This is a genomic window from Mesorhizobium sp. WSM4832, assembly GCF_055811115.1.
The window spans coordinates 1-56,666 of record NZ_JBVVQH010000007.1; the positions used below are offsets into that span (position 1 = coordinate 1).

Here is a 56,666-nt window from a genome sequence, read left to right on the forward strand (position 1 = left end):
TGCGTGCGGCCCTCGCCCCCCCCTCCCCGCCGCCCCCCCCCCTCTTTTGTTTTTTTTTTTTTTTTTTTTTTTTTCCCCCCCCCCCCCCCCCCCCCCCACCCCCACCCCCCCCCCGCGGCCCCCCCCCCCCCCCCCCCCCCCCTTTTTGGGGCCCCCCCCCCCCCCCCCGGGGGGGGGGGGGGGCCCCCCCCCCCCCCCCCACCGAGGCCAGCACATCCTCGATGTCCTTGCGCGCCAGCCGGTGCAGCACCGGCTTCAGGCTTTCCTTGGTGAACGTCTTGCCGGCGCGCTCGAAGGCGCGTTCCAGGATGCGGGCGCCGAGGCCTGAATACTGCTTGCGGATCGCATTCTTGGTGGCGCGGCGGATGGCGGCGCGCGCCTTGCCGGTGACGACCACCGATTCCCAGGCGGCGGGCGGCACCTGCGCCTTGGAGCGGATGATCTCGACCTCGTCGCCGTTCTTCAGTTCCGTCATCAACGGCATGATGCGGCCATTGACCTTGGCGCCGACGCAGGTGTCGCCGACATCGGTGTGGACGGCATAGGCAAAGTCGATCGGGGTGGCGCCGCGCGGCAGCGCGATCAGCATGCCCTTGGGCGTGAAGCAGAACACCTGGTCCTGGAACAGCTCGAGCTTGGTGTTCTCGAGGAAGTCCTCCGGATTGTCGCCTTCGGCTAGTTGCTCGATGGTGCGCCGCAGCCAGGCATAGGCGTTGGTTTCCTTGGAGATCGCATGGCCGGCGCCGTTCGTCTTGCCGCCGCTGTCCTTGTAGATCGAATGCGCGGCGACGCCGTATTCGGCGATCTTGTTCATCTCCCTGGTGCGGATCTGCAATTCGACGCGCTGGCGCGACGGGCCGACGATGGTGGTGTGGATCGATCGGTAGTCGTTCTGCTTGGGCGTCGAGATGTAGTCCTTGAAGCGGCCGGGCACCATCGACCAGGTGGTGTGGATGGCGCCAAGCGCGCGGTAGCAGTCGTCGACCGAATCGACGACGACGCGGAAGCCGAAAATGTCGGAGAGCTGCTCGAAGGAGAGCGCCTTGGCCTCCATCTTGCGGAATACCGACCATGGTTTCTTCTGCCGGCTCTTCACGCCCGCGTTGATGGCGTGTTTCTCGAACAGGCCGGACAGCGCCGTCTCGATCTCCTGCAGGACGCCCTTGTTGCGCTCGAAAATCTCGGCCAGCCTGGCGGTAACGGCGCGATAGGCCTCCGGATTGATGTAGCGGAAGGCGATTTCTTCCAGTTCCTCGCGCATGCCTTGCATGCCCATGCGCCCGGCCAAAGGCGCATAGATGTCCATCGTCTCCTCGGCGATGCGAAGGCGCTTGGACTCAGGCATATGGTCGAGGGTGCGCATGTTGTGCAGGCGGTCGGCCAGCTTGACCAGAAGAACGCGAATATCCTCGGAGATCGCCAGCAAAAGCTTGCGCAGGTTCTCCGCCTGCTCGGCCTTCTTCGAGACCAGATCGAGCTTCTTCAGCTTGGTGAGGCCCTCGACCAGCTTGCCCATCTCGGGACCGAACAATTCGTCGATCTCGGCCCTGGTCGCGGTGGTGTCCTCGATCGTGTCATGCAGCAGGGCAACGGCGATGGTCGCCTCGTCCATGTGCATGTCGGTGAGGATGGCGGCGACTTCGAGCGGATGCGAGAAATAAGGATCACCCGAGGCGCGCTTCTGGTGGCCATGCTTCTGCATGGCATAGACGTAAGCCTTGTTGAGCAGCGCCTCGTTGACGTCAGGCTTGTAGCGCTGGACGCGCTCGACAAGCTCATACTGACGCATCATGGGCGGGATCTCGCGGTGCTGAAATGATTGATGCGCCGCACCAACATGCGACGCATCCCATAGATAGCCACGAAACTTACGAGACGGAAGTGCCGGATGCTTGATCCAGGCAAGTTCCAGAAGCTTAGTAGTCGTCGCTCTTTTCCGGCGGCACCAGACCTTCGATGCCGGCGAGGAGATCTTCCTCGGTCATGCGGTCGAAAGTGACGTTCTCCTCGGCATCGTCGGCGTCGGCTGCAACAGCGGTCGCGCCGGTCTGGTCGGTGATCGCCTCGCCCTCGGCCTCCGGCTCGTCGACCTCGACATGCTTCTGCAGCGAGTGGATCAGGTCTTCCTTGAGGTCGTCGGGCGACAGCGTCTCGTCGGCGATCTCGCGCAGCGCGATGACCGGGTTCTTGTCATTGTCGCGCGGAACGGTGATCTGCGCGCCCTGGCTGATCTGGCGGGCGCGGTGGCCGGCGAGCAGCACGAGTTCAAAACGGTTGTCGACCTTGTCGATGCAATCTTCAACGGTTACGCGGGCCATGGACTGCCCCTTTCATGCGATGGATTTGATGGAAAGCTGGCGCGCTCCATAACGCGGGCGCAGCCGAAATACAAGCTTTATGGCGGTGGCGTCAGCTTCACGGGCCTTTGCCCGGCTCATCATCGGACCGCGCCATGATGTAGCTCACATAGTTGCGATCACAATTGCTTGCAATGCAGGGCCTGCCCTTGGATATCCATAAATTGCGCGTTATCTCGGATGTGACGGTGCCAAGGCCCATTTGCCGGACCTATTCGTCAAACGCTTTTAGACGACAGAAATTTTCGAAAGGGATGTTTTTCAATGTTCGATCCTCGTGAAAAGATCGCTCTTTTCATCGACGGCGCCAATCTCTACGCCACGTCGCGCGCGCTGGGCTTCGACATCGACTACCGCAAGCTTCTGTCGAGCTTCCAGAAGCGCGGTTATCTGCTGCGCGCTTACTATTACACCGCGCTGGTCGAGGATCAGGAATACTCCTCGATCCGGCCGCTGATCGACTGGCTCGACTATAATGGCTTCAAGGTGGTGACCAAGCCAGCCAAGGAATTCACCGACTCGACCGGCCGCCGCAAGATCAAGGGCAACATGGACATCGAGCTGACCGTCGATGCGCTGGAGCTGGCCGATGTCGTCGACCATTACGTGATCTTCTCCGGCGACGGCGACTTCCGCACGCTGGTCGAGGCGCTGCAGCGACGCGGCCGCAAGGTGTCGATCATCTCGACCATGGCTTCGCAGCCGCCGATGATTTCCGACGATCTGCGCCGCCAGGCCGATCATTTCATCGACTTGATGACGCTGAAGAGCGAAGTCGGCCGCGACCCGTCCGAGCGGCCTGCGCGCCGGCCGGAACCCGCCGAAGTCGAAGAGGACGATTATTGACGGCGGCGACGTTGACCGCCGCGCCCTCTCCCGAACCCGGCCATGACTGCCCGCTTTGCCCGCGGCTGCATGATTTCATCGCCGCATGGCGCGAGCGCGAGCCGGGCTGGTTCAATGCGCCGGTGCCAACCTTCCTGCCACCGGAGGGCGAAGGTTCAGTCCGCCTGCTGATCGTCGGACTGGCGCCCGGCCTGCGCGGCGCCAACCGCACGGGACGCCCCTTCACCGGCGACTTCGCCGGCGACCTGCTCTACAACACGCTGATCGCGCAAGGCCTGGCGCGCGGCGAGTTCAAGGCAAGGCCGGATGACGGGCTTGAGCTTGTCGGCACCGCGATCACCAATGCGGTGCGCTGCGTGCCGCCGGAAAACAAGCCGGTCGGGGCCGAGATCGCCACCTGCCGCACCTTCCTCAGGCCGACCATCGCGCGCTTCCCCAACCTGCGCGCCATCCTGACGCTGGGTTCGATCGCGCATCAGTCGACGGTGCGGGCGCTGGGCGAGCGCGTCGCAGCTTTGCCGTTTCGCCATGGCGGACGGCAGGAGGCCGGCGGCATTGCGCTGTTTTCCAGCTATCACTGCTCGCGCTACAACACCAATACGGGCGTGCTGACGCAAGAAATGTTCGTGAGCGTGTTCAAGGAGATTGCGGCGTTCCTGAAGAACTAGACTCAGGCGCCTTGATGGTCCGGCACGGCCTCACACCGGCAGCAGCGCATGCGGCTTCACGTCGCCGATCGAGGCATAGGTGTGCGTCTCCTTCACTCCTGGCAGCGCGAGAATGACTCGCGTCAGAAAATCCTGATAGGCCGCCATTTCCGAGATGCGCGCCTTTACCAGGTAGTCGAAACCGCCGACGACCATGTGGCACTCGAGAACCTCGGGCGCCTTGGTCACCGCTTCGGCGAAGCGTTCGAAAATATGAGGCGCGGTGTGATCGAGGCGCACTTCGATGAAGACGAGCGTGCCGCGTCCGATCTTGGCGGGATCTAGCACGGCCCTGACCGCGGTGATGTATCCTTCGCGGAAAAGCCGCTTCACCCGCTGGCTCGTGCCGGTCGGCGACAAGCCGACACGCGCCGCCAGATCAAGCGTGGTGCGACGCCCATCCTCCTGCAGCAGCCGAAGCAGATTGCGGTCGACGCCGTCGAGATCACTCGCTTCGTGATTCACTTCAGAACAGCCCTTCCAATGTGAATTCCACTACGGTTTTCCAAAATGACCGTATTTCAACGCGGATGCCCGGGCAATAGGCTGCGCTTTCGCCGCAACGGTGGAGATGGTCTTCGCCTTAGACGGCGTGTGGGTGGCAGGTCGTGGCAGACGCACGGGACGCAGGAAATACAAGACTGGCGATTATCGCCGGCCTCACCATGATCGGCATTTACGCCATCCAGTTTGTAGCGGCCCGCTTCAGCCTCAGGGAGCATCTGACGGCGACAGATCTGGCCGCCTTGCGCTTTGGCGGCGCGGGGGTGGTCTTTCTGCCGATCGTCTGGCGCAGCGGCTTCGCACCCATGAGGGCGCTGGGTTGGCGAAGGGCTCTGGCGTTGGCGGCACTGGCCGGATTGCCTTATCCGCTGATCATCAATTGGGGCCTGACCTATGCACCGGCCGCCCATGCGGCCGCGCTTTGCCCCGCGTCGATCGTCTTCTTTTCGTTCCTTCTGTCGCGCGTCTTCTTCAATGACGGCGCTTCGCAACGGCGCACAATCGGCGTCGTCGCGATCATCGCCGGGCTGTTGCTGTTCATCGCGGCTGCGCGTGACGGCACCGGCGGCGTCGTCATCGGCGATGTGCTGTTCATCGGATCGGGCCTGATGTTTTCGGCCTATGCCGTTCTCGTACGGCTCTGGCGTACCGATCCGGTGACGGCGACGGCTGCGGTGGTGCTCCTGTCGTGCCTGCCGTTGCCGGTTCTCTGTCTCTTGGCACCGAGCCATATCCATGCCGCGGCGGCCACGGAGATCGCCAGCCAGATCGTGATCCAGGGGATCCTGGCCGGCGCGGCAGCCATGTTCCTCTACACTTACATCGTCCGGCAATTGGGGCCGCAGACGGCATCGCTGTTCCTGCCCGGCATACCGATCGCCACCGTGATTGTCGGCATGGCGGTGCTCGGCGAAACGCCGATGGCGGTCCAGTTCGCAGCCATCGCAATCATGATGGCGGGAATGGCCTTCTCGGCGGTCGGAAGACGTACCATCGGCGCAGGGTTGAACGCATCAGCGTCGGGCGGATCGTGAGCCTTTTCAGCGATATACGCAAAATACTGCCGAAACAGATTCGAGATTGCTACCGAGGCGCCTCACGGCGTCGGCGCAAACAGTTCCGACAGCCTCGCCGGCCCGCCCTTCAGCACATTCAGGTCGACGTCGCCATCAATGCCGTCGACACGGCCGGTATCGAGATATTGCCAATAGACCCAACCCTCCTCCCTCGGCGGCATCGCAATCGACCGCAGCCAGCGCTGGCGAACCGGAATATGAGCAGCATAGGCCGGCCCGGCCTCGTCGGTGATGTAGACGATGGCCGGCTTGCCATAGGCCGCCTCGACCGGACCCAGGAATGCAAGGAGTTCCGCGTTCAGCTCGGCGGGTGAAGGCCGATGCGGACAATTGCCGTGGATTTCGATGTCGACGACCGGCGGCAAAAGCGGTTCGCCGCGCGGCACCACCGAGATGAAGTTCTTCGCTTGGTCGGCGCCCGGGCGGCAGAAAGTGAAGAAATGATAGGCGCCGACCGCGAGACCCGCTGCGCGGGCCTGACGCAAATTCTCGGCGAAAGTATCGTCGACATGGTCGCCGCCTTCGGTCGCCTTGATGATGGCGAAGGCGACATCGTTGGCCGCAACGCGCTGCCAGTCGATCTTGCCCTGGTGGTGCGAAACGTCGATGCCTCTTATGGGGAATTCGCCACGATCCGGTGGGAAAGCGCGCGGTCGAAAAAGGCCTTCCGCCCAGATGGCAAGCGCCAGAAAGACGAAAGCCAGAACCAGGACAATCAAGCGGTTCCTCAAGCCTCGGCTCCCTGCCCGCCTCGCCTCGATATAGCCGACCTGTGTTCACGCAATTCCGAACGGAGAACCGCTATACACTTTTCCTGGAATTGCTCTAGCCGCGCTCCTTCAGCAGCCGGCCCTTCTCGCGCGACCAGTCGCGCTGCTTTTCGGTCTCGCGCTTGTCGTGCAGTTTCTTGCCGCGGGCAACCGCGAGCAGCAGCTTGGCGCGGCCGCGGTCGTTGAAATAGATTTTCAGCGGCACCAGCGTCATGCCCTCGCGGTCGACGCTTTGCGCAAGCTTGGCCATCTCGCGCTTCGAGACCAGCAATTTGCGGCGCCGGCGCGGCTCGTGGTTGAAGCGGTTGGCCTGCAGATATTCCGGCAGATAGGAATTGATCAGCCAGATCTCGCCGCCCTCGGTCGAGGCATAACTCTCCTGGATGTTGGCCTGGCCCTGGCGCAGCGACTTGACCTCGGTGCCGGTCAGCACCAAGCCGGTCTCGATCGTGTCGAGCACCTCGTAGTTGAAGCGCGCCTTGCGGTTTTCGGCGACCGTCCTGTTGTTGGGGTCGGCTTTCTTGACTTGATTCATGACGTCTAGAGTCCGTTTCGAAACTCGCTCCTGCGAGTCAGATGATGGCGTCACCGAGAACCGGAGCGGAGCGTACATATAGTACGTGAGCACAGGAAGCGCAGGTGACGCCTTCAGATGGCCGCAGGAGTAGAGTTTCCAAACGGGCTCGCTAATTAATCAAGCCGGCGTGCTTTAGCGCCGCGTCGATCTTTTCCGCGGTCGAAGCCTCGACCGTCACCAGCGGCGAACGCACCACGTTCTCGACCTTGCCCAGCTTCGACAGCGCGTATTTCGACCCGGAAACGCCAGGCTCCATAAAGATCGCCTCATGGAGCGGCAGGAGCCGATCCTGCAGGTCGAGCGCCTTGGCGCTGTCGCCGGAAAGCGTCGCTTCCTGGAATTCGGCGCAGAGCCGCGGCGCGACATTCGAGGTGACCGAGATGCAGCCGACACCACCATGGGCGTTGAAACCGAGCGCGGATGCATCCTCGCCGGAGAGTTGGATGAAATCCTTGCCGCAGTGCATTCGCTGGAAGGAGACGCGCTCGACCTTGCCGGTCGCGTCCTTGACGCCGGCGATGTTCTTGAAGTCGTGGCGTAGCCTGCCCATCGTCTCCGGCGTCATATCGATCACCGAACGCGGCGGGATGTTGTAGATGATGATCGGCAGCCTGGTCGCCCTGGCGACGGCGGCGAAATGCTCATAAAGGCCGCGCTGGGTTGGCCTGTTGTAGTAAGGCGTGACGACAAGGGCAGCGTCGGCGCCGGCCTTTTCGGCGTATTGCACCAGCCCGACCGCTTCCTCGGTGTTGTTGGAGCCGGCACCGGCCACGACCGGAACCCGGCCCTTGGCCACCTCGATGCAGACCTTGACGACCTGGCGGTGCTCGTCATGCGACAGCGTCGGCGACTCGCCCGTGGTGCCGACCGGAACGAGGCCCTTGGTGCCTTCGGCGATCTGCCATTCCACGAAGGCGCGAAAGGCTTTCTCGTCGAAACGCCCGCTCTTTTCGAACGGTGTGACGAGCGCGGTCAGCGAGCCTCTCAGCATGTCGTCCAAACTCCTTGGAACTTTGTCGGTTATGCATGTCGATGTCCCGCCCTTGGGCGACATGCGTCGGTATCTTATTTTCGCGCCTTCTAACCGAAAGCGAAGCCGCGCACCATAGTCTCGACATGGTTTAGCGGCAAGCATCGGCTTAGTGCCAGCAAGCGCAATTCGAACGGCCTCGATAACCTTTTGTTTACGGGCCCTTCACGACCTAAGTTTAGGCTCTCGCTCGGGCTCCGACGTCCCCCCGCGCCTACTGACTATGTGCTAGGACTGCAACAATGCCGACGAGGCGGCCTCATATCTTCGCGCTTCTCGGCGCGATCGCCGCGCTGACGCCCAGCATGGCGATCGGCGGCAGCGTGGAGGTGCGCGCAACGGCCTCGATCCCGATGCCCGACTCGCCGCAGGCCCCCGGCCAGACGCAGCCCTCCCCTTCGGACAGCATTGCCCAGTTGAAGAGCGGGCTCGATGCGCTCGCAGCCAACAATATCGCCGGGGCGCGCAACGCGCGCGACACGCTGCCCGCCATTTCGCTCGACCGGCATATTCTGGCCTGGGCGATCGCGCTTTACGGCGGCGACAAGGTGCCGAGCGGCGAGATTGCCGATGCCGCCAAGATGCTGCCGGGATGGCCGGGCACGATCGCGTTGCGCAAGAACAGCGAGCGCGCGCTCTATCGCGAGAATCCGCCACCGCAAGTGGTAGTGCAGGCCTTCGGCCGCAGCCAGCCGCTGACGCCGGAGGGCGTGATGATCCTTGCCCGCTCGCAATTGGCGCTTGGCAATCAGGCCGCGGCGCGGTCGGTGCTGGTGCCGTTCTGGCGCACGGAAAAGCTGGAGGCAAAGGACGAGGCGACCGTCATCAAGGAGTTCGGCACGCTGATCCCGGCGGCCGACCATCGCTACCGCATGGAGCGGATGTTCTATGCCGACCGGCCGTCATCGGCCCTGCGCGTCGCAGGCCTCGCCGGCGCACAACCCCTGGCGGATGCGTGGGCGGCGGCCGACAAGGGCGACAAGAATGCCGCCAAGCTGTTGAAGGCGGTGCCGGCGGCGCAGCGCTCGGCCGGCTATTTCTTCGCCGAGGCGGAATATCTGCGCAAGCAGCAGAAATTCGCCGATGCCGCGGCGGTCGTGATGAAGGCGCCGACCGACCGCGATTCGCTGGTGGACCCCGACGCCTGGTGGGTCGAGCGCCGCGTGCTCTCACGCGAGCTGGTCGACCAGGGCGACATGAAAACCGCCTATAAAATCGTCTCCATGCACGCCGCCGAGAGCCCACTGAACGCCGCCGAAGCCGAGTTCCATGCCGGCTGGTACGCCTTGCGCGGTCTCAACGACCCGGCGACCGCCGCCAGGCATTTCACGCGCATCACCGAGTTCGCCCAGGGGCCGGTGTCGCTGTCGCGCGCCAATTACTGGCTCGGCCGCGCGGCGGAAGTCGGGGGTCCGGGCAACGCGAAGGACTATTTCACGCGCGCGGCCAGCTATGGCACGACCTTCTATGGCCAGCTCGCCGGCGAGCGTGTGGGTCTCAGGACCCTCAACATCGTCTATCCGAAACCGAGCGCGGCCGACCGCCTGAGCTTTGACGGCCGAGAGGCGGTGAGCGCGATCAAGCGACTGCAGGAAGCCGGCTATGACCGCTATGCCGAGACGCTCTATCGCGACCTCGCCGGACAATTGACGAGCCCGGGCGAGCTGGCGCTGCTGGCGGTGCTGGCCGAACGGCAGGGCAACCACTTCATGGCGCTGAAAGTCGGCAAGATCGCCGCCCAGCGCGGCATCGATGTCGGGGCGCTGTCGCATCCGCTCGGCGTCATTCCCGATACGGCCAATATATCCGGGTCCGGCAAGGCGCTAGCCTATGCCATTGCCCGCCAGGAAAGCGAGTTCAATATCGGCGCCGTTTCCAGTGCCGGCGCGCGCGGCCTGCTGCAGTTGATGCCGGGCACGGCCAAGCAACTGGCGAAGAAGGCGGGCATGACTTTCTCGCAGGCGCGGCTGACCAGCGATGCCGGCTACAATGCGACGCTGGGCTCGGCCTTTCTCGGCGAGCAGCTCGACCGCTTCGGCGGCTCCTATGTGCTGACCTTCGCCGGCTACAATGCAGGTCCCAACCGCGCCGCCCAGTGGGTGGCGAAATATGGCGATCCGCGCGGCAAGGACGTGGACGCCATCGTAGACTGGATCGAGCGGATTCCCTACACGGAAACAAGAAGTTACGTGCAGCGCGTGATGGAGAATTACGAGGTCTACAAGATGCGTATTTCAGGCAAATACGACATCGTCGGGGATCTGGTGAACGGAAGGAGTTGAGGCTTTTACCTTCGCCCCTTGTGGGAGAAGGTGGCCGAGCGAAGCTCGGTCGGATGGGGGGTGTTCCAGGGAACGCCAACGCCTCACTCCGCTGGAACACCACGTCTCACTCCGCTGGAACACCCCTCATCCGTCTCGGCGCTGCGCGCCGATCCACCTTCTCCCACAAGGGGAGAAGGAAAGGGCTTCCCGTTTGACGATCCCTACCCTCGCCTGTAGCTGTCGATCACTATCAGCGAGGACAGCACTCAGATGGCGAGCGAAGGTTTCTCCAACTTCTTCTATCCCGCTCCGGATGGGCTTCAGCTCCATGCCCGCATCTATGGCGAGGCGAATTCCAGTGCCTGGCCAGTGGTCTGCTTGCCCGGCCTCACCCGCAATGCGCGCGACTTCCATGAACTGGCGCTCTATCTGTCACGACGGGCTGACAGGCCGCGCAAGGTCATCGCCTTCGACTACCGTGGCCGCGGGCTATCCGCCCACGATCCCGATATCGCCCACTATAATGTCGGGGTCGAAGCCGGTGACGTGCTTGCCGGGCTGACCGCGCTCGGCATCGAACAGGCCGCTTTCATCGGCACCTCGCGCGGCGGGCTGATCATCCATGTGCTCGGCGCGCTCAAGCCGGCCGTGCTGAAGGCCGTCGTGCTCAACGACATCGGCCCGGTGATCGAGGCCGAAGGTCTTGCCCATATCCGCTCCTACCTCGACCGCGCGCCGAAACCGAAGACATTCGCCGAGGCAGTGGCGGCGCAGCGGCAAACACATGGCGGCGACTTCCCAGGCCTCGCCGAAATCGACTGGGCACGCATGGTGGCTGCGATCTTCCGCGAGACGGAAGCCGGCTGGGTGCCGGATTTCGATCCGGCCCTGGTCGACACGCTGGCCGGCATCGATTTCAGCAAGCCGCTGCCGGATCTGTGGCCGCAGTTCGACGCGCTTGCCGCCGTTCCGCTGCTTGCCATTCGCGGCGCCAACTCGAAGCTTCTTTCCGTGGCGACGCTTGACGAGATGCGCGGGCGTCATCCCGGCATGGAATCGATCATTGTCGAAGGCCAGGGCCACGCGCCTTTCCTGGAGACGGGTGGATTGCCTGATGCGATTGGTGGGTTTCTCGATCGGGCGGAGCGGAAGGCTCGGCAAAAGTAAATTCAAGAATAGAACCGGGTCGCGAGACGCCGCAGAAGTATAGGCAGTCCGACGGGCAATCGCGCGCCTTCCCTTCTCCCCTTGTGGGAGAAGGTGTCGCCGAAGGCGACGGATGAGGGGTGTTCCAGGGAACGCCAACGTCTCACGCCGCTGGAACACCCCTCATCCGTCTCGGCGCTGCGCGCCGATCCACCTTCTCCCACAAGGGGAGAAGGGAGAGTCAGCGCTAATTCGCCTTGGAGCTTTTCCTCGGCGCTTTGATCGCTGCTGCCTTGCTCTTCGGCTTGCGCGCCGGCTTCGCGGGCGACGGCGTGGTCACCGGAGATGAAAAGACGGAGATCTCCTTGCCGTTGACCGCCTCGAGGACGCGCGGCTTCTCCAGCACGACGACGCAGCCGTCGAGGTCGTTGGTGGCCAGATGCGCGTAACGCATGGTCATCGACAATGTCTGATGACCCAGCCACATCTGGACGCGCCGGATGTCGATGCCGCCCTGAACGAGACGCGAAGCGCAAGTGTGACGCAGGATATGCGGCACCACCTGATCGTCGGCGCCAAGACCGACTTCCGCCTTCGCCTCGTTCCATATGGCGCGATATTGCGCCTGGGTGAGCTTGGTGAACGGGCCCTTAGGCCGGCGTCCTTCCGTGTCCGGCGGCAGCTTGATCACTTCCTTGACGCGTTCGGTCATCGGAATGGTGCGGCTGCGGCCGGACTTGGTGATCCAGAACGAGACCCGGTGTTCCTGGATGTCGTTCCAGATCAGGCCGAGCGCCTCGCCGAGACGGCAGCCGGCATCGACCAGGAAGACGGAGAGCCGGTAGGCGTCCTCGCTGCGGCTCCTGACCGCCGCGAACAGCCTTGCCTCTTCGTCCCTTTCGAGGAAACGAATCCGTCCCGCCCGCTCCTTCTGGCGGCGGAATTCGGGCAAGCTGTGGATATCCCCCATCTTGTGAGCCTTGCGCAGCAGTTTGCTGAGGGCGGCCATCTTTCTGTTGATGGTCGCGTTGCTGTTGCCGCGCTGGCGCAAGGTGCCGATGAGGTTGTCCAGGGTGCTCTGGTCGAAGGTGCTGAAACGCTCTCCGAGGAGGATCTCGTCTATTTCACCAATGAAGGAGCTGACATTATATTTATGCCGCCCGTCATCCCAGAGTATATCTCGATATGCTGCAAAAAGCTCCCCGACCCTGTACGATTTTACTTCTCTTATCTTGTTGTAGGTGTACCTAAAACTCGAATTTTGAGAAGAAAAAACCGCAAAGTGGGCAGAGGACTCCCCCTCTTGAATCGCTTCGTTTGACATTTTTCGACCACACCCCCCAGTGGATAGGGCCAGCCCTAGCCGTTCGGAGGCGTCCTTTCAAGAGATTAGTCTGACAAATCGATTTCATCCGCAGATTGCAGATCCCACGAAATCGTCCGCGCAGACTTCGTTCAGCTATCGAACCCCCTTTTCCTTCTGCTTGCCCGTGCCCAGTCACGAAAACAAAACAGCCCGGGCGTTGTGGTGCCCGGGCTGGATTTCACTTGTACAAAGCCAGCCCTTAGAAGTCGCGCTGGAAGCGCAGGACACCGCCGAACGCGTCATCGCTGACGGGGTGATAGATGCTGGAGGCCTCGTTGACGTAGTCGACTTCGGCCGTGATCGTAAAGCCAGGAGCCGCGGTGTAGGCAACGTTTGCCGCCAGCGCGAATTTCTTGCCCTCATCATACGCAAGCTGAGCATTGAACGAGGTCTTCTCGTTGAACTTGTAGGAGCCGCCGCCCCAGACCGCCCAGCTGCCGTCCCACTTCTTGTAGAAGTCATGACCGCCGCTGAAGACATTGTCATCGCCAGTGCCGTAACCGGCCATGATGAACAGCGACAGGGCGTCGTTGACAGTCACGTCCAAGCGGGCCTTGCCGGTCACTTCCTCGTAGTTGCTGTCATAGGCGACGACGCCGGAGATCGCACCCCAGCCCTGCGTGTACTTCACGCCACCGACGACATGCGGAACGTAGCTGTCGATCGTGTCGTCCCCAGAACCATCTTCCAGCGATACCACGGCCGAGAAGCCGTTGCCGGCGTCGAAGTAGTACTGGATCAGATTGGTATCGTACGGACCGTCAACAACGATATCGTCGTCGATGACGTTGCCGGCGTAACCGATGAACGTCTGGAATGCCGTTTCATCCTTACCGACGCGCAGGCCGCCAATCTGGATCCAGGCAAAATTCAGCGACGAAGTGCTGCCGGCCTCTTCTTCATCCCAGCCATCTTTGAAGTTGAAGCGGGTCTCGGTGTAGGTCTTCAACGTGCCGAGCTCGGTTTCCTGGCCGGTCCAGGTCTTCAGCGCGAAGCGGGCCAGCTTGTGGTAGGTGTCGTTGAGGCCGTCGCCCATGCGATCCGCCACGTCCGTGTGACCGTTAACTTCACCCACGCCGATGTCGTAACGGATGTAGCCGCCGATGCGCAGGCAGGTCTCGGTGCCAGGGATGTAGAAGTAGCCGGCGCCGTAGACGTCGCAGATCTTGACGTATTCGGCCGGTTCCGGCTCGGCGACGGTCACCGCGTCGGCGGCGCGGGCGCCCGAAACTGCGATCAGGGCCGCAGCTGAGCCGAGAAGAAGGCTCTTGATGTTCATTTTCTGACCTCCAGTCAGAATCGAGAGTGGAGGTCGAGGAAAAGCAACTCATCGAGCCGTTTTCTCTTTTATTTCAAATGGATAATCCTACCCCCCGTCAGTAAGGCTCTGTCCGCCAAAAACGCTTGTTGGCGAACGCCTTGCCAGATCCGGTCTTGAAATATTGCTCGAGTTGCCGTGCGTTAGCCTCGGTTTCAACTGCGATGTAGGCCCTCAAGACGGCCGGCAAATATGCCTTGGTCGAAGTTACCTGTCCTGATTGATGCGATTCGAAACGGCGCCGGAGGTCGCTGGTCGACCCGACATAAACATCGCCGTTATGGAGCTGCAGGAAATAGACGTACCACATGGTCCCCCTACGCTACTTCGTAGCTTCGGGCGACACTCCTACGCCCAAAATGCGGTTCCGGGTGGCCTGCCACCCGAAGCCCGCAGGGCGTAGGGTGGCGGAGAGGATGGGATTCGAACCCACGAGAAGCTTTTGACCTCTACTCCCTTAGCAGGGGAGCGCCTTCGACCACTCGGCCACCTCTCCGTCGCGCCGGTGGATAAAGAAAAGCGCCGGCACAATCAACAAGCCGGCGCCATAATCGGCGAAAAATCGGCAAGCCCTTGCGTTGCCGCCGCTCCAGGTGGCGATTCTGCGGCAATTGCCCGGCCGCCGACTCGCCGGCCCGCCGCAATTCTGTCGACGCTTTGCCGGATTCGCCGGATTCAAGCGTCTCAACGAGCTCGATGGTTAACGAGAACTTTCGGAGTGAGGCCAAATCGTGTCATTTGTGCAACAACACCCGGGTATAGCGCCCGGACAGCGCCCGCGCCGATACGATCGTGGTTGAACGCCGCCGGCTCATGGGTAATGTCAGCTTCGAAGGAGCGGCGCGGTGCGCATCTTTTTCGGTAGTGGGGATGGGGCAGGGAACGCTGTCCTTCAGCAAAAAATACCCAGACCCGTTTTTTAACTTTTGACTGGAGGTCAGAAAATGAACATCAAGAGCCTTCTTCTCGGCTCAGCTGCGGCCCTCGTCGCAGTTTCCGGTGCTCGCGCCGCCGACGCGGTGACCGTCGCCGAGCCGGAACCGGCCGAATACGTCAAGATCTGCGACGTCTACGGCACCGGCTACTTCTACATCCCGGGCACCGAGACCTGCCTGCGCATCGGCGGCTACATCCGTTACGATGCCGCCGGCGGCGACCTCGGCTCGTTCGACGGTGCTCGTAGCGGCGACGTCAAGGACGGCGGCAGCCAGGGCACCTGGAAGAAGAACGCCCGCTTCACGCTGAAGACCTGGACCGGCCAGGAAACCGAGCTCGGCACGTTGAAGACCTACACCGAGACCCGCTGGAACTTCGGCAACTCGAACGCCGACACCGCACCTTTCGTCAACGCCCCCGGCAACAGCACCTCGCTGAACTTCGCCTGGATCCAGCTCGGCGGCCTGCGCGTCGGTAAGGACGAGTCGGCCTACGATACGTTCATCGGCTACGCCGGCAACGTCATCCAGGATACGCTCATCCCCTATGGCGGCTTCGACACCAACGTCGTGCAGTACTACTTCGATGCCGGCAACGGCTTCTCGGCGGTGGTCTCGCTCGAAGAAGGCGCGGGTGCCGGTACCGTTCAGGATGGCACCAACTACGGCGCTTACTACGGCGCAGGCGCGATCGACTCCTATGTTCCGCACATCGTCGGCGGCGTGAAGTGGACGCAGGGCTGGGGCGCGATCACAGGCGTCATCGCCTATGACAGCAACTACGAGGAAGTGTCCGGCAAGGTCCGCTTGGACGTGAATGTCAGCGACGCCCTGTCGCTGTTCATCATGGCCGGCTATGGCACGGACGACAATCTCAGCGACACCACCTACGTCACCTACGCTGGCGGTCGCGGCTTCTACAAGCCGTGGGGCGGCAACTGGGCTGTGTGGGGCGGCGGCTCCTACAAGTTCAGCGAGAAGGCCTCGTTCAACATCCAGGCTTCGGCTGACGATTGGAAGAACGTCGGCGTGGCGGCAAACATTGCCTACACTGCCGTTCCCGGCTTCACGATCACGGCTGAAGTGGACTACCTGCATGCAGGTCGCTTTGGCGATGCTGGTCCGGAGAACTTTGCCTGGACGCCGGCCACCAAGAAGAACAGCGTCGGCGGCATCCTCCGCTTCCAGCGCGATTTCTAAGACCAGTTATTTCTGGGATGACCAAGAAAACCCGGCGGGCAACCGCCGGGTTTTTTCGTTGGACGAGCTATCCCGGACGGGGGGTGCCGCAAACCCATGGCGACCAGTTCGACAAGCCGCTAAACTGCTGCTTGTTTTGATGCAGTTCCGGGTCGAAACCGCCGGACATCGTGGAATCGGCAGGAAGCCCGGACCTGACGGGAATCATCTCCGAAAAGATCATGCTGCGCCCAGAAGTGTGCAGCGGTTCTGGGACGACGACATGCATAAAAACAAAGATTTAAAGCGTGTCGCCTGAATCCGTTAGAATCCGTTTCAGCGCGACACGCTTTAGCGCCGCAGCCACCTTGCGTCCGCAAAGACGCGCGGCGCTATTGATTTGTCGGAATCGCTTTACCGGATGGCAGGCCCATAGGGGAACAAAACCACCGACGCTCCTTCAAGGCGTGGCCTCCTGGCGCACCGCCATGCCTTTACCGTGGCTCTGCCGAAGATCAGGTGTCGGCCAGGTCACCCAAGGCTTCGATGAGAGGGGTTATCTCGCCTTCGAAATTCTTCCAGCGCTTCACGGAGGATTTGTAGATCGGCTGACGGACCTGCCAGCGGCTAGGCGTGGTGACCGCCCCTTCCCTGTCGAAGAAGCGCAAGCAGGCATCATCCCACGGCAGCCCCAGGTAATCGATGAGCCGGCGCGACTGTGCCTCCTGATCCTCGACAAGCGTCTCATAGCGATTCTCGAAGATGCGGCCTGGGAAAACCTCGTTCCAGTGACGCATCAAGCGATCGTACTCGCGATAATAGAGGCCGAGCGCCTGCAGGTCCGTGTTGTAGCTGTGCGCCGAGCTGAAAGGCAGGACATAGCATGAGACGCAATTGTCGATGGCATCGCGGCGACAATGAACGATGCGCGCATTTGGGAACAGAAGCGTAAGCAAGCCGATCAATTCGAAATTGTGCGGCATCTTGTCGATGATGCGCTGCGCAGTCGGACCACGCTCCCGCAGATAGGAAAGGTGCTCTTCGGCTAACGTCCTGGACAAGCCCTCGGTGATCGTCGTGATCGGTTTGTTGAAATCCGAGGCCGAGGGTTGCAGACCGATTGCATTCGCCACCCGCCTCAGTTTGCTCAACTCTCCAGCCCCGTGAACCTCGGGATGACTGGCGCATATCTGTTCGGTAAGCGTGGTTCCCGAGCGTGGCATGCCCACCACGAACACAGGCGCCTCGGAAGGGTTGCCATAGCCAGACCTTGCTGAAAATAGCTCCGGCGTGAAGGTTTCAATCGTCAGGTCAATGAAACGACGGTACTGTTCGATGTCGAATTTGTAACCTTCCGCTTGCTTCGCCTTCTTGAAGTGGTCGAAGGCTTCCGCATAGCGCTTGAGGTCGTTCTCCACCTTACCGGCGGCGTAGTTGAGACTGGCCTTAGCCTCCGGCTTTAGTCCCGGACTGTTCAGCTCGCGAAGGATCGACTGGAATTCGGCGGGCTCCTCCGTGAACTTTCGGGTTTGCACAAGGTCATAGTAGGCGGCCGCCACGTCGACGCGGCGTTCGATCGCCTCCTTGAGATAGGACGCGGCCTCATCCATGCGCCCAAGGCCAGTGAGCGCGGTCGCTATTCCAATCCGCGCCTTGGGATGATCGCGGTTAATCTTCAGCGCCTTCTCGTACAGCGGCAACGCCAGATCAGGCTTGTCGAACTGCGTGTAGACGCGTCCCAAGGCACAAAGTGCCTCAACAAGATCCGGCTGCACTTCCAAGGCATACTGGATATGGTTGATCGCTGCCGAATATTCACTCAGCTTGCCGTAGGCCTCGCCGAGGCTGAGATGATAATAAGGGTTCTTAGGCTCTTCGACGATCGCACGTCCGAAATAGCGCAGCGCTGCCTCGTCGTCGTAGCCTAGGTAAACGGTACCCATGATGTAGAGAGCCACCGGATGGTTTGGCGTTCGAGCCAGCACCTGGAGGCATATATCCTGTGCTTCATTGAGCCGTTTGGCTTGCTGATGCTCATACGCCTGCATCAGCAATTGATCATCAGCCCGCGCACGCGCATCATTGGCGGCGCGCACGGGCGGTTTTGCCATTGTCGGATTTGCTTGAGACAAGCGCGGCTTCGGCGCGGGAGCAGACTTGAGGTGCTTTGCCCAGGCGGGCGGTAGACGATTGTTCATCGAACCTCGCTAGCAAAAAGCCGGGAAAGAATCCAGTCTTCGGTACGCTCCGCAAGCTTGCCCCCGCCCCGCCGCCGCGCTAGCAAGAACGCTCCTTTCACGCGAGCTTTCGCCATGCGCCAGCGTCCCTCCCTCACGCCGATCGTCGGCGCGCTCCCAACCACGGTGCCATTCGTCGGCCCGGAGGCGCAGGAGCGTGAGCGCGGCCGGCCTTTTCGCGTCCGCATCGGCGCCAACGAGAGCAGTTTCGGGCCTTCGCCGCGCGTCATCGCCCGCATGCAGGCCATCGCCCGCGACCAGTGGATGTATTGCGATCCCGATAATTACGAATTGAAGGTGGCGACCGCCGCTCACCATGGCGTGGCCGTCGAAAACGTGGTCGTCGGCGAGGGCATCGACGGCCTGCTCGGCCTGGTGGCGCGCATGTTTGTCGGGCCGGGCGATGCCGTGGTGACCTCGCTCGGCGCCTACCCCACCTTCAACTTCCATATCGCCGGCGTCGGCGGCCGCCTGGTGACGGTGCCCTACGCCAACGACAGGGAAGACCTCGACGGGCTTCTGAGCAAGGTCGCGAGCGAAAAGGCGCCGCTGGTCTACCTCTCCAATCCGGACAATCCGATGGGAAGCTGGTGGGAGGCGCCGGACGTCATCCGCTTCATCGAGGCGCTGCCGCAAACCACCATGCTGGTGCTCGACGAGGCCTATGGCGAGCTGGGACCGGCCTCGGCGCTGCCGGCCATCGATGTCTCGCGGCCCAACGTCATCCGCATGCGCACCTTCTCCAAGGCCTACGGGTTGGCCGGCATACGCTGCGGCTACGCCGTGGCCGAGGCCGAGGTGATCCGCGACTTCGAGAAGATCCGCAACCATTACGGCGTCAGCCGCATGGCGCAGATCGCCGGCCTCGAGGCGCTTGCCGATCAGGACCACCTGCGATCGGTGGTGGCGCGCGTGGCCGCTGGCCGCGAGCGCATTTCCGCCATTGCCAGGCAAAACGGCCTAAAGCCTTTGCCGTCGGCGACCAATTTCGTCACCATCGACTGCGGCCGCGACGGCGCCTTCGCGCTGAAGGTGATGCAGGGCCTGTTGTCGCGCGACGTCTTCATCCGCAAGCCGATGGTGCCGGTGCTCGATCGCTGCGTCAGGGTCAGCGTCGGGCTCGACCACGAACTCGATATCTTCGCCGAGGAATTGCCGGGCGCACTGGCGGCGGCTCGGGGGAACTGACCAACCCGCTTCCCGAGAAGCGAGTCTTCACATTCCTGCGGTTGCCAGCAGGCGCGTCGCGCGGTTCAGCGCATCGGAAAGCTCCGCGGCTTCCCTGTCTTGGAGCTTGACGATCAGGCGGGCAAGGTCGCGGTTCGTCGCCGCCTCGAGATCAACCAGCGCGGCCTCGCCCCGCGTGGTCAGTGAAAGAACGCGCAGCCCGTTCTTCGGGCCATCGCGCATTTCAGCCAACCCCTTGGCGGTGAATTTCCGAAGGACCCTCAGAAGATAGGCGGGGGCGAGATGCAGTTCGCCGGCCAGTTCGGACGCCACCGGCGCGAGATCGAGATGAAACATGCGCACCAGGAAGCCCGCCCGGCCGCCGGCTGGTCGGGCCTTGCGTCCGAGTTCGAACAGCACGCGGGCTTCGGCCAGCGTGTAAGGGCTCTGCATCAAGGTCTCATCGAGCAGCCCGATCAGGTCGGTATAGAACCGGTTGAAGCGGCGAATCTCATGGACCAGGGCTTCGTGCGGCATGCAGATCTCCTCTCAGAGACGTTGCGCGCCGATAATTCCTCTATTAGTTGACTTAGTCAATCATTTGATTGACGCGGCCACCTACCTCCTCGAAGCCCGTTGCATTCGACCCATGCTGCTCCAGATTTATGGGAAAGGTTCTGGAGCGGACGATGCAAGGTGAGCAAAGAGCCGTTCGGGCGCGCGTTTCCGGTATGGTGCAGGGCGTGAGCTATCGCGTATGGACGCGCGGCGAAGCCATGCGTCTTGGGCTGACGGGTTGGGTGCGCAACGAGCGCGACGGCTCGGTCACCGTGCTGATTGCCGGCGCCGGAGCCGCGGTCACGGCGATGATCGAACGCCTGTGGCAAGGACCGCGAGGCGCGCTGGTCTCGGAGGTCGCGGTCGAGGAAGCAACGGACGACGCGCCCGTGGACTTCAGGATCATCGTTTAGATCGACCCAGGTCCTTCCAACGACGCGTCAGGGCGGCAGCACTTGAATTAATTGAACGTTCGTTTTATTAATGCCTTGGCATTGAGGCGCACATGGCACGGACAACAGGCTCCGACGGGGAAAAGACTGAAGCTGCCGTCCGCGAGGCGGCGGTCAGCCTGATCGCACGCCTCGGCTACGAGGCGATGTCGATGCGGCAGCTGGCGGCGGAGGTCCGTGTGCAGGCAGCCGCGCTCTATCGCTATTTCCCGACCAAGGAAGACCTTCTGTTCACGCTGATGCGCGAGCATATGGAAGGCCTGATCGAGGCCTGGAGCACGGCGCGGCCGGTCGCGGCTGATCCAGTGACCCGGCTCGCCGCCTATGTCGAGAACCACATCGCTTTCCATATCGAGCGGCGTCACGCCACCCATGTCTCCAACATGGAACTGCGCAGTCTCTCGCATGAGCGGCTGACGCAGATCCTCAAGATGCGCGCGGCCTATGAGAAGGAATTGCGCATGATCCTGCGCGACGGCGCCGAGGCCGGCCGCTTCGAGATAGACGACACCGGGCTCACCGCCATGGCGCTGATCCAGATGATGACCGGCGTCATCGTCTGGTTCCGGCCCGGCGAGCGGCTGTCGGTCGCCGAAGTCACCACGACATATCTTTCGATGACAATGCGGCTCGTCGGCGCGAAGATCGACGCCTACAGCGGCGCGCGCCCATTCGAACGCGCAAAGGACGCCGTAGCACTTTGATTTCGCGCATGATCCGCTCCGAAAATCGAAGTCGATTTCGGGTCATGCGCAGGGAGGAACGCCATGTACACGAACACGCTGAACTTCGGGCTTGATGCCGATATCGAGGCGCTGCGCGACACCGTGCGGCGCTTCGCCCAGGACCGGATTGCGCCGATCGCCGCGGAGATCGATCGCTCCAACGAGTTTCCGGCGTATCTTTGGGGCGAGCTCGGCGCGCTCGGCCTGCTTGGCATCACCGCCGATCCGGATTTCGGCGGAACCGGCATGGGTTATCTCGCGCATGTCGTGGCGATGGAGGAGATTTCGCGCGCCTCGGCCTCGGTCGGCCTCTCCTACGGCGCGCACTCCAACCTTTGCGTCAACCAGATCAACCGCTGGGCTACTGCGGCGCAGAAGGAGAAATATCTCCCGGCCCTTTGCTCGGGCGAAACGGTCGGCGCGCTGGCGATGTCGGAGACCGGCGCCGGCTCGGACGTCGTGTCGCTGCGGCTTCGCGCCGAAAAGCGCAACGACCGCTATGTGCTCAACGGCTCCAAGATGTGGATCACCAACGGTCCCGATGCCGGGACGCTCGTGGTGTACGCCAAAACCGATCCGGAGCGTCATTCGCGCGGCATCACCGCCTTCATCGTGGAAAAGGAGATGGCCGGGTTTTCGGTGGCGCAGAAACTGGACAAGCTGGGCATGCGCGGCTCCAACACCGGCGAACTGGTGTTCGAGAATGTCGAGGTGCCGTTCGAGAACGTGCTGCATGAGGAAGGGCGCGGCGTCGAGGTGCTGATGTCCGGGCTCGACTATGAGCGCACAGTGCTTTCCGGCGGGCCGATCGGGCTGATGGCCGCCTGCCTCGACGTCGCCGTGCCTTATGTCCACGAGCGCAAGCAGTTCGGCCAGCCGATCGGCACGTTCCAGCTCGTGCAGGGCAAGCTTGCCGACATGTATGCGACGATGAACGCCGCGCGGGCGTATGTCTATGCCGTGGCCGCCGCCTGCGACCGCGGCGAGACCGCCCGCAAGGACGCCGCCGGCTGTGTGCTGTTCGCGGCCGAGAAGGCGACGCAGATGGCGCTCGACGCGCTGCAACTGCTCGGCGGCAATGGCTATATCAACGACTATCCCACCGGTAGGCTGCTGCGTGACGCCAAGCTCTACGAGATCGGCGCCGGCACCAGCGAGATCCGCCGCTGGCTGATCGGGCGCGAGATCATGGCGGAGCGTCGATAATGGCGCCTTGCGACTTCTTGCCATGAAAAGCTATATATGACATATTTTTAAAATGTGTCATATATTCGAGAACAGGGCATAAGCATGGCGAATAGACCGAGAAAGGCTGGGTTTGACGAAAATCCGCAGGCGCAATTCGATGCCGATGCCCGGAAAACGCCGCTGCGCATTCCGGCAAGGCGCGAGCGTGTCAAACTCGGCGAGGGCGGACGCTTCGTCATCCCCGCCGCGATGCGTGAGGAGATGGGCGTGAAACCTGGCGAGGATCTGATCCTTCATGTCGAGAATGGCGAGCTCAGAGTAAGGTCGTGGCTTCAGAATCTGAAGCGTGTCCAGGCCGAATTGTCGGCACTGAAAAAGCCGGGCGAAAGCGTCGTCGACGAATTTCTCAAGGAGCGGCGGGAGGAACAGCTTCGAAGCGACACGCGGCTGGACCGACTTCACGCCGAGGGGACCGCGGCGACAAAGAGGGCGAAATGAAACCCTACGTCATGGACAGTTCGGCGGCGCTTGCGATCCTGCTCAACGAGAAGGGCATCGATATCGCCCTGGGATTCGCACCGGAGGCGCAATGCAGCTCCGTAAATGCGGCCGAAGTCATCGCCAAGCTGATAGACCGGGGACGCAGCATGGAGGAAGCCGCAAACGACCTTGCCAGCCTCGGCATGCCGGTTACCGCCTTTGACGAAGCGATGGGCATCGCCGCCGGACAGTTGCGCGAATTGACGCGGCATCGCGGCCTGTCGCTGGGCGACCGGGCCTGCCTCGCACTGGCAATTCACGAAAATGCCATCGCCGTAACCGCCGACCGTGACTGGGGCGACCTGGATATCGGCTGCAAGATCGAAGTGATCCGGTAATGCCCGCCCTCGCCTCTCAGATCTCTCCTGCTTCCGATGCCTTCCGCGCCAATGCCGAGCGCATGCGGGCGCTGGTGGCGGACATTTCCGAGAAGGCGGCAAGCGTCGAGCGGGGCGGCTCCGACGAAGCGCGCGAGCGCCACCAAGGGCGAGGCAAGCTGTTGCCACGCGAAAGGTTGGCGCAATTGCTCGACACCGGCTCGCCGTTCCTCGAGGTCGGCCAGTTCGCGGCATGGTCGATGTATGGCGAGGACATTCCCGCGGCCGGCATCATCACCGGCATCGGTCGCGTCGAGGGCGCGGAGGTTATGGTCGTCGTCAACGACGCCACGGTGAAGGGCGGCACCTATTATCCGCTGACTGTGAAAAAGCATCTGCGCGCGCAGGAGATCGCGCTGCAGAACAACCTTCCTTGCGTCTACCTGGTCGACAGCGGCGGCGCCAATCTGCCCAACCAGGACGAGGTGTTTCCTGACCGCGAGCATTTCGGCCGCATCTTCTACAACCAGGCCAACATGTCGGCGGCCGGCATCCCGCAGATCGCCTGCGTCATGGGTTCCTGCACGGCGGGAGGCGCCTATGTGCCGGCGATGTCGGACGAGACGATCATGGTGCGCAACCAGGCGACCATCTTCCTTGGCGGCCCGCCGCTGGTGAAAGCCGCCACCGGCGAGGATGTCAGCGCCGAGGAGCTCGGTGGCGCCGATGTCCACACCAGGCTTTCCGGCGTCGCCGACCACTACGCCATGGATGACGAGCACGCCCTGGCCATTTGCCGGCGTATCGTCAAGAACTTGAATCGGAACAAGGCGGTAAGCCTCAATCTGCAGAAATCTGCACCGCCGCTTCACGATCCGAACGAGCTCTACGGCGTCGTGCCGACGGATTTGCGCCAGCCCTATGACGTGCGCGAGGTGATCGCCCGCCTCGTCGACGGTTCGGAGTTCGACGAGTTCAAGCAGAATTACGGTACGACCTTGGTCACCGGCTTTGCCCATCTGCACGGCATGCCGGTCGGCATCATCGGCAACAATGGCGTCTTGTTCTCCGAAAGCGCGCTGAAGGGCGCGCATTTCATCGAGCTCTGCTGCCAGCGCGGCATTCCGCTGATCTTCCTGCAGAACATCACCGGCTTCATGGTCGGGCGAAAATACGAGGCCGGCGGCATCGCCAAGGACGGCGCCAAGCTGGTGATGGCGGTCGCCACGGCACGCGTGCCGAAGCTCACAGTCATCATCGGCGGCTCGTTCGGCGCCGGCAATTACGGCATGTGCGGCCGCGCCTATTCGCCCCGCTTCCTGTGGATGTGGCCGAACGCGCGCATCTCAGTGATGGGCGGCGAGCAGGCGGCGACCGTGCTCGCCATGGTCAAGCGCGAAGGCATCGAGCGCAAGGGCGGTGCGTGGAGCGCCGACGAGGAAGCGAAATTCAGGAAACCCATCCTGATGAAATACGAGCATGAGGGCCATCCGCTCTATTCCTCGGCAAGGCTATGGGACGACGGCATCATCGATCCGGCCAGGACGCGCGAGGTGCTGGCGCTCAGCCTCTCGGCGGCGCTCAATGCCGGCATCGAGGAAACGAAATTCGGCGTGTTCAGGATGTGACGATGAGCGGCGTCAGTGACAGGATCCGCATTCATACCGGCGACATAACCAAGCTCGCGGTCGACGCCATCGTCAATGCCGCCAATTCCTCGCTGCTCGGTGGCGGCGGCGTCGACGGCGCCATCCATCGTGCGGCCGGCCCGGAACTGGTTGCCGAATGCCGCACGCTTAACGGCTGCAAGACCGGCGACGCCAAGCTGACCAAAGGCTACCGGCTGCCGGCGCGCTATGTCATCCACACGGTCGGGCCGGTCTGGCAGGGCGGCGGCAAGGGCGAAGCCGAGCTGCTTGCCTCCTGCTACCGGCGCTCGCTCGAAATCGCCCGCGCGCATGATTGCCGCACGATCGCCTTCCCGGCGATCTCGACCGGCATCTACCGCTTTCCGAAAGACGAAGCGACCGGGATCGCCGTCGCTGTCGTAAGCGACTTCCTGCGGCAAAATACAGTGCCGGAGGTTATTACCTTCTGCTGTTTCGACGACCAGACGGCCGAGTTCTACCGGCAAGCCGTTGCTGGCATCGGGGGAGGCTGAACTTATGGGCCAAAATCTTGTTCAAGAGACAACCTCGCTCCCGTTAGAGCACTCCCTTGGTAAGGGGGAGGTCCATCACGTTGGAAGAACGCTTGCCCGGAGAAGCTGGCAGGACAGAGGGGGGCGCGAAGGATCGCCGGCGCACGAGGCAAGTTCCGGTTGCGGAGGCTCCATGTTCGGCAAGATCCTGATCGCCAATCGCGGCGAGATCGCCTGCCGCGTCATCCGCACCGCCCGCAAGCTCGGCGTGCGCACGGTGGCCGTCTATTCGGATGCCGATGCCCGCGCCCTGCATGTCGAGATGGCCGACGAGGCGGTGCATATCGGCCCCTCTCCGGTCGGGGAAAGCTATCTGCGCGGCGACAGGATCGTTGCCGCGGCACTCGCAACCGGCGCCGAGGCAATCCATCCCGGCTACGGCTTCCTGTCGGAGAACCCCGACTTCGTCGACCTGGTGACGGCGGCAGGCCTCGTCTTTATCGGCCCATCCGCCGCCTCGATCCGCGCCATGGGATTGAAGGACGCCGCCAAGCGGCTGATGGAAAACGCCGGCGTGCCTGTGGTGCCGGGCTATCACGGCGAGGCGCAGGAGATCGTGCTGCTCGCGTCCAAGGCGCGCGAGATCGGCTATCCGGTGCTGATCAAGGCGCGGGCCGGCGGCGGCGGCAAGGGCATGCGGCGCGTCGACCACCCCGACGATTTCTCGGAAGCGCTGTCAGGGGCACGGCGCGAAGCGAAAGCCGCGTTCGGCGACGACCGCGTGCTGGTGGAAAAATATGTCGACAAGCCGCGGCATATCGAAGTCCAGGTGTTCGGCGACAATTTCGGCAATGCGGTGCATCTCTACGAACGCGATTGCTCGGCGCAGCGCCGCCACCAGAAGGTGATCGAGGAGGCCCCTGCCCCCGGCATGACGCCCGCGCTGCGCAAGGCGATGACGGACGCCGCGGTGACGGCCGCCAAGGCGATCAACTATTGCGGCGCCGGCACGATCGAATTCATCGTCGACGCCTCCCAGGGGCTCAAGGCCGACCGCTTCTGGTTCATGGAAATGAACACGCGGCTGCAGGTCGAGCACCCGGTCACTGAGATGGTCACCGGCGTCGACCTCGTCGAATGGCAGCTTCACGTGGCGTCCGGCGAAAAGCTGCCGAAGACGCAAGATGAAATCACTCTGTCAGGCCACGCCTTCGAGGCGCGCCTCTATGCCGAGGACGCCGCGAAAGGGTTTTTGCCAGCGACCGGCACGCTGCATCATCTCAAATTCGCCGGCGCGGCGCCGGACGACGCTGCTATGCGCATCGAGGCCGGCGTGCGTGCCGGCGATGCGATCTCGCCCTTCTATGATCCGATGATCGCCAAGCTGGTGGTGCACGGCAAGGACCGTGCTGCCGCGCTCGGCGCGCTGCGCGAGACGCTGGCGCGGACGGAAGTGGCCGGCTCGACCGTCAACACCGCCTTCCTGGCGGCGCTCGCGACCGACGCCGATTTCGCGGCAGGCAATGTCGATACCGGGCTGATCGGCAGGCATCAGGAGGCGCTCACAGCCATTCCCGCACCGAGCGATGAGATAATCGCCGCGGCGGCACTGGCCGCGACGGATGCCGGCGCGCCCGGTCCGGCCGCCGATCCGTGGTCCGCGCTTTCAGGGTATGCGCATTTCCACACACTGTCGCGCCGCATCCGGCTGCGCCATGGCGAGGAGAACATCCTGGCGCGGGTTTCGGCGCGGCCGGACGGCCGCTTCCAGGTGGCGCTGGAGGCGCCGCATGACGCGGTGAACACGCACGACCTGAGGACCATGCCGCACACGGCACGCTGGCCCGGTCACGTCACCGTCTTCGAAGGCGCGGTGGGCTACACGTTCACGGTGCCTGATCCGCTGGCCAGGGCGGACGAGGCAGGAGCCGCCTCGGGCAGCCTGCGCGCCCCGATGCCGGGGCTGGTCAAGCTGGTGCGCGCCGCGGCGGGCGATGCCGTGATCAAGGGCCAGCCGCTTTTGATCCTCGAGGCGATGAAGATGGAGCACATGATCGCCGCCCCGCATGACGGGGTGATCGCCGAGATCGCGACAGAAGGCGCGCAGGTCAGCGATGGCACGGTGCTGGTGCGCTTTGTCGAGGACGGGCAGGTCTGAAAGAAAAATGGCCGGGACGAGCCCGGCCATTTCCTCGATTTCAGGACCGATTACTGCTGGATCGGCGCGTATTTGCCGTCATGCCACTGGTTGATGTCGTAGCTGGCGTTCTTCAGGTCGCCCTTCTCGTCGAAGGTGACGTCGCCGACCACGGTGCTGAACGGCTTGCCGTTCTTCAGCGCCTCGGCAACCTTGGCCGGATCATCCGTGCCGGCGCGCTTGACGCCTTCGGCGACCGCCTGGATCACGGCATAGGAAAACAGCGTGAAGCCTTCCGGCGTGAAGCCGCCGGCCTTGATCTTGGCGACCGCATCCTTCGCTTCGGGCTTCGACTGCGGATCCGACGGGAAGACGAACAAGGTGCCTTCACCGGCCGGGCCGGCGACCTGCCAGAATTCCGGCGAGGCGATCGAGTCCGGCATGATCAGCTGGAACTTGACGTTCTGCTCAGCCGCCTGGCGCAGGATCAAGCCGGCCTCCGGATGGTAGCCGCCGAAATAGACGACGTCGGCCTTCAGTTCCTTCAGCTTGGTGACGAGGGCCGAATAGTCCTTCTCGCCGGCATTGATGCCTTCATAGTCGACCTCCTTGAGGCCGCCGGCATTCATGGTCGCCTTCACGGCATCGGCAACGCCCTGGCCGTAGGCGCTCTTGTCGTGCAGAACGACGACGTTCTTGCCGGCGTATTTCTTGGCGATCCACGGGCCGATGAAAGCGCCCTGCGCGTCGTCACGCGTGTAGAGACGCATGATGGTCGGCCAGCCGGATTTGGCGGCGGCGTCGGTCAGCACCGGGTTGGACGAGGCCGGGCTCATCATCAGCGTGCCGGCCTCGGCATAGACGGCCGAGGCCGGAATGCTCGAGCCCGAGCAGGCATGGCCGTCGACGAACTTGACGCCGTTGGCGACGATGCGGTTGGCCACCGAGACAGCCTGCTTCGGGTCGCACTGGTCGTCCTCGATGTCGAGCTTGACCTGGGAGCCGTTGACACCGCCGGCCGCGTTGATGGCGTCGGCGGCGGCCTGCGCGCCCTGCTTGAACTGGTCACCGATGGTGGCGAGCTGGCCGGTCATCGGGCCGACCACCGAAATGGTGATGTCGTCGGCGAAGGCAACCGGGGCACTCAACATCAGGCCAAGTGCGGCCGCGCTCAAAATACCCAATTTTTTCATGACTATAAGAACTCCTCCACTTGCGCGCGGCGACCTGGCCGCGCTTCTTCCACAGAGCCGGGACAATTTCACCCTTCGCTGAAACTGTCGAGAGGACAATGCGGAAGGTTTTGGTTCATTCCGGTGAGGATTTCTTGGGCCACACGCCGCGTGATTACCGTGCGTAATGCAAAAAGCCGCGCCGACCTTGTTTCGGTCAGTCGCGGCTTTTGCAGTCGAGTTTCCTAGACGCCCCCGCGCCTAAAACCCGCTCGCTTCCCTGTTTTTGTAGCGCGACTTTGACCCGTTGGCCTGCCGCGTTCTTGGTTTTTTGAGCCGGCCGTCTTTTCGCGGCCTTGTCCTAATGGACGTCTGAGCGTTGCACGCTCAAGATCAGTGCATCGTCATCCATTCGCGGGCTTCGCGCAGCGCCGTGGCGATCTCAACTTTCGACATGGTGGCCGACAGTTCCGAGCGCAGTTCGGCGGCGCGGGCCGAGCCCTTGATGGCGGCGATGTTGAACCATTTGTGGGCGGCAACGACGTCGGTCTCGCAATCGCGGCCGGTCGCATACATCATGCCCAGTTCGAAAAGAATGTCGGCCTGGGCAGTTGCCCCCATGGCGCCGAAGCCGTCTTCAAGCATTTCAAAACGTGCCATTTCAATCCCCTGTCTGGCTCCCGAGAGCTGCCTCCTTTTCCCTTGGTGTCCCTTGGGGTGGGCCGCTCTTTCGATGCTTTCGAGGATGACGGCTGGCCTTGAATCCGTCGTTAAATGGCGTGCTTAATTTGAGGAAAACAAAGCTAAAACAAGAGGTAAACGCCAAAATTCGTTAAGCATGGGAATCCAGCGTTTGCGCCATTTTGCATCAAATTCGATGAAAATTGCCGAGACCGGAATCAAGACTTCGCTAACCACGGAAACCGAAGCATTTTTCGAACTTCGTTCATTCCGGACAATGGCGAGCGCGAAAATCCATGCGACCTTCCGTGGCGGCACCGCTTTTGTTTTGGCGGGAGCTGGATTAGCTTTACCTTTGCGTAAGGGGCAGGAAGGCGGACCGGAGCCCGCCGCAACCCCATAGGGAGGTGGACAAGATGTTTCGAAAGATGAGCTTGGCCCTGGCGGCCACCTTGATCATGGCGGGCGCTGCATGGGCCGACCCGATCGAAGGCAATTGGAAGACCCAGGCCGGCGACACCGCGGCGATCGGCGGCAGCGATTCTTTCTCGATCACGCTCAAGAGCGGCAAATATGCCGGCAAGACTATCGGCTCACTGAAAGCGGCCGGCGACAACAAGTACGCCGGCAGCATCACCGACCCGGCAAATGACAAGACCTATTCCGGCAAGGCGACGCTGTCGGGCACCTCGCTCAAGATGAGCGGCTGCGTGCTCGGCGGCCTGATCTGCAAAAGCCAGACCTGGCACAAGCTCTGATCGCAATTCCAGACTATCCGAAACGGGGCCCGAGCGGCCCCGTTTTCGTTTGCAGCGGCAGCGCTCCGCCGGGCCATCGGCGTGTGTTGAAGACCTCGTCAATCAATTTGAACCGCAGATGAATACCGGTCTCAGAACCGGTTCAGAGGCATTCCGGCATTTTCTCCCGCATTGAAGGAGAGAGAAATGCTTGCCCGTCGCTTCACCATCGTCTGCCTGCTGATGTGCCTGTTCGGCATGCTCTTCGCCATCCTGGTGGCGGAGGCCGGCCACCCCGCCCGCTCGTGGGAACGGCCGGCGCCTGTGTTCTCGGCTTCATGAACCAATTCAAGCGCTGAAACGACCAAACTGAAAATCGACCAAGCTGGAAACGGGGCACCACCAAAATGAATCGCATCGCCGACAACGCAACCAAGATCCTCCGGCTGCTGCCGCGGGCGATGCTCATCCTGATGCTGCTCGCCGTCCCCGTGCTGGCCGTGCCGATGATGCGCGCCGACACTGGCAACAGGATCGAGGCGCCGCCGCACAGGAACACCAGCCTAGGCTTCGTGTTGCTGATCAGCCTGCAGCGCGGATAACACGGCGCCAGAAAAACGACGACTCGCGCCTCTTCGAGCCCGTCTCCCCCTCCCAAGCGCTCTCCTGAGTCTCTATATTGAGACATGGAAAAGCGAATCTACCCCCAAGCCATCGAATCGGTCGTCATGCCGGAGCCTTTCGGCAAGCAGAGCTTTAACGACGCCAAAAGGGCCGTCGCGGCGCTGCAGACGCTCTACGACCGCAATACCAAATTCCTGCGCGATTCCTTCGCAGCACTTGCCGCCGGCGGCGACGAGAGCAAGCGCTACCGGGCCTTCTATCCGCAGATCGGCGTCACCACGACCTCGTTCAGCCAGGTCGACTCGCGCCAGGCCTATGGCCATATGCCGACGCCTGGGAATTTCGCCACCACCATCACCCAGCCGCAACTGTTCGAGAACTATCTCATCGAGCAGCTTCGCCTCATCATGCGCAATCACGGGGTGACAGTCACGGTGTCGGAATCGACGACGCCGATCCCGCTGCATTTCGCCTTCCTGGAAGGCACCTATGTCGACGGCGCGGCCGCCGAGCGCATCAAGCGGCCGATCCGGGACCTGTTCGATGTGCCGGATCTGGACGGCACCGACGACCAGATCGCCAACGGAACTTTCGAGGTGGCCTTTGGCGAGCCGCGGCCGCTGGCGCCGTTCACCGCGCAGCGCATCGATTATTCGCTGCACCGCATGACGCATTACACGGCGACCAGCCCGCATCACTTCCAGAACTTCGTGCTGTTCACCAACTACCAGTTCTACATCGACGAATTCGTCGCCCGCGCCCGCGAATTGATGGCCAGTGGCGACAGCGGCTATACCGAGTTCGTCGAACCGGGCAATGTCGTGACCGGGAACGGGGCGACGGTTTCCGAAGGCACGCCGCCGCAGCGCTTGCCGCAAATGCCGGCCTATCATTTGAAGAAGCGCGGTCATGGCGGCATCACCATGGTCAATATCGGTGTCGGCCCTTCAAATGCCAAGACGATCACCGACCATATCGCGGTGCTGAGGCCGCACGCCTGGGTGATGCTCGGCCACTGCGCAGGCCTGCGCAACACGCAGGCGCTGGGCGACTATGTGCTGGCGCATGCCTATGTGCGCGAGGACCATGTGCTGGACGACGACCTGCCGGTCTGGGTGCCGATCCCGCCGCTGGCCGAAATCCAGGTGGCGCTGCAGGAAGCAGTCGCCGAAGTCACCGGCCTTTCCGGCTACGACCTGAAGCGCATCATGCGCACCGGCACCGTCGCCACCATCGACAACCGCAACTGGGAACTGCGCGACCAGCGCGGACCAGTGCAGCGGCTGTCGCAGTCGCGCGCCATCGCGCTCGACATGGAATCGGCCACCATCGCCGCCAACGGCTTTCGCTTCCGCGTGCCTTACGGGACGCTGCTTTGCGTCTCCGACAAGCCGCTGCATGGCGAACTGAAGCTGCCCGGCATGGCGACCGAGTTCTATAAGCGGCAGGTGGCGCAGCACCTCACCATCGGCATCAAGGCGATGGAGAAGCTCGCCGAAATGCCGATGGAGCGGCTGCATTCGCGCAAGCTCAGAAGCTTTTCCGAAACGGCATTCCAATAGCGCTTTGGTTTGACGCAATTCCGGACGGAAAACCGTTTAAACTTTTCCTGGAGTTGCTCTCAGGCGCCGGCAAGCGACCGGCGAGGCAATCCGTCGTCTTGCTTGGCCGCAATTTGGCCGATAAGCGATCCGAACGGATAGCCTGGAGCAACTTCAGGAAAAGCGCGAAGCGGTTTTCCGTCCGAAATTGCGTCAGAACAAGGAGACAGGGCATTTCGCCGTCTCCGTGAAACGGGGAAATGTCGGGCGGTCGGAGCAGATGACAACGGGCGGCGCGCGCTTGGGCATGATGGCTCAGCTGACATTCATGGCGATGATGGCATGCTCGGCCGTGCTGCTGGCCGGGTTCTTCGGCGCGCTGCATCCGGCTTTCGATTCCTTCTCGCATTTCCGCATGCATGTGAGCGTGCTGACGGCCTTGCTCGCGCTGTCACTGCTGCTTGCCGCCTTCTACCGGCTGCAGGCGGTCGCGGCATTGGTCTTCGCCATTGGCTGCTTCGCCACGACGATAAACGCGCTGCCCGGATTGTCGCCGCAACAGGCCGTCGCAAAGCCGGCCGACCGGATCGTCTACAGCCTGCTGCAGATGAATTTGCGCTTCAACAACCCGACGCCGAAGAAGGTGCTGTCGCTGATCGGCCGGACCAATCCGGACGTCATCACGCTCGACGAAGTGTCCAGGATGTGGGCGAAAGAGCTCGGCTATATTGCCAGCGCCTACCCCTATCGCATCCTTTGCGACTATCCCAACGGCATATTCGGCGTCGCGCTGCTGTCGCGCCGGCCCTTCGCGGCTGGTACCGCGCCGCGTTGCGAGCCGCGCGGGGCGATGGCGACCGCCACGATCGATTTCGGCGGCATTCCGGTCGACGTCGCCGCAATCCATCTGAGTTGGCCATGGCCGAACGAGCAACATTGGCAGATCGGCGAGTTGGCCGAATCCCTGGCCGGGCTCGGCGAGACCGCGATCATGGCCGGCGACTGCAATGCCGTGCCGTGGAGCGCGGCGGTGCGGCGGGTGGCGCGGCTCAGCGGTATGACGCTCTTGCCGTCGGTCGGCCCGACCTGGATCCACCGCACGCTGCCCGACTTCCTGCGCCGCTATGCAGGCCTGCCGATCGACCAGGTGTTCAGCAAGGGCGGGGTGACGATCCTGGGGGCGGCCCGGCTGGAGGATACCGGCTCCGACCATCTGCCGTTGCTGGTGGAATTCACGCTGCGGTCCGACGTGCTGCCCGAGGACGCGCACAGATCCGCGCTGGCGGCGAACGATGCCCCGGACAGACCGCGAAGCTGAATAGGACGAATGGGCCCCAGCCTTCAGGGCTTCCCTATCAACGCATTGACCAATTGCTCGACATGGCCGCCGTCGCGGTGCTCGCGCGCGTCGAAGGCGTTCTGCCTGGCCTCGTAGTCGGCATAGATCGTGTCGATGCGGCGCCTGGCCTCCCAGCGAAGGCCGGTGCAGAACCAATTGTCCTGCCGCTCGAGCCCGGCAAGCGCCGCGTCGGTCGCTCGCATCATCTGCTTGGCGATGCGGCCATGGGTGTGCTCATGTTGGCGCACGCCTGCCAGGAAACGATCCCAGCGCTTGCGCAGGGCCGGGCCGGACGGCGACGTGCGGCGCGGAAAGGTGTAGGTCAGGTCGATCGTGCCGTCGGCCTGGCGCAGCCGGCAGATGCCGTTGTCGCGCGTCACATCGAGTTTCCAATGCACGGCGTAGCCCGTCTCGGCGATGGCGCGCGTGGCATGGCCGTGCCTTGGCCCCAGGCCGTCCATCGCCTCGATCAGTTCCGCGCCGGTCTTGCCGGCGACGTCGTAGCTGCGCACATGCACGGTCAGCTTGGTGCCGGCGGCAGCGGCCCCGCAAAAGAGCACGCCTGCAGCAGCTAACATCGCCAGGCTGATCCGCCGCATATCCGCCTCCTTGTCCGGAGGCGGAGCAGACCATAATCGGCGCGAGGCTTCAACGGCCTTGGCGGCTCACATGCCCTGGTAGACCGGGCCTTCGCCGGCTTTGTTGGGACGGCGGTCGAGACGGCCCGGCCGGAGCGGCTCACATGCCCTGGTAGACCGGACCTTCGCCGCCTTGTGGCGGCACCCAGTCGATGTTCTGGTTCGGATCCTTGATGTCGCAGGTCTTGCAGTGGACGCAGTTCTGCGCGTTGATGACGAAGCGCACGTCCTTGGCCGACGGATCGGCGGCGGCGTTGCCGTCCTTGTCCACCCACTCATAGACGCCGGCCGGGCAGTAGCGGGTCGAGGGACCGGCGAAGACATCGTGCTCGGAACGCTGCTGCAGCGCCATGTCGCCGACGATCAGATGCACCGGCTCGTTTTCCTCGTGGTTGGTGTTGGAGAGGAACACCGAGGAGAGCCGGTCGAAGGTCAGCACGCCATCCGGCTTCGGATAGGCGATCTTCTCGTGCTTCGCCGCCGGCTCGAGCGTCGCATAGTCCGCCTTGCCGTGCTTCATGGTGCCGAAGGGCGAGAAGCCGAACAACGTGTTCAGCCACATGTCGAGCCCGCCGATGCCGACGCCGACAATGGTGCCGAAGCGCGACCAGAGCGGCTTGACGTTGCGGACCTTCTTCAGGTCCTTGCCGATGTCGGTGCCGCGCCAGGCCTCCTCGTAGGAAGTAAGCTCGTCATTGGCGCGGCCGCCGGCGATCGCCTCGGCCACATGCTCGGCCGCCAGCATGCCGGAGAGCACCGCATTGTGCGAACCCTTGATGCGCGGCACGTTGACGAAGCCGGCAGCACAACCCATCAGCACGCCGCCGGGGAAAGACAGCTTCGGCACGGACTGCCAGCCGCCCTCGGTGATGGCGCGCGCGCCATAGCCGATGCGCTTGGCGCCCTCGAAGGTGCCGGCGATCGCCGGATGCGTCTTGAAGCGCTGGAATTCCTCGAAGGGCGCGAGATAGGGGTTCTTGTAGTTCAGGTGGACGACGAAGCCGACCGCCACCTGGTTGTCCTCGAGATGGTAGAGGAAGGAGCCGCCGCCGGTCTTCATGTCGAGCGGCCAGCCGAAGGAATGCTGCACGAGACCAGGCTTGTGGTTCTCGGGCTTGACCTGCCACAGTTCCTTGAGGCCGATGCCAAACTTGCCCGGCTCGCGGCCGTCGGCAAGCCGGTACTTCGCGATGAGCTGCTTGGCCAACGAGCCGCGCGCGCCCTCGCCGATCAGCACATATTTGCCCATCAGCGCCATGCCGGGCGCGTAAGCCGGGCCGTGCGTGCCGTCCTTCTCGACGCCCATGTCGCCGGTGATGACGCCGGTGACGGCGCCGGCGTCGTTGTAGACGAGGCTTGCCGCGGCAAAGCCCGGATAGATCTCGACGCCCAGCGCCTCGGCCTTGGCCGCCAGCCAGCGGCAGACATTGCCGAGCGAGACGATGTAGTTGCCGTGATTGTTCATCAGCGGCGGCATCAGGAAGTTGGGCAGGCGGAAGGAGCCGGCAGGCCCGAGCACCAGGAAGTGATCGTCGGTGACAGCCGTCTTGAACGGATGGCCCTCTTCCTCGCGCCAGCCCGGCAAAAGGCGATCGATACCGATCGGATCGACGACGGCGCCGGACAGAATGTGGGCGCCAACCTCACCGCCCTTCTCCAGGACGACGACGGAAAGGTCGGGGTTGAGCTGCTTCAGACGGATCGCGGCGGCAAGGCCGGCGGGGCCTGCGCCGACGATCACCACGTCGAATTCCATGCTCTCGCGTTCGATTTCGCTCATCGGCCCCTCACTGGCTCGCCACGTTCTCGCATTCTGCTGGCTCACGCGCTGCATAGCGCATCAATTCGCGACGCGAAACCGGCGCTGACGTGACAACGCCGATTTCGACAAAAAGTCGCGGTTTTCACGCGAAAACGGGCCATGGCTCGACCTGAGCCAAAGCATAGGCCAGCGCCAATCGGTTGGCAGGCCAGGCGTTGCCCGCATGTTTTTAATTGTTCGACGGCTTGGTTATCGGCAATACTTGGCCGCATGCGCAATCCAGAGCCGCCCGGCTTTCCATTGAAGCGCTTGCTCTTCACGCCCGGCTTGGCCTGGCGCACGGTTCTTCCGCTCCTCTTTTTGGCCGCGCCGGCGCAAGCCGATCCGGTGAAAGTCTGGGTGACCGGCGCCTATTCCTTCTCCGACGAGCTGGGCGGCTTCCGCATCACCAGCGCTTCCGGCATCGGCACCAAGGAAGACCCGCTGATCATCAAGGAGGAGCTGAACACGGCGACGCCGGTGACGCTGACCATCCGCGCGACCAAGCCGATCGAACCCTTCGGCAAGGCCGGCCAGGTCGCCAACGGCGTGATGTATATGCGCATCGACGTGCTCAACAATAGCGCCCTGCCCTGGGTGGAGTTCCAGTTCGAGCTGCAGGAAATCCTCGACCAGCCGAGCGTGTTCGGCGATGGCTTTTCCTTCGACCAGCGCAACAAGACGCCCGACAACATCTGGTCGAGCAACTTCGCCGATTTCGAGCGTAAGTTCGAACCTTACGACCAGCTGCTGTTCAGGAACGGCAAGGTCGATCCGCTGAAGACGGCGACCTTCGATTTCCTGATCACCGATTACACGCCGCGCTGGACGTTTTACATCGTGCAGGATCCGCGCATCCCCACCGGGTGAAGTAGGCCCACATTCAGGCGATGCCGGCCTGCAAACGGCGACTTCCTGCGCTTCCGGCCTTCGCCGGCCGAAGCACTCATGAATGGCATGGCAGCTGAACTAAGGCTACGGCCGGCGTAGGCCGGTGCTCACATACGTTAAGTACGCCCCGCTCCGGCTTTGCCGGCCGAAGCCCTCACGAGTGTCTGCGCTCTATGAAGGCTACGGCCGGCGCAGGCCGGTTCTCGGAAGTCATCGTTTTCGGCACGGCCTCCCCAGAATCTCAAGATACCTCGGGCAGACCTGACAACTTGCAAATCGGCGCCGCGCGGACGATGGTGGCGCCATGACTGCCGCCTCCCCCAGCACACCCGCCGAGATCGCCGAACTGCTCGCCTTCTATGCCAGCGCCGGTGTCGACGATGCGCTTGAAGACGCGCCGATCAACCGGTTTGCCGAACCGACGGCAAGGTCCGCCGAGCGCAGGCCTGCCGAGCGGACGCCAGCCGCGCCGCATCGCGAGCCCAGACCCGAGAGCAGCCCGGCGCCTGAACGGGCTCCGGAGCGATCCAAGGCGCCAGAGCCACCGCCATCGAGGCTCGACGCGAGCAATATTCCGGACGCGCCCGCGCGGATGCCGGCGGCCGCGGCCGTTCCCGACGAGGCACAGGCGCTGCTTGCGCGGCAACTGGCGGCAAGTGCCGCGACGCTCGACGAACTGCGCCAGCACATGGCCGCCTTCGACGGCTGCAATCTCAAATTCACCGCCAAGAACCTCGTCTTCGCCGACGGCAACCCCAATGCCGACCTGATGCTGGTCGGCGAAGCCCCGGGCCGCGACGAGGACCTTGAAGGCCTGCCTTTCGTCGGCCGCTCCGGCCGGCTGCTCGACCGCATGCTTGGCGCGATCGGCCTCGACCGCAGCTCGGCCTATATCGCCAACGTCATTCCGTGGCGGCCGCCGGGCAACCGCACGCCGACGCCGCACGAGACCGAGATCTGTCGGCCCTTCATCGAAAGGCAGATCGAACTGGTCAATCCAAAAGTGCTGGTCAATCTCGGCGGACCGTCGGCGAAGACGCTGCTCAACACGACCGAGGGAATCCTCAGGCTGCGTGGCAATTGGCGGGTGCACACGACGGCTTCGGGCATTGCCATTCCGGCGATGCCGACGTTGCATCCGGCTTATCTCTTGCGGACGCCTGCGCACAAGAAGCTGGCCTGGCGGGATTTCCTCGAGGTGAAGGCTAAGCTGAAGGGGTTGGCATGAGCGGCCTTCCCCTTCCCCCTTGTGGGGGAAGGTGGATCGGCGCGCAGCGCCGAGACGGATGAGGGGTGTTCCATCGGAGTGAGGGGTTGGCGTTTCCTGGAACACCCCCCATCCGTCGCCTTCGGCGACAGGGGAGAAGGAGGAGCTATAACCTCCCAGGTAATTGAATTCGTGCCCTCCCGGCCCTAGTCATTCCTCCATGATCACATCGCAAACCTCCGCTGGCAGCCTGATCCGCGAATGGCGCACGCGGCGGCGAATGAGCCAGCTCGACCTCGCCATGGAGGCCGATATCTCGCAGCGGCATCTCTCCTTCGTCGAAAGCGGCCGCGCCCAGCCGTCGCGCGACATGGTGCTGCATCTGGCCGAGCAGCTGTCGATCCCGTTGCGCCAGCGCAACCAGCTCTTGCTCGCTGCGGGCTTCGCGCCGAGCTTCAGCGAGAAGCCGCTGAGCGACAAAACGCTGGCGCCGGCGATGGCCGCCGTCGAGACCGTGCTCAAGGGCCACGAGCCGTTCCCGGCGCTTGCGGTGGACCGGCACTGGAACCTCGTTTCGGCCAATGCGGCGATAGCCCCGTTCCTTGCGGATATTTCCGAGCCGTCCCTGCTCGCGCAGCCGGTCAATGTGCTGAGGCTCAGTCTCCATCCGGGCGGAGTGGCGCCGCGCATCGTCAACCTGGCAGAGTGGCGGGCACATCTTCTCGAACGGCTGAAGCATCAGAACGACGCCACCGGCGATCCGGTGCTGATCGAGCTGGAGCGCGAGTTGCGCACCTATCCGTCCGGCCTGAAGAGCAGCCGGCCGGCGCCGGTCGAACCGAGCGGTATCGTTCATCCGCTCAGGCTTGCGCATGGCGATACCGTGCTTTCCTTCATCAGCACGATTACGGTGTTCGGCACGCCGCTCGATGTCACCCTGTCGGAACTGGCGATCGAATCGTTTTTCCCGGCGGATGAGCAGACCCGGGCGGTGCTGGTGCGGCTCGCGAAGGAACGGGGCGCGACAAAGTCTTAGCTAGATGCAGCTTTCAAAAGTCCGGCGGGACAGCGCCCCCCTCTGGCCTGCCGGCCATCTCCCCCTCAAGGGGGGAGATTAGCGGTTTCGCCGCCTTCGCCAATCTCCAACATTGCAGGATGGGCGGAACGCTGAAGCTTCCAATCTCCCCCCTTGAGGGGGAGATGGCCGGCAGGCCAGAGGGGGGTGTGACGGAACTCGGCCTTTGAGGCTTTCTTTAAAACACTTCACCCCTGCGGCGGCGCGGCTGTCCTGGTGCGCGTGCGCTCCAGGCCGAGCTGCCGCTCGCGCCAGATGATGAAGATGCCGGCGGCGACCACGATCACGCCTCCGATCAGCGTGTTGAGCGAGGTCACGTCGCCGAACACGAAATAGCCGACGACGACGCCGAGGATCATCGAGGTGTATTCGAAGGGCGCAACGACCGAGGCTTCGGCGTGGCGGTAGGCGGCCGTCATCAGGATCTGGCCGAGCCCGCCGCCGAAACCAGCGACGACAAGCAGCGCGGCTTGCATCGGCGTCAGCGCCTGCCAGCCGAAGGGCAGCGTGAAAAGCGACAGCACTGAAGCCGTCGAGGAGAACCACAGCACGATGGTCGCCGTCTTCTCCGTCTGGACGAGATTGCGCACCAGAAGCATGGCGACGGCCGAAATCGCCGCGGCGATCAGCGCGGCCATGACGCCGAGCGCCTCCTGGTCGTCGAGGCCTTGATCGGAATTGAGCAGCGTCAGTTCCGGCCAGGAGATGATCAGCACGCCGGCAAGGCCGACCGCAACCGCGCTCCAGCGGTAGACGCGGATCGTCTCGCCGAGGAAGACCGAGGAGAACACCACGACCAGCAGCGGCTGGGCGTAATTCAGCGTGATAGCCTCCGGTAGCGGCAACCTGGTCAGCGCGAAGAAGCCAAGCCCCATGGCGCCGACGCCGACGACGCCGCGCGCAATATGGTTGAACGGCCGCCTGGTCGTGAATGCAGTGGCGAGCTCTCCTTTGAAGGCCAGGAAGGCGATGATCGGGAAGATGGCGAAGAAGGAGCGGAAGAAGACGATCTGCCCGGCGGGCACGTCGCCGGCCGCCTTGATGCAGGTCTGCATGCCAACGAAGATCGTCACCGAGACGATCTTCAGCGTAATGCCGCGCAGCGTGTTGTGGCCGACGGCATGATCGACGGTCATCGTGCCTCGTAGGAGATGGTCGGAAAACGAAGCCGCAAATGAGGCCTTTGCGCAGTTTTGTCGAGTGGCCGTTTCGTGTAAAGAGCGCGCACCTCAAAATTCTTGGACCAGCAAAGACTGCTGTCCGCTTGAAATCGATCGGAAAACCAACGGAATGCGCACCGATACCGGCCATGTCTTCAAGCTAGAAGACTATCGCCCCAGCGACTATCTCATCCCCAGGGTCAGCCTGGACTTCCGCCTGTCGCCGGACGCCACCCTCGTCACCGCGCTGCTCACCATCGAGCGGCGTGAGGGCGTCGCCGCGTCGGCGCCGCTGATGCTCGACGGCGACGGGCTGACGCTGCTTGGCGTTGCCATCGACGGGCATGCGCTTCAGGCCAGCGACTACGAGGCGACACCGGACCGGCTGACGATCCCGAAGCCGCCGGCAGCGCCGCGCTTCGAGCTTCGCCTGGAGACCGAGATCGCGCCTTCACGCAACGAGGCACTGATGGGCCTCTATCGCTCCAACAACGTCTATTGCACGCAATGCGAGGCCGAGGGCTTTCGCCGCATCACCTATTTCCTCGACCGTCCCGATATCCTTTCGGTCTACACCGTGCGCATCGAGGCCCCGCACAACGAGGCGCCGCTGCTGCTTTCAAACGGCAATCCCGTCGACCACGGCGCGCTCGCCAACGGCCGGCACTACGCGGTCTGGCACGACCCCTTCCCCAAACCCTCCTATCTTTTCGCGCTGGTGGCCGGCGCGCTTGGCAAGGTGCCAGGCAGCTTCACCACCATGTCCGGCCGAAACGTCGAGCTCGGCATCTATGTCGAGCCGGGCAAGGAAGGGCTTGCCGGCTACGCGATGGACGCGCTGAAGCGCTCGATGAAATGGGACGAGGAAGCCTTCGGCCGCGAATACGACCTCGACGTCTTCAACATCGTCGCCGTGTCCGACTTCAACATGGGCGCGATGGAGAACAAGGGCCTCAATGTCTTCAACGACAAATATGTGCTGGCCGACGAGGAGACCGCGACGGATGCCGATTTCGCCAATATCGAGGCGATCATCGCGCATGAATATTTTCACAATTGGACTGGCAACAGAATCACTTGCCGCGACTGGTTCCAGCTCTGCCTGAAGGAAGGCCTGACGGTTTACCGCGACCACGAATTCTCCGCCGACCAGCGCTCGCGGGCGGTGAAGCGCATCGCCGAGGTGCGCACGCTGCGCGCGCATCAGTTCCCGGAAGACCAGGGGCCGCTGGCGCACCCGGTCAGGCCGCGCCGCTACCGCGAGATCAACAATTTCTACACGGCGACCGTCTATGAGAAGGGTTCCGAAGTGGTGCGCATGATCCGCACCATACTTGGGCCGGAAACCTTCCGCGCCGGCATGGACCTCTATTTCGAGCGGCATGACGGCGAGGCCGCTACGATCGAGGACTTCCTGAAAGTGTTCGAGGACGTCTCTGGCAGAGACCTGGCGCAATTCGCGCTCTGGTATCATCAGGCCGGCACGCCGAACCTGACGGTGAGCTCCGCGCACAATCCGGCGGCCAAGGAATTCACGCTGGAGATCGAGCAGTCGGTGCCGCCGACGCCGTCGGAAAGCCGCAAGCGGCTGATGCATATTCCCCTCGCGTTCGGACTTGTCGGCGCCGGCGGCAAGCCGGTCGTCTGGACCGCCGTCGAGGGCGCAACGGTAGATGATGGCGTCATCCATATCCGCAAGCGCCGGCACACGGTGCGCTTCCTGGGCGTTTCGGAACGGCCCTCGGTGTCGCTCAACCGCGGCTTCTCGGCGCCGATCACGCTGTCGGTGCAGCAGAAGGCCGACGACCAGTTCTTCCTCGCGGCGCATGACAACGATGCCTTCTCGCGTTGGCAGGCGTTCAACACGTTGCTGACCGACGCGCTGATCGCGGCCTTCCGTCAGATCCTCGGCGGCAGGCAGCCGGTCTTTGTGACGCGGCTCGCCGAGCTTGCCGGCAGGATTGCCGGCGACGAGACGCTCGAGCCGGCCTACCGGGCGCTGGCGCTGTCGCTCCCCGGCGAGGCCGACATTGCCCGCGACATCGGCAAGGGTATCGACCCCGACGCCATCCTTGCCGCGCGCGAGGCGCTGGCGCGGGCGATCGCCGAGGCAAACCGCGAGGCCTTCCTGGTGCTCTATGACAGCCTTGCCGACAAGGGTCCGTTCAGTCCGGACGCGGCGAGCGCCGGACGCAGGGCGCTCCGCAACATCCTGCTCGACTATCTTTCGCTGCTGCCGGGAGGCACCGCCCTCGCCGTGCGACACTTCACTGCCGCCACCAACATGACCGACCGCGCCGCGGCCCTCGCCGTTCTGGCGCATCGCCATTCGGGCACGGCGGAGGCCGAGGAGGCGCTGGTTGCCTTCGAGGCCCGCTATCGCGGCGACGCGCTGGTGCTCGACAAATGGTTCCAGATCCAGGCCAGCGTGCCCGGCGCGAAGACCGTCGACAAGGTGCGGACACTGATGCAGCACCCTGCCTTCTCGATCGCCAATCCGAACCGGGTGCGTTCATTGATCGGCACCTTCTCCAGCGCCAACCAGACCGGCTTCCACCGCCCCGACGGCGAAGGCTACCGCTTCTTTGCCGAAACGGTGCTGGAGGTGGAGAAGCGCAATCCGCAAGTGGCGGCAAGGCTCGCAACGGCGCTACGGTCCTGGCGCTCGCTGGAACCCGGACGGCAAGCCAGGGCCAGGGAAGCGCTGCTCGACATGGCGAAGGTCGAGAACCTGTCGGCGGATTTGCGCGATATCGTGGAACGGACGTTGGCGTAATGCTCTTCCTTCTCCCCTTGTTGTGGGAGAAGGAAAGGCGAAACGACAAATTTCAATCAACTTTTAATCTTTTTCGCCCGCGCCTCTGGACAAGGCGAATCAGCTTTGATTCTTTAATGGCGATTCGGGCGTGCGGCGTAGCCGGATCATCCAAGTATACGGCAGATCGGGGAGTGCCATTTATGGCCAAGGCGGACGCGTGGGGCGCGCCCGGAGGGAAGGCTTTTGCGCAGCGTAAGGCAAGAAGCGATGGACTTGCCGGCAATGCGCGCCTGATCGCCGAACCCACTTATCAGCGGCTCTTGGCCGCCGAGCCGTTGCTGCGCCGATCGATCCCGGCGCTGATCGTCATTTTCCTCGTCGTCATCGCGGCACTGCGCTTCCTGTCGCTGATGAACGAGCATGACGAGGTCGAGCGCGACGCCAAGGCGGTGCTGGCGCTGGCCGCCGGGCAAATGGCTCAGGCGATCACCGCGGACCCCAACGCGGCCGGCGCCAATGCCATCAGCCTCCTGGAAAGCACCAGCCGCCAGGGCGCCATGAGCCGTGCGCATGTGCTTGCCATCACCGACGCCGCTTTCAAGGTCGTTGCCGTCTCGCCATTGTCGACGGGCTGGCAGGGCCGCACGCTCGACAGCCTCGTGCTGGGCGGGCAACCGCTGTTCATGTTCGGCGACCGCGCCGGCGTGATGGATGTCAGCATCGGCGGACAGGACTGGTTTGCCGCCGTCAGCCTCGCCGGCGATCACAGACACGCAGCCGCCGTGCTCGTGCCGCAGGAAGCGGTGTTCGACAGCTGGCGCAAGTCGGTGTCGCTCAACGTCACGCTGTTCGTGCTGACGGCGGGCGTGCTGATCGTCATCCTCTACGCCTATTTCGGCCAGGCAGCGCGTGCCCAGGCGGCGGACCGCATCTACCTCGAGGCGCATCAGCGCATCGACATGGCGCTTGTGCGCGGCCGCTGCGGCCTGTGGGACTGGGACATGGTGCGCGGCAAGATGTACTGGTCGCGCTCGATGTACGACATGCTGGGCTACGAGCCCTGCGAATCCATGCTCTCCTTCGGCGCGGTCGACGAGATCATCCACCCCGACGACGGCGACCTGTTCGACCTCGCCAACCGCATCGTCGAGCGCGAGATCGACCATATCGACCAGGTTTTCCGCATGCGCCACGCCGACGGACAGTGGGTATGGATGCGGGCCCGCGCGCAGGTGATCGACCCGCAAGCCCCGGAGATCCAGCTGATCGGCATCGCCGTCGACGTCACCGAGCAGCGGCATCTGGCGCTGCGTTCGGAAGCGGCCGACATGCGGCTCAGGACCGCGATCGAGAACATCAACGAATCCTTCGTGCTTTGGGATGCCGCCGAGCGGCTGATCATGTGCAACTCGAAGTTCCAGAAGGACAACGGGCTATCGGACCGCGACGTCGTGCCGGGCGTCGTTCGCGACGCGCTGGAGGAGCGGATGTTGGCCTTCGCCTCGGAGCGCAGGCTCGCCAATGCCAACGGGCCGCAGGGCGGCGTCAGCTTCGAGCGGCAGCTCGCCGACGGCCGCTGGCTGCAGGTCAACGAGCTCAGGACCCGCGACGGCGGCATCGTCTCGGTCGGCTCGGACATCACCCAGATCAAGCTGCACCAGGAAAAGCTGGTCGACAGCGAGCGCCGGCTGATGGCGACGATCCACGATCTCAGCCTTGCGCGCCGCGCCGAAGAGGAACGCGCCAGCGAACTGGTCGAGCTCAACCGCAAATACATGAAGGAAACCGAGCGCGCCGAGGCAGCCAATCGCGCTAAGTCGGAGTTCCTCGCCAACATGTCGCATGAATTGCGCACGCCGCTCAATGCCATCATCGGCTTCTCCGAGCTGATGCAGCGGGGCCTGTTCGGGCCGCTCGGCTCCGAGCGTTACGAGGAATACGCAACCGACATCAACGGCAGCGGCAAATACCTTCTCGGCGTCATCAACGACATTCTCGACATGTCGAAGATCGAAGCCGGCCAGTTCTCGCTCGACCGCGAGGAGATCGACCTTTGCCCGCTGATCAAGGAAACGGTGCGGGTGATCTCGCTGCAGGCGGCGGAAAAGTCGATCAATGTCGAGACGCGCATCGCCGACTCGATGCGGCTCTACGCCGACCGCCGCGCGATCAAGCAGATCGCCATCAACCTGCTCTCCAACGCAGTGAAATTCACCGGACAGGGCGGCAAGATCACGGTCAGGGCGCGCAACACGTCAGGGGCGCTGCTGCTCACCATCGAGGACAATGGCTGCGGCATCCCCAAGCCGGCGCTGAGCAAGCTCGGCCGGCCCTTCGAGCAGGTGCAGAACCAGTTCTCCAAGAACCACACCGGCTCGGGTCTTGGACTCGCCATCTCGCGCTCGCTGGCAGAGCTGCAGGGCGGCGCGCTGAAGATCCGCTCGACCGAAGGTGTCGGAACCATCGTGTCGGTGCGCATTCCGCTGAAGAAAGCGCCGCTTTCGGTGAAGGCTGCGGCCTGACCCAACCAGCAATCCGCGGCTGCTAGAACAGGCTTGAAAAAGTTATCTATTTTATCTATTTTGGATAAGAGGTGACTTCCCATGCGCGTAACATCGACCGAATTCCAGCAGAATGTCGGCCGCTTCCAGGATGCTGCTCAGCGGGCGCCGGTCGCGATAACGAAAAACGGCCGGACCCACACGGTGCTTCTTTCGGCAGCAATGTTCGAAGTGCTGGTCAAGGGACGGGTCGCCCGGCCCATCGAAGAACTCGATGACGAGACGCTGAAGGCTATCGCCGAGAGCGCGGTGCCTTCCCAGCATGACGAGCTGGGCCAGATGCTTAAAGACTGGACGCCGTGAGCCTGCCCAAGCCTGTTCCCGGCCTGGTGATCTCCTATTCCTACCTATGGTCGGATGAACACAGGCAAGGCGTCGAAGAGGGACGCAAGAACAGACCCTGCGCCATCGTTGCAGCGCCGGATCGTGGAAAGTCGCGAGGTGGTGACGGTCGTTCCAATCACCCACTCGCCCCCAGCCGACCCCGCCGACGCAATAGAGATGCCCGCGCCTCTCAAGGCTCATTTGGGGCTCGACGACATGCCCTCCTGGATCTTGGTGAGCGAAACCAACGATTTCCTCTGGCCGGGTCCCGATCTCAGACCGGGAAGCAGTCCTTCCCGCTTCCACTACGGCATGCTGCCGCCCCGCTTCTACGCCTATCTGCGCGACCGAATTCTGCAGGCGCATGCGCGCCGTAAACTCCGCCAGGTTCAACGCACCGAATAGCTGCGCGGCCTCAAGACTCACACCCGTGCCTTCTCCAGCGCCTCGGCAAGCTCGGCGACGGTCAGTCTTCCGCCTTTGTCGGCGGCGAGCTTCCTCAGTTGTGTGTCCACGGCAGCGGAAAACTGGTCGAAACTGATGGCGCCGTCGGAACCTCGTATTGCCTTGCCGTCGCGCAGGCGCTCGCCGGTGTTGTTATCGGCATAGGCCGCGCTGCCGACAGCACCGGCCAGCGCCACGAAGGCAAAGGCAAGTTTGATGGATTTCTTCATGGGGTTTCTCCTGTTGCATCTTCACCCCGGATGCGGCCAGTCGCTCGTGTCGACGCGCCCGCGCGAAGCAAAAGGTCGAAGTCCTTCCTGACCTTCCGCGACGTCTCCTTGAGATGCGCTTCCAGCACAGCGAAATCCGGCAGGTCGGTGACCGCCAGGAGCAGATCCGAAAGCCCCGGCGGGACATCATCGCGCTGGAACTCGCCGGTGAGGCAAAGCCTGATCATCTGGGTCAGCGCCAGATAGAGCCGGTAGGCCTCGCCAAGCTCTTCACGTACATCGACGGCCGCGAACCGGGGGGCCAGCCGCGCCAGCACGTCCGCCGTCGCCGTTGCGCGCCTGCCCGGTTCGATTCCGCCGGTGATGACCGCGACCTGGGCAATGAATTCCAGATCGATGAGCCCGCCGGGGATCAGCTTGATGTCCCAGAGATCGCGCGGCGGCTTCTCCTTGTCGATCAATCCCCGCATCTCGGAGGCATCCGCCTTCACTTTGGCGGCGTCGCGCGGCTGCGCCAGTACGGTCGCCACCTCGTTATCGAGTTCGGTGCAGAGTTCGGCGTCACCGCCGATGGCGCGGGCCCGCGCCAGCGCCATGTGCTCCCAGGTCCAGGCATCGTGACGCTGATATTTCTTGAACGCGTCGATATGGGTGGCGACCGGCCCCTTGTTGCCTGACGGGCGCAGACGCAGGTCCAACTCATAGAGCACGCCTTCAGCCGTCGGCGCCGCAACGGCGGCGATCAGGCGCTGCGTCATGCGGGTATAGTAGTGCGAAGGCGCCAGCGGCTTCTCGCCGTCGGAGTCCTCGGCGTCCGGGTCATGGTCGTAGAGCAGGATGAGATCGACATCCGAACCGGCGGTGAGCTCGCGGCTGCCGAGCTTGCCCATGCCGAGCAGGGCCACCCTGCCGCCTGCGATCCTGCCGTGGCGCAGCGCGAATTCGGCGATCACCGCTTGAAGTGCCGCCTCGATGGTGAGGTCGGCTAGGTCCGAAAAGGCGCGCCCCGCCCGCGCGGGATCGATAGAGCCGGCAAGCAGGCGCACGCCGATCAGGAATTTCTGCTCGGAGGCGAAGATGCGCAGGCGGTCGAGCACGTCCTCATAGGCGCGGCCGCCGTCGATGAAGGCTGCAAGCCGCGCCGAGAGATAGGCGCGTTCAGGGAGTTCGGTCAGCAGCGCCGGATCGAGCAGGCCATCAAAGACGTGCGGGCGGCGCGTGATGATGGCGGCAAGCCGTGGCGCCGCGCCCATGATCGTCGCCATCAGCTTCAGCAGTGCCGGGTTCGACTGCAGCAGCGAGAAAAGCTGGATGCCCGCCGGCAGGCCGGCGAGGAATTCGTCGAAGCGCATCAGCGCCTCGTCGGCGCGGCGCGTCTGACCGAAAGCCTTGAGCAACGCCGGCGTCAGTTCGGTCAGCCTCTCGCGCGCCTCCGCCGACTGGGTGACGCGGTAGCGGCCGAAATGCCAGCCGCGGATGACGCGGCAGATGTCGCTCGGCCGCTGGAAGCCCAGGCGATCCAGCGTCTGCAGCGTGTCGGGATCGTCGACATCGCCGGTGAAGACCAGGTTGCCGACGCCGGCCGAGAGTTCGGGCGCGGTTTCGAACAGCGCCGCATAATGGCGCTCGACCTGCTGCAGCGAGGCGCGGAACGCCTCGGTGAATTCCACCTCGCCGGCAAAACCCAGCATCAGCGCGATGCGTTCCAGTTCCTCGTCGCTGTCCGGCAAGATGTGCGTCTGCTCGTCCGCCACCATCTGGATGGCGTGCTCGACACGGCGCAGGAACCAGTATTGGCGCGTGAGCGCATCGCGGGCATCGGCGGTGATCCAGCCGCGCGCGGCAAGCGCTGCCAGCATCGGCACCGTCTCGCGGCCACGCAGTTCGGGAAACCGGCCGCCGGCGATGAGCTGCTGGGTCTGGACGAAGAACTCGATCTCGCGGATGCCGCCGCGGCCGAGCTTGACGTTGTGGCCCTTCACCGCGATCTCGCCATGGCCCTTGTGGGCATGGATCTGGCGCTTGATGGAATGGACGTCGGCGATCGCCGCGTAGTCCATGTATTTGCGCCAGACATAGGGCTGCAATTCCTTGAGGAAGGCAGCGCCCGCGGCAAGGTCGCCGGCAACCGTCCGCGCCTTGATCATGGCGGCGCGTTCCCAGTTCTGGCCGCGCGCCTCGTAATAGCGAAGCGCCGCCTCGACCGGGATCGCCAGCGGCGTCGAGCCGGGATCGGGGCGCAGCCTCAGATCGGTGCGGAAGACGTAGCCATGCTCGGTGCGATCCTGCAGGATGCGCACCAGACGACGGGTAAGGCGCGCGAACAGCTCCGTCGCATCGAGCGGATCGACGATTGCCGGCGCCTCCGGATCGAAGAACACGACGAGGTCGATGTCGGAGGAAAAATTCAACTCATGCGCGCCGAGCTTGCCCATGCCGAGCAGAATCCAGCCTGAATCCCGGGCCGGCGCAGTTGGATTCGGCAGCTTGAGCTTGCCTTGCCGATGCGCGTCAAGCAGCAGGAAATCGACGGCGGCGCATGTGCAGGCGTCGGCAAGATCGCTGAGGCGGCGCACTGTCACCGAGGTCTCCGCCTCGCCCGAAAGATCGGCCAGCGCGATCAGCAAATGCGCTTCGGCCTTCCATTGCCGCAGCGCCTTCATCAGGCCCGGTTCCGAGGCATCGTCCGCCTTGGCTGCACCGCCGATCGCCTCGCCTATGGCGCCGAGCCGCGCCTCGATCGTCTGGTCGAACAGCGTGTCGAGAATTGCCGGCCGGCGGCGCGCCACATCGCGCAGGAAGGGCGAGAGGTCGAAGGCGGCCGCCAGCGTGTCCTGAAGCGGCCCCTCGCCCGCCAGGAATGCAGCGAGACGGGAAAGGCCTTCTTCCCCGGCGGCATCGGCGATTTCCGACAGTTCGCGTCGGGCACGATCCGCGTCCAGCGGCCGGAGCACCAATGTCGGGCTAAGCCGCCATTCGAATTCGACTTTTTTCTTCGCCATTGTCCTCGCCGTCAATGCGTCTCCCGTAGCGGGAAACTCATGACCACGGACAATCCGGGATTGGCGGGCAAAAGATCAAGCCTGCCGTTGTGGAAAGTCATGATCGCCTTGGCGAGGCTGAGGCCCAGGCCAGAGCCCGGTTGCGAGCGGCTCTTCTCCAGACGCACGAAGCGCTCGGTGGCCCGGGCACGGTCGGCGTTGTCCGGGATGCCGTGGCCGTTGTCGGTGACGGTAAGCTTGAACTCATGTCGGGCGCGTTCCAGCGCCACACGCACTTTCGGCGTCTCGGCAGCGCCGGTCGAGTATTTGATGGCGTTGTCGACGATGTTGGACAGCGCCTGGCCGATCAGCTCGCGGTTGCCGTTGATCGTGAAGGCCTCGGGCACTGTCGTTTCCAGCGCGACGCCTGCTTCCTCCGCCACCGGCTCGTAGAGGTCGACGACGTCGCTCACCGTGGCGGCGAGATCGACGGGACCAGTCTGTTCCGAGGAGTAGCCGGCCTCGAGGCGCGAGATCATCAGGATGGCGTTGAACGTCTTGATGAGCTGGTCGGACTCCGCGATCGTGCCTTCCAGCGCCTGGCGGTAGTCTTGCGTCTTGTGCCTGCCGGCAAGCGTCGCTTCGGCCCGGTTGCGCAGCCTGGTCAGTGGCGTCTTCAGGTCATGGGCGATGTTGTCGGAGACCTGCTTCAGCCCCTCGTTCAGCATGGCGATCCTGGCCAGCATCGAATTGAGGTTTTCCGACAGGCGATCGAATTCGTCGCCGGCGCCGGTGACCGGCAACCGTCCGGACAAGTCGCCGCCCATGATCCGGCGGCTGGCGTCCGAGACGCTGTCGATGCGCTTCAGCGCGGCGCGCCCGACAAAGAACCAGATCAGGATGCCGCCCAGGCCCATCATGCCAAGCGCCAAGGTCAGCGAACGGCGGATGACGGCGCGGAAGCGTTCGGGCTCGCCGAGGTCGCGGCCGACCAGCAAGATCATCTGGTTGGGGAGCCTCAGCACCAGCGCGATGGCGTTGTGGCCCTTCTCACCCTCGGACTGCGCGCCCCCCCCACCGGCCTGCGGCGCGGTCTGGTCTCCGCTGCGCAACCGGTCGAGCTCGCCCTCGCCGAAGCGCTGGTAGGAAAAGGGTTCGGTCGTCCAACCTTCCGTCTCGATGACCCCCGGCTCCAGGCTCTGCACGTTGCCGGTCAGGATCTGGCCGTTGGCATCGGCAATCAGGTAGAGGTTGGCGCCGGGCTGGCGCGAGCGGCCCTCGACCACGCGCACCAGCAATGGCAGGCCGCCGTTCTGGTAGGCGCGGCCCAAACCTAATATCTCATCATTGATGGTGTCTTTGGTTTGCGTGGTCAGCATGCTTGCCGACAGCGACGTCATGTAGAAGACCAGCAGCACGGCGCAGAGAGCGAAAAGCAGGAAATACAGCGCCGAAAGCCGGGCCGCCGTCGTCCTCATGATGGCCGGCAGGGAAAGAGCCATGATCGGCCTTACCCGCCTTTCAGCATATAGCCGGCGCCGCGGATCGTATGCAGGATCGGCTTGTCGAAGCCTTTTTCGATCTTGCCGCGCAGGCGCGAGACGTGGACGTCGATGACGTTGGTCTGCGGATCGAAATGATAGTCCCAGACATTTTCCAGAAGCATGGTGCGCGTCACCACCTGGCCGGCGTGGCGCATCAGATATTCGAGCAGGCGGAACTCGCGCGGCTGCAAAGTGATCTCGCGCCCGGCGCGCTTGACCGAATGCGACAGCCGGTCGAGCTCCAGGTCGCCGACGCGGTAGACGGTCTCCGACTCGCGCGCGCTGGCGCGGCGGTTCAGCACCTCGACGCGGGCGAGCAATTCGGAAAAAGCGTACGGTTTGGTGAGGTAATCGTCGCCGCCGGCGCGCAGGCCGGTGACGCGGTCGTCGACCTCGCCCAGCGCCGACAGGATCAACACCGGCGTGGTGTTGCCGCGCGAGCGAAGTGCCGCGATCACCGACAGGCCGTCGCGGCGCGGCATCAGGCGGTCGACCACCATCACGTCATAGTCCCCGGCATCGGCAAGCGCGAAGCCGGTCTCGCCGTCGCCGGCGACATGGGCGGTGTGCCCCGCCTCGGCGAAGGCTTTCTGCAAGTAATCCGCTGCCTCGCGATCGTCTTCCATGACGAGAATCTTCATGGGACCGTTATACGCGATTTCATTGGAAGTTTGAGGGGCGGTCATTGGCCCTTGCCCTTAAGTTAAAGCGGCAGCGGGTGATGGGAAACCCGCTGCCGCCAGGAGCGAAACACGGTGACTGACTAACGTGCTCGGCCCCATGTTTTCCCCACGGCGGCTCGGGGGTGTTGATACCGCCGCAGGGAAGATCAGCCCTTGCCGACCGGGAGCGCCACGAAGCGGTTCGAGTCGTCGCGGGTGATCTGCATCAGCACCGCCTTGCGGCCGGCCTTGGCGGCGTCCGTCATCGCTTTCGACACGTCGTCGGTGGTGTTCACATCGTTCGAGTTGATCGAGGTGATGACGTCGCCCGGCTGGATGCCGCGGTCGGCAGCGTCGCTGTCGGGATCGACATCGGTGACCACCAGGCCCTTGCCGTTTTCCGCCTTGGTGACGGTCAGGCCGAGATCGGACAGCGTGTCGGCCTTGGCGGCGGGCGCCGACTGCTTGTTGTTGTCGTCGTTCGAGGCCTGCTTGTCGCTTGCGGGCAGCGTGCCGAGATCGACCTTGACCGTCTCGTCCTTGCCGTTGCGCCAGACGGTGACATCGACCGATTTGCCCGGCGCGAATGCGCCGATCAGGCGGGCGAGCTCCTTCGGCGAGGCGACATCCTTGCCGTCGACTTGGGTGATGACGTCACCGGCGACGATACCCGCCTTCTTGCCCGGACCGGCATCCTGAGCGCTCGAGACCAGCGCGCCCTTGTCCGATTTCAGGCCGAGCGACTCGGCGATGTCGGAGGTGACCGGCTGGATCTCGACGCCGAGCCAGCCGCGCTGGACGGAGCCGCTCTTCATCAGGTCCTGGACGACCTGCTTGGCGGTCGAGGCCGGGATGTCGAAGGCAATGCCGACGCTGCCGCCCGACGGCGAGAAGATGGCAGTGTTGATGCCGATCACCTGGCCGTTGAGGTTGAAGGTCGGGCCGCCCGAATTGCCGCGGTTGACCGAAGCGTCGATCTGGATGAAGTCGTCATAAGGGCCGGCGCCGATGTCGCGGCCGCGGGCCGAAACGATGCCGGCGGTGACGGTGCCGCCGAGGCCGAACGGATTGCCCACGGCAACCACCCAGTCGCCGATGCGGACCTTGGAATCGTCGGCGAAGTCGACATAGGTGAACTTGTTGCCGCCGGCATCGACCTTCAGCACGGCGAGATCGGTGCGCGGATCGGTGCCGATCAGCTTGGCGTCGAGCTCCTTGCCGTCATTGGTGACGACGGTGAAGTCGGAGCCTTCCGAGACCACGTGGTTGTTGGTGACGAGATAGCCGTCCTCGGAAATGAAGAAGCCCGAACCCTGCGCGACCGGGCGCGGCTCGCCATTGCCATGGTCGCGATGGTTGAAGCGGCGCATGCCGAACTGGCCGCCCGGGCCTTGATCGCCGAAGCCGCGGAACTGCTTGAAGAACTGGCGCAGCTGCGGATTGTCGGGCAGGTTGTCGAAGCCGTCCTGATCGTCGGAGCTATCGTCGGCCGTCGGCTGGATCTTGGCCTTGACCTTGACGCTGACCACCGCCGGCGAGACATGCTCGACGACATCGGCGAAGCTCGGCATCTGCGGGGCTTCGACGCGCACGGCATCGGCCAGCACGGGCGCCGTGCCCGTGGCAAGCGCGCCCGCGCCGACCGCACCGACAACGGCAAGGGACGCTGCAGCCGCCATCAGACGCTTGCGGGTGCTGGAATATGAATTGGGGGCAATATTCATGGGGTTCTTATCCTCTATCGACGCGGATGCGCTCAGGCGAAGCATCCTCGGGCAAGAGGATTAGAGAGCCGAACATTACGGCGCCATTTCCGGTACATGAAAGTTTTGTAATGTTGGCGACGATGACCACGGGTCTGCCGCGCTCGAGGCTTGGCAGAAGCACCTGCGACTTCGTCATTCCAGGGCGAAGCAGGAGCGAAGCTCCGCCGCGGAGGCCCTGCAATCCATGCCGTTACCTCGTGCGAGGGGCGCCACGGAGCAGAATTCTGGACGGCCTCGAAGTCACGGAATGGATCCTCGGGTCTGCGCCGCGTCGCTTCGCTCCTTGCTCCGCCCGTGGATGACGACGGCACGGGGGCTTCGACCATCTTCCGAGGTCTGCAATTCTTGCGTCAGTTTCGCAATATCTTTTCAAGCGCCGCCTGCTCGTCGGCGCTCAGGGTGCTATCCGATGCCGAACGCCGCGACCGGGCGCTGACGATGATGAACAGGCCGCCGACCAGAAGCAGGAGCACCGGCGTGCCCCACAAGAGCGCGTTGCGCAGGCTGAAGCGCGGCTTGAGCAGCACGAACTCGCCATAGCGCGAGACGATGTAGTTCATCACCTGCTGGTCGGTGTCGCCGGCGACAAGGCGCTGGCGCACGAGGATGCGCAGGTCGCGGGCAAGATCGGCATCGGATTCGTCGATCGACTGGTTCTGGCAGACCATGCAGCGCAGGCCTTCGGACAGCGCGCGCGCCCTCGCCTCCAGTGCCGGATCCTGCAACACCTCGTCCGGCTTCACCGCCAAGGCGGAGCCGGCGAAGAGCAGCGCCAGCAGCAGGACCAGCGAGGCGAGTGAAAACCTTGCCCTCATGTCGGGCTCGGCAAGGCGGCCGCCGGCTTGCGCCGCCTTGCCGGCGCGCCGACGCGCAGGCGGCGGTCGAGCAGCGACATGGCGGCGCCCGCCATCATCACCAGGCCGCCGCCCCAGATCAGCGTCACCAGCGGCTTCCACCACAGGCGCACGACGACGGAGCCGTCATTGTTCTCGTCGCCGAGCGACAGATAAAGCTGGCTCAAGCCCAAGGTCCTGATGCCGGATTCGGTCGTCACAGACTGGCGGACCGGATAGAAGCGCTTGGCCGAGGTGATCACGCCATCTTCATTGCCGTCCGAGATCAGCAGGAAGCGGCCGCGATCCTCGGTGAAGTTCGGGCCTTTCCGCGGGGAGAGCCCTTCGAAGCGCAGCGTGTAGCCGGAGAGCTCCACCGTCTCGCCGGGGCGCATCGAGAGGATTTTTTCGGTGCCGAAGCAGAGCGTGCCGACGATGCCGAGCAAGGTCAGCCCAAGGCCGAGATGCGCAAGCGCCGTGCCGAAGACCGAGCGCGGTAGACCGGCGAAGCGGCGAAGCATGACGGCCGGCGCCACGGAGCCGAAACCGGATTTGACGGCAAGGTCGGTCAGCGCGCCGGCGACCAGCCAGACAGCGAGACCGACGCCGAGCGCGGCGAACACCGAAGCGCCGTCGATGAACAGGCCCGTGACCAGCATCGTGGCGATCGCCAACGCGAAGGCCGCCATCAGACGCTGCGAGGCGGCAATGACGTCGCCGCGCTTCCAGGCGAGCAACGGGCCAAACGGCACGATCGCAAGCAGCGGCAGCATCAGCGGGCCGAAGGTCAGGTCGAAGAACGGCGCGCCGACCGAGATCTTGCCGCCGGTCAGAGCCTCCAGCGCCAGCGGGTAGAGCGTGCCGACGAGCACCGTCGCGGTGGCGGTGGTCAGGAAGAGGTTGTTCAGCACCAGCGCACCCTCGCGCGAGATCGGGTGGAACAGGCCGCCCGCGGTCAGCCGCGACGCGCGCAGCGCAAACAGCGACAGCGAGCCGCCGATGAACAGCGTCAGGATGCACAGGATGAAGACGCCGCGCGCCGGATCGGTGGCGAAGGCATGCACGGAGGTAAGCACGCCGGAGCGCACTAGGAAGGTACCGAGCAGCGACAGCGAGAAGGTGAGGATGGCAAGCAGCAGCGTCCAGATCTTCAGCGCCGAGCGCTTTTCCATGACGATCGCCGAATGGAGCAGCGCGGTGCCGGCAAGCCAGGGCATGAAGGAGGCGTTCTCGACCGGGTCCCAGAACCAGAAGCCGCCCCAGCCGAGCTCGTAATAGGCCCAGTAGGATCCCATGGCGATGCCGCCGGTGAGGAACATCCAGGCGACCAGCGTCCACGGCCGCACCCAGCGCGCCCAGGAGGCGTCGATGCGGCCTTCGATCAGCGCCGCAACCGAGAAGGAGAAGCAGATGGAGAAGCCGACATAGCCGAGATAGAGCATCGGCGGATGGATGGCGAGGCCGAGGTCCTGCAGGACCGGGTTGAGGTCGCGGCCTTCGATCGGCGCCGGATTGAGGCGGGTAAACGGATTGGAGGTCGCCAGGATGAACAGGAAGAAGGCGGCGCCGATCATGCCCTGCACGGCAAGCACATTGGCCTTGAGCGTCGCCGGCAGGTTGTTGCCGAAGACGGCGACGAGTGCGCCGAAGAAGGTCAGGATCAGCACCCACAGCAGCATCGAGCCTTCGTGGTTTCCCCAGGTGCCGGTGATCTTGTAGATCATCGGCTGCAGCGAATGGGAGTTCTCCCAGACGCTCGCCACCGAGAAGTCAGAGCCGGCATAGGCGCTCGCGAGCACGGCGAAGGACAGCGCTGTAAGCGCAAAGCCAGTGACGGTGACCGGACCGCCGACCGCCATCAGCCGCTGGTTGCCGGTGCGGGCGCCGACGAGCGGCACCAGCATCTGCACCAGCGACAGCGCGAAGGCGAGAACAAGGGCGAAATGTCCGGTCTCTACCATTGTCAGTTCGTGCTTTCCTGCCAGACGCCCTTGGCCTTCAGGCCATCGGCGACTTCCTTGGGCATATAGCGCTCGTCATGCTTGGCCAGGACGCTGTCGGCGATGAACACGCCGTCGGGACCGAAAGCGCCCTCGGTGATGACGCCCTGCTCCTCGCGGAACAGATCGGGCAGGATGCCGGTATAGGTGACCTTGACCGA

Annotated in this window: 52 protein-coding genes and 1 tRNA gene (1 of these 53 running past the window's edge); 28 read left to right on the forward strand and 25 right to left on the reverse strand. The window is 63.7% G+C overall.

Annotation, left to right across the window (positions count from 1 at the left end):
* Together AC0L2L_RS11760 and rpoZ are read right to left on the reverse strand one after the other, a co-directional pair.
* A partial coding sequence (locus AC0L2L_RS11760) for a RelA/SpoT family protein (RefSeq protein ID WP_473578479.1) occupies positions 1-1,792 on the reverse strand: 1,792 nt, incomplete at its 3' end.
* Between the two features lie 124 nt (positions 1,793-1,916).
* Complete coding sequence (rpoZ, locus tag AC0L2L_RS11765; RefSeq protein ID WP_027164893.1) at positions 1,917-2,318, reverse strand: DNA-directed RNA polymerase subunit omega; 402 nt, start codon at positions 2,316-2,318, stop codon at positions 1,917-1,919.
* Between the two features lie 303 nt (positions 2,319-2,621).
* Between rpoZ and AC0L2L_RS11770 the strand changes: the two genes are divergently transcribed.
* Positions 2,622-3,203: a LabA-like NYN domain-containing protein gene (locus AC0L2L_RS11770; RefSeq protein WP_027164892.1), complete on the forward strand. Its 582-nt coding sequence runs from the start codon at positions 2,622-2,624 to the stop codon at positions 3,201-3,203.
* A complete protein-coding gene (locus tag AC0L2L_RS11775; protein ID WP_473578481.1) occupies positions 3,200-3,871 on the forward strand; it encodes a uracil-DNA glycosylase in 672 nt (223 codons plus the stop codon). Before AC0L2L_RS11770 ends, AC0L2L_RS11775 begins: the two co-directional genes overlap by 4 nt.
* A 30-nt stretch (positions 3,872-3,901) precedes the next feature.
* On the opposite strand, the gene AC0L2L_RS11780 is transcribed toward AC0L2L_RS11775, so the two are convergent.
* Entirely contained in the window at positions 3,902-4,375 is a 474-nt protein-coding gene (locus AC0L2L_RS11780) for an Lrp/AsnC ligand binding domain-containing protein (RefSeq protein WP_473578483.1), read from the reverse strand.
* Between the two features lie 143 nt (positions 4,376-4,518).
* Between AC0L2L_RS11780 and AC0L2L_RS11785 the strand changes: the two genes are divergently transcribed.
* Complete coding sequence (locus AC0L2L_RS11785; RefSeq protein WP_473578485.1) at positions 4,519-5,448, forward strand: DMT family transporter; 930 nt, start codon at positions 4,519-4,521, stop codon at positions 5,446-5,448.
* Positions 5,449-5,510: 62 nt separating this feature from the next.
* Here the strand turns inward: AC0L2L_RS11785 and AC0L2L_RS11790 are convergent, their stop codons facing one another.
* The 3 genes from AC0L2L_RS11790 to dapA all read right to left on the reverse strand — a co-directional run bounded on the left by AC0L2L_RS11790 (position 5,511) and on the right by dapA (position 7,828).
* On the reverse strand, positions 5,511-6,221 hold the full coding sequence (locus tag AC0L2L_RS11790; protein ID WP_473578487.1) for a glycoside hydrolase family 25 protein: 711 nt from the start codon (positions 6,219-6,221) through the stop codon (positions 5,511-5,513).
* A 94-nt stretch (positions 6,222-6,315) separates the two neighbouring features.
* A complete protein-coding gene (gene smpB / locus AC0L2L_RS11795; protein WP_473578488.1) occupies positions 6,316-6,795 on the reverse strand; it encodes an SsrA-binding protein SmpB in 480 nt (159 codons plus the stop codon).
* A 151-nt stretch (positions 6,796-6,946) separates the two neighbouring features.
* A complete protein-coding gene (gene dapA, locus AC0L2L_RS11800) occupies positions 6,947-7,828 on the reverse strand; it encodes a 4-hydroxy-tetrahydrodipicolinate synthase (RefSeq protein WP_473578489.1) in 882 nt (293 codons plus the stop codon).
* A gap of 281 nt (positions 7,829-8,109) precedes the next feature.
* Here dapA and AC0L2L_RS11805 point away from each other — a divergent pair, with 281 nt between their 5' ends.
* Both AC0L2L_RS11805 and AC0L2L_RS11810 read left to right on the forward strand, forming a co-directional pair.
* Positions 8,110-10,149, forward strand: coding sequence for a lytic transglycosylase domain-containing protein (locus tag AC0L2L_RS11805; RefSeq protein ID WP_473578491.1), 2,040 nt, complete (start codon positions 8,110-8,112; stop codon positions 10,147-10,149).
* A gap of 252 nt (positions 10,150-10,401) precedes the next feature.
* Positions 10,402-11,298: an alpha/beta fold hydrolase gene (locus tag AC0L2L_RS11810; RefSeq protein ID WP_473578493.1), complete on the forward strand. Its 897-nt coding sequence runs from the start codon at positions 10,402-10,404 to the stop codon at positions 11,296-11,298.
* Between the two features lie 226 nt (positions 11,299-11,524).
* Here AC0L2L_RS11810 and AC0L2L_RS11815 read toward each other — a convergent pair whose 3' ends face one another.
* From AC0L2L_RS11815 to AC0L2L_RS11830, 4 genes are all read right to left on the reverse strand, one after another.
* Positions 11,525-12,601 (reverse strand): tyrosine-type recombinase/integrase, encoded by a 1,077-nt coding sequence (locus tag AC0L2L_RS11815; RefSeq protein WP_473578494.1) that lies wholly within the window; start codon positions 12,599-12,601, stop codon positions 11,525-11,527.
* Positions 12,602-12,842: 241 nt separating this feature from the next.
* Positions 12,843-13,922, reverse strand: a complete 1,080-nt coding sequence (locus tag AC0L2L_RS11820) for a porin (protein ID WP_473578495.1) — start codon at positions 13,920-13,922, stop codon at positions 12,843-12,845.
* A gap of 97 nt (positions 13,923-14,019) precedes the next feature.
* A complete protein-coding gene (locus tag AC0L2L_RS11825) occupies positions 14,020-14,271 on the reverse strand; it encodes a GIY-YIG nuclease family protein (protein ID WP_473578497.1) in 252 nt (83 codons plus the stop codon).
* Positions 14,272-14,366: 95 nt separating this feature from the next.
* Positions 14,367-14,457, reverse strand: a tRNA-Ser gene (locus AC0L2L_RS11830).
* A 448-nt stretch (positions 14,458-14,905) separates the two neighbouring features.
* Between AC0L2L_RS11830 and AC0L2L_RS11835 the strand changes: the two genes are divergently transcribed.
* Positions 14,906-16,096, forward strand: a complete 1,191-nt coding sequence (locus AC0L2L_RS11835; protein WP_473578499.1) for a porin — start codon at positions 14,906-14,908, stop codon at positions 16,094-16,096.
* Between the two features lie 494 nt (positions 16,097-16,590).
* Here AC0L2L_RS11835 and AC0L2L_RS11840 read toward each other — a convergent pair whose 3' ends face one another.
* Complete coding sequence (locus AC0L2L_RS11840; protein ID WP_473578501.1) at positions 16,591-18,273, reverse strand: tetratricopeptide repeat-containing sulfotransferase family protein; 1,683 nt, start codon at positions 18,271-18,273, stop codon at positions 16,591-16,593.
* Between the two features lie 114 nt (positions 18,274-18,387).
* Between AC0L2L_RS11840 and AC0L2L_RS11845 the strand changes: the two genes are divergently transcribed.
* Complete coding sequence (locus AC0L2L_RS11845) at positions 18,388-19,500, forward strand: pyridoxal phosphate-dependent aminotransferase (RefSeq protein WP_473578503.1); 1,113 nt, start codon at positions 18,388-18,390, stop codon at positions 19,498-19,500.
* Positions 19,501-19,527: 27 nt separating this feature from the next.
* Here the strand turns inward: AC0L2L_RS11845 and AC0L2L_RS11850 are convergent, their stop codons facing one another.
* Positions 19,528-20,016, reverse strand: coding sequence for a MarR family winged helix-turn-helix transcriptional regulator (locus AC0L2L_RS11850; RefSeq protein WP_473578505.1), 489 nt, complete (start codon positions 20,014-20,016; stop codon positions 19,528-19,530).
* A gap of 152 nt (positions 20,017-20,168) precedes the next feature.
* Here AC0L2L_RS11850 and AC0L2L_RS11855 point away from each other — a divergent pair, with 152 nt between their 5' ends.
* The 8 genes from AC0L2L_RS11855 (at position 20,169) to AC0L2L_RS11890 (ending at position 27,557) form a co-directional block, all read left to right on the forward strand.
* Complete coding sequence (locus AC0L2L_RS11855) at positions 20,169-20,450, forward strand: acylphosphatase (protein ID WP_473578507.1); 282 nt, start codon at positions 20,169-20,171, stop codon at positions 20,448-20,450.
* A 92-nt stretch (positions 20,451-20,542) separates the two neighbouring features.
* Positions 20,543-21,193 (forward strand): TetR/AcrR family transcriptional regulator, encoded by a 651-nt coding sequence (locus tag AC0L2L_RS11860; RefSeq protein WP_473578509.1) that lies wholly within the window; start codon positions 20,543-20,545, stop codon positions 21,191-21,193.
* 63 nt (positions 21,194-21,256) lie between these two features.
* The gene (locus tag AC0L2L_RS11865; RefSeq protein ID WP_473578511.1) at positions 21,257-22,420 is read left to right on the forward strand and encodes an isovaleryl-CoA dehydrogenase; all 1,164 of its coding nucleotides are present in this window, start codon (positions 21,257-21,259) and stop codon (positions 22,418-22,420) included.
* Positions 22,421-22,504: 84 nt separating this feature from the next.
* Positions 22,505-22,900: an AbrB/MazE/SpoVT family DNA-binding domain-containing protein gene (locus AC0L2L_RS11870; protein ID WP_473578512.1), complete on the forward strand. Its 396-nt coding sequence runs from the start codon at positions 22,505-22,507 to the stop codon at positions 22,898-22,900.
* Positions 22,901-22,911: 11 nt separating this feature from the next.
* The gene (locus AC0L2L_RS11875) at positions 22,912-23,280 is read left to right on the forward strand and encodes a type II toxin-antitoxin system VapC family toxin (RefSeq protein ID WP_473578514.1); all 369 of its coding nucleotides are present in this window, start codon (positions 22,912-22,914) and stop codon (positions 23,278-23,280) included.
* Positions 23,280-24,887 carry a carboxyl transferase domain-containing protein gene (locus AC0L2L_RS11880; RefSeq protein WP_473578516.1) on the forward strand — a complete coding sequence of 536 codons (1,608 nt, stop codon included), beginning with the start codon at positions 23,280-23,282 and terminating at the stop codon, positions 24,885-24,887. Before AC0L2L_RS11875 ends, AC0L2L_RS11880 begins: the two co-directional genes overlap by 1 nt.
* A 2-nt stretch (positions 24,888-24,889) precedes the next feature.
* Positions 24,890-25,420 carry an O-acetyl-ADP-ribose deacetylase gene (locus tag AC0L2L_RS11885; RefSeq protein ID WP_473578518.1) on the forward strand — a complete coding sequence of 177 codons (531 nt, stop codon included), beginning with the start codon at positions 24,890-24,892 and terminating at the stop codon, positions 25,418-25,420.
* A 172-nt stretch (positions 25,421-25,592) separates the two neighbouring features.
* Positions 25,593-27,557, forward strand: a complete 1,965-nt coding sequence (locus AC0L2L_RS11890; protein ID WP_473578520.1) for an acetyl/propionyl/methylcrotonyl-CoA carboxylase subunit alpha — start codon at positions 25,593-25,595, stop codon at positions 27,555-27,557.
* A gap of 50 nt (positions 27,558-27,607) precedes the next feature.
* Here AC0L2L_RS11890 and AC0L2L_RS11895 read toward each other — a convergent pair whose 3' ends face one another.
* Positions 27,608-28,729 carry an ABC transporter substrate-binding protein gene (locus AC0L2L_RS11895; protein WP_473578522.1) on the reverse strand — a complete coding sequence of 374 codons (1,122 nt, stop codon included), beginning with the start codon at positions 28,727-28,729 and terminating at the stop codon, positions 27,608-27,610.
* Positions 28,730-29,101: 372 nt separating this feature from the next.
* A complete protein-coding gene (locus AC0L2L_RS11900; protein WP_027164869.1) occupies positions 29,102-29,368 on the reverse strand; it encodes a sel1 repeat family protein in 267 nt (88 codons plus the stop codon).
* A 178-nt stretch (positions 29,369-29,546) separates the two neighbouring features.
* On the opposite strand from AC0L2L_RS11900, the gene AC0L2L_RS11905 reads away from it, so the two are divergent.
* The 6 genes from AC0L2L_RS11905 (at position 29,547) to AC0L2L_RS11930 (ending at position 33,609) form a co-directional block, all read left to right on the forward strand.
* Positions 29,547-29,792 (forward strand): hypothetical protein, encoded by a 246-nt coding sequence (locus tag AC0L2L_RS11905; RefSeq protein ID WP_473578523.1) that lies wholly within the window; start codon positions 29,547-29,549, stop codon positions 29,790-29,792.
* 13 nt (positions 29,793-29,805) lie between these two features.
* Positions 29,806-30,147: a DUF2147 domain-containing protein gene (locus AC0L2L_RS11910; protein ID WP_473578525.1), complete on the forward strand. Its 342-nt coding sequence runs from the start codon at positions 29,806-29,808 to the stop codon at positions 30,145-30,147.
* A 186-nt stretch (positions 30,148-30,333) separates the two neighbouring features.
* The gene (locus AC0L2L_RS11915) at positions 30,334-30,468 is read left to right on the forward strand and encodes a hypothetical protein (protein ID WP_473578527.1); all 135 of its coding nucleotides are present in this window, start codon (positions 30,334-30,336) and stop codon (positions 30,466-30,468) included.
* A 65-nt stretch (positions 30,469-30,533) separates the two neighbouring features.
* A complete protein-coding gene (locus tag AC0L2L_RS11920) occupies positions 30,534-30,728 on the forward strand; it encodes a hypothetical protein (protein WP_473578528.1) in 195 nt (64 codons plus the stop codon).
* 126 nt (positions 30,729-30,854) lie between these two features.
* Positions 30,855-32,312, forward strand: coding sequence for an AMP nucleosidase (locus AC0L2L_RS11925; protein WP_473578877.1), 1,458 nt, complete (start codon positions 30,855-30,857; stop codon positions 32,310-32,312).
* 286 nt (positions 32,313-32,598) lie between these two features.
* On the forward strand, positions 32,599-33,609 hold the full coding sequence (locus AC0L2L_RS11930) for an endonuclease/exonuclease/phosphatase family protein (RefSeq protein ID WP_473578530.1): 1,011 nt from the start codon (positions 32,599-32,601) through the stop codon (positions 33,607-33,609).
* Between the two features lie 23 nt (positions 33,610-33,632).
* Here the strand turns inward: AC0L2L_RS11930 and AC0L2L_RS11935 are convergent, their stop codons facing one another.
* Both AC0L2L_RS11935 and AC0L2L_RS11940 read right to left on the reverse strand, forming a co-directional pair.
* Entirely contained in the window at positions 33,633-34,229 is a 597-nt protein-coding gene (locus AC0L2L_RS11935; RefSeq protein WP_473578532.1) for a DUF922 domain-containing protein, read from the reverse strand.
* Between the two features lie 139 nt (positions 34,230-34,368).
* A complete protein-coding gene (locus tag AC0L2L_RS11940) occupies positions 34,369-36,048 on the reverse strand; it encodes an electron transfer flavoprotein-ubiquinone oxidoreductase (RefSeq protein ID WP_473578534.1) in 1,680 nt (559 codons plus the stop codon).
* 252 nt (positions 36,049-36,300) lie between these two features.
* Between AC0L2L_RS11940 and AC0L2L_RS11945 the strand changes: the two genes are divergently transcribed.
* The 3 genes from AC0L2L_RS11945 (at position 36,301) to AC0L2L_RS11955 (ending at position 39,203) form a co-directional block, all read left to right on the forward strand.
* On the forward strand, positions 36,301-36,939 hold the full coding sequence (locus AC0L2L_RS11945) for a hypothetical protein (protein WP_473578536.1): 639 nt from the start codon (positions 36,301-36,303) through the stop codon (positions 36,937-36,939).
* A 325-nt stretch (positions 36,940-37,264) separates the two neighbouring features.
* A complete protein-coding gene (locus AC0L2L_RS11950; RefSeq protein ID WP_473578538.1) occupies positions 37,265-38,188 on the forward strand; it encodes a uracil-DNA glycosylase in 924 nt (307 codons plus the stop codon).
* A 199-nt stretch (positions 38,189-38,387) separates the two neighbouring features.
* Entirely contained in the window at positions 38,388-39,203 is an 816-nt protein-coding gene (locus tag AC0L2L_RS11955) for a helix-turn-helix domain-containing protein (protein WP_473578540.1), read from the forward strand.
* 227 nt (positions 39,204-39,430) lie between these two features.
* Here the strand turns inward: AC0L2L_RS11955 and AC0L2L_RS11960 are convergent, their stop codons facing one another.
* Positions 39,431-40,378, reverse strand: a complete 948-nt coding sequence (locus tag AC0L2L_RS11960; protein WP_473578542.1) for a DMT family transporter — start codon at positions 40,376-40,378, stop codon at positions 39,431-39,433.
* 154 nt (positions 40,379-40,532) lie between these two features.
* Between AC0L2L_RS11960 and pepN the strand changes: the two genes are divergently transcribed.
* From pepN to AC0L2L_RS11980, 4 genes are all read left to right on the forward strand, one after another.
* Positions 40,533-43,178, forward strand: coding sequence for an aminopeptidase N (gene pepN, locus AC0L2L_RS11965; RefSeq protein ID WP_473578544.1), 2,646 nt, complete (start codon positions 40,533-40,535; stop codon positions 43,176-43,178).
* 182 nt (positions 43,179-43,360) lie between these two features.
* Complete coding sequence (locus tag AC0L2L_RS11970) at positions 43,361-45,682, forward strand: PAS domain-containing sensor histidine kinase (protein ID WP_473578546.1); 2,322 nt, start codon at positions 43,361-43,363, stop codon at positions 45,680-45,682.
* Positions 45,683-45,763: 81 nt separating this feature from the next.
* Positions 45,764-46,024, forward strand: coding sequence for a type II toxin-antitoxin system prevent-host-death family antitoxin (locus tag AC0L2L_RS11975; RefSeq protein WP_473578547.1), 261 nt, complete (start codon positions 45,764-45,766; stop codon positions 46,022-46,024).
* Positions 46,025-46,162: 138 nt separating this feature from the next.
* A complete protein-coding gene (locus AC0L2L_RS11980) occupies positions 46,163-46,450 on the forward strand; it encodes a hypothetical protein (RefSeq protein WP_473578549.1) in 288 nt (95 codons plus the stop codon).
* Positions 46,451-46,467: 17 nt separating this feature from the next.
* On the opposite strand, the gene AC0L2L_RS11985 is transcribed toward AC0L2L_RS11980, so the two are convergent.
* The 8 genes from AC0L2L_RS11985 to ccmE all read right to left on the reverse strand — a co-directional run.
* The gene (locus AC0L2L_RS11985) at positions 46,468-46,719 is read right to left on the reverse strand and encodes a hypothetical protein (RefSeq protein ID WP_473578551.1); all 252 of its coding nucleotides are present in this window, start codon (positions 46,717-46,719) and stop codon (positions 46,468-46,470) included.
* Entirely contained in the window at positions 46,716-49,721 is a 3,006-nt protein-coding gene (locus AC0L2L_RS11990) for a bifunctional [glutamine synthetase] adenylyltransferase/[glutamine synthetase]-adenylyl-L-tyrosine phosphorylase (protein WP_473578553.1), read from the reverse strand. Before AC0L2L_RS11990 ends, AC0L2L_RS11985 begins: the two co-directional genes overlap by 4 nt.
* An 11-nt stretch (positions 49,722-49,732) precedes the next feature.
* A complete protein-coding gene (locus tag AC0L2L_RS11995; protein ID WP_473578554.1) occupies positions 49,733-51,202 on the reverse strand; it encodes a sensor histidine kinase in 1,470 nt (489 codons plus the stop codon).
* Between the two features lie 8 nt (positions 51,203-51,210).
* Positions 51,211-51,885, reverse strand: a complete 675-nt coding sequence (locus AC0L2L_RS12000; RefSeq protein WP_040991372.1) for a response regulator transcription factor — start codon at positions 51,883-51,885, stop codon at positions 51,211-51,213.
* A 188-nt stretch (positions 51,886-52,073) separates the two neighbouring features.
* A complete protein-coding gene (locus tag AC0L2L_RS12005) occupies positions 52,074-53,630 on the reverse strand; it encodes a Do family serine endopeptidase (protein WP_473578555.1) in 1,557 nt (518 codons plus the stop codon).
* Positions 53,631-54,022: 392 nt separating this feature from the next.
* Entirely contained in the window at positions 54,023-54,487 is a 465-nt protein-coding gene (locus tag AC0L2L_RS12010) for a cytochrome c-type biogenesis protein (RefSeq protein WP_473578556.1), read from the reverse strand.
* Complete coding sequence (locus AC0L2L_RS12015; RefSeq protein WP_473578557.1) at positions 54,484-56,466, reverse strand: heme lyase CcmF/NrfE family subunit; 1,983 nt, start codon at positions 56,464-56,466, stop codon at positions 54,484-54,486. The genes AC0L2L_RS12010 and AC0L2L_RS12015 overlap by 4 nt, the downstream gene beginning before the upstream one ends.
* A 2-nt stretch (positions 56,467-56,468) precedes the next feature.
* Positions 56,469-56,666 carry the 3' portion of a cytochrome c maturation protein CcmE gene (ccmE, locus tag AC0L2L_RS12020; RefSeq protein WP_473578558.1) on the reverse strand. It continues 243 nt past the right edge of the window, so the window shows 198 of its 441 coding nt (coding positions 244-441); its start codon lies beyond the right edge, outside the window; its stop codon occupies positions 56,469-56,471.

Coding starts and splice junctions, on each gene's coding strand:
- AC0L2L_RS11890 (WP_473578520.1), top strand. CDS start 25,593: ATGTTCGGCAAGATCCTGATCGCCAATCGCGGCGAGATCGCCTGCCGC.
- rpoZ (WP_027164893.1), bottom strand. CDS start 2,318: ATGGCCCGCGTAACCGTTGAAGATTGCATCGACAAGGTCGACAACCGT.
- AC0L2L_RS11960 (WP_473578542.1), bottom strand. CDS start 40,378: ATGACCGTCGATCATGCCGTCGGCCACAACACGCTGCGCGGCATTACG.
- AC0L2L_RS11865 (WP_473578511.1), top strand. CDS start 21,257: ATGTACACGAACACGCTGAACTTCGGGCTTGATGCCGATATCGAGGCG.
- AC0L2L_RS11885 (WP_473578518.1), top strand. CDS start 24,890: ATGAGCGGCGTCAGTGACAGGATCCGCATTCATACCGGCGACATAACC.
- AC0L2L_RS11995 (WP_473578554.1), bottom strand. CDS start 51,202: ATGGCTCTTTCCCTGCCGGCCATCATGAGGACGACGGCGGCCCGGCTT.
- AC0L2L_RS11880 (WP_473578516.1), top strand. CDS start 23,280: ATGCCCGCCCTCGCCTCTCAGATCTCTCCTGCTTCCGATGCCTTCCGC.
- AC0L2L_RS11985 (WP_473578551.1), bottom strand. CDS start 46,719: ATGAAGAAATCCATCAAACTTGCCTTTGCCTTCGTGGCGCTGGCCGGT.
- AC0L2L_RS11940 (WP_473578534.1), bottom strand. CDS start 36,048: ATGAGCGAAATCGAACGCGAGAGCATGGAATTCGACGTGGTGATCGTC.
- AC0L2L_RS11825 (WP_473578497.1), bottom strand. CDS start 14,271: ATGTGGTACGTCTATTTCCTGCAGCTCCATAACGGCGATGTTTATGTC.
- AC0L2L_RS11955 (WP_473578540.1), top strand. CDS start 38,388: ATGATCACATCGCAAACCTCCGCTGGCAGCCTGATCCGCGAATGGCGC.
- AC0L2L_RS11905 (WP_473578523.1), top strand. CDS start 29,547: ATGGGAATCCAGCGTTTGCGCCATTTTGCATCAAATTCGATGAAAATT.
- AC0L2L_RS11870 (WP_473578512.1), top strand. CDS start 22,505: ATGGCGAATAGACCGAGAAAGGCTGGGTTTGACGAAAATCCGCAGGCG.
- AC0L2L_RS11990 (WP_473578553.1), bottom strand. CDS start 49,721: ATGGCGAAGAAAAAAGTCGAATTCGAATGGCGGCTTAGCCCGACATTG.
- AC0L2L_RS11810 (WP_473578493.1), top strand. CDS start 10,402: ATGGCGAGCGAAGGTTTCTCCAACTTCTTCTATCCCGCTCCGGATGGG.
- AC0L2L_RS11975 (WP_473578547.1), top strand. CDS start 45,764: ATGCGCGTAACATCGACCGAATTCCAGCAGAATGTCGGCCGCTTCCAG.
- AC0L2L_RS12015 (WP_473578557.1), bottom strand. CDS start 56,466: ATGGTAGAGACCGGACATTTCGCCCTTGTTCTCGCCTTCGCGCTGTCG.
- AC0L2L_RS11895 (WP_473578522.1), bottom strand. CDS start 28,729: ATGAAAAAATTGGGTATTTTGAGCGCGGCCGCACTTGGCCTGATGTTG.
- smpB (WP_473578488.1), bottom strand. CDS start 6,795: ATGAATCAAGTCAAGAAAGCCGACCCCAACAACAGGACGGTCGCCGAA.
- AC0L2L_RS11805 (WP_473578491.1), top strand. CDS start 8,110: ATGCCGACGAGGCGGCCTCATATCTTCGCGCTTCTCGGCGCGATCGCC.
- AC0L2L_RS11925 (WP_473578877.1), top strand. CDS start 30,855: ATGCCGGAGCCTTTCGGCAAGCAGAGCTTTAACGACGCCAAAAGGGCC.
- AC0L2L_RS11935 (WP_473578532.1), bottom strand. CDS start 34,229: ATGCGGCGGATCAGCCTGGCGATGTTAGCTGCTGCAGGCGTGCTCTTT.
- AC0L2L_RS11855 (WP_473578507.1), top strand. CDS start 20,169: ATGCAAGGTGAGCAAAGAGCCGTTCGGGCGCGCGTTTCCGGTATGGTG.
- AC0L2L_RS11900 (WP_027164869.1), bottom strand. CDS start 29,368: ATGGCACGTTTTGAAATGCTTGAAGACGGCTTCGGCGCCATGGGGGCA.
- AC0L2L_RS11875 (WP_473578514.1), top strand. CDS start 22,912: ATGGACAGTTCGGCGGCGCTTGCGATCCTGCTCAACGAGAAGGGCATC.
- AC0L2L_RS11910 (WP_473578525.1), top strand. CDS start 29,806: ATGTTTCGAAAGATGAGCTTGGCCCTGGCGGCCACCTTGATCATGGCG.
- AC0L2L_RS11815 (WP_473578494.1), bottom strand. CDS start 12,601: ATGTCAAACGAAGCGATTCAAGAGGGGGAGTCCTCTGCCCACTTTGCG.
- AC0L2L_RS11860 (WP_473578509.1), top strand. CDS start 20,543: ATGGCACGGACAACAGGCTCCGACGGGGAAAAGACTGAAGCTGCCGTC.
- dapA (WP_473578489.1), bottom strand. CDS start 7,828: ATGCTGAGAGGCTCGCTGACCGCGCTCGTCACACCGTTCGAAAAGAGC.
- AC0L2L_RS11770 (WP_027164892.1), top strand. CDS start 2,622: ATGTTCGATCCTCGTGAAAAGATCGCTCTTTTCATCGACGGCGCCAAT.
- AC0L2L_RS11850 (WP_473578505.1), bottom strand. CDS start 20,016: ATGCCGCACGAAGCCCTGGTCCATGAGATTCGCCGCTTCAACCGGTTC.
- AC0L2L_RS11835 (WP_473578499.1), top strand. CDS start 14,906: ATGAACATCAAGAGCCTTCTTCTCGGCTCAGCTGCGGCCCTCGTCGCA.
- AC0L2L_RS11950 (WP_473578538.1), top strand. CDS start 37,265: ATGACTGCCGCCTCCCCCAGCACACCCGCCGAGATCGCCGAACTGCTC.
- AC0L2L_RS11945 (WP_473578536.1), top strand. CDS start 36,301: ATGCGCAATCCAGAGCCGCCCGGCTTTCCATTGAAGCGCTTGCTCTTC.
- AC0L2L_RS12010 (WP_473578556.1), bottom strand. CDS start 54,487: ATGAGGGCAAGGTTTTCACTCGCCTCGCTGGTCCTGCTGCTGGCGCTG.
- AC0L2L_RS11915 (WP_473578527.1), top strand. CDS start 30,334: ATGCTTGCCCGTCGCTTCACCATCGTCTGCCTGCTGATGTGCCTGTTC.
- AC0L2L_RS11970 (WP_473578546.1), top strand. CDS start 43,361: ATGGCCAAGGCGGACGCGTGGGGCGCGCCCGGAGGGAAGGCTTTTGCG.
- AC0L2L_RS11840 (WP_473578501.1), bottom strand. CDS start 18,273: ATGAACAATCGTCTACCGCCCGCCTGGGCAAAGCACCTCAAGTCTGCT.
- AC0L2L_RS12000 (WP_040991372.1), bottom strand. CDS start 51,885: ATGAAGATTCTCGTCATGGAAGACGATCGCGAGGCAGCGGATTACTTG.
- AC0L2L_RS11930 (WP_473578530.1), top strand. CDS start 32,599: ATGATGGCTCAGCTGACATTCATGGCGATGATGGCATGCTCGGCCGTG.
- AC0L2L_RS11845 (WP_473578503.1), top strand. CDS start 18,388: ATGCGCCAGCGTCCCTCCCTCACGCCGATCGTCGGCGCGCTCCCAACC.
- AC0L2L_RS11920 (WP_473578528.1), top strand. CDS start 30,534: ATGAATCGCATCGCCGACAACGCAACCAAGATCCTCCGGCTGCTGCCG.
- AC0L2L_RS12005 (WP_473578555.1), bottom strand. CDS start 53,630: ATGAATATTGCCCCCAATTCATATTCCAGCACCCGCAAGCGTCTGATG.
- pepN (WP_473578544.1), top strand. CDS start 40,533: ATGCGCACCGATACCGGCCATGTCTTCAAGCTAGAAGACTATCGCCCC.
- AC0L2L_RS11820 (WP_473578495.1), bottom strand. CDS start 13,922: ATGAACATCAAGAGCCTTCTTCTCGGCTCAGCTGCGGCCCTGATCGCA.